Below are 55591 nucleotides of genomic sequence, written 5' to 3'. Positions count from 1 at the left end.
CGCGATCGCCACGAGCGGTCCCGGCGCGACCAACCTCGTGACGGCGATCGCCGATGCGTACATGGACTCCGTGCCGATCGTCTGCATCACGGGTCAGGTGTTCTCCAACCTGATGGGGACCGACGCGTTCCAGGAGGCGGACATCGTCGGCATCACGATGCCGATCACGAAGCACTCCTTCCTCGTGAAGGATGCCGCCGAGATCCCCGGCGCGATCGCCGCTGCCTATGAGATCGCCGGCACGGGTCGTCCCGGACCGGTGCTCGTGGACATCACGAAGGACGCCCAGCAGGCTGAGGCACCCTTCATCTGGCCGCCGAAGATCGATCTGCCCGGCTACCGCCCGGTGACGAAGGCGCACGGAAAGCAGATCCAAGCGGCCGCGCAGCTGCTCTCGGAGGCGAAGAAGCCGGTGCTCTACGTCGGCGGCGGCGTGATCCGTTCGCAGGCGTCGGCCGATCTCCTCGCCCTCGCCGAGGCCACCGGCGCGCCCGTCGTCACCACGCTCATGGCGCGCGGCGCGTTCCCCGACTCGCACGCTCAGCACCTCGGCATGCCGGGTATGCACGGCACGGTCCCGGCGGTCCTCGCGCTCCAGGAGTCCGACCTGCTCGTGTCGCTCGGAGCGCGGTTCGACGATCGCGTCACGGGCAAGGCGGCGCTGTTCGCCCCGCACGCGAAGGTCGTGCACGTCGACATCGACCCCGCCGAGATCTCCAAGATCCGCACGGCCGACGTGCCGATCGTGGGCGATCTGCGCGATGTGCTCATCGACCTCGGCTCGGCCTTCCAGGGGCTCACCGGCGGTGCGGCCCCCGACATCTCCGAGTGGTGGGCCTTCCTCGACGGGCTCCGTGACGAGTTCCCGCTGGGGTACACGCAGCCCTCCGACGGTCTCCTGTCCCCGCAGCACGTCATCTCCCGAATCGGCGAGCTCACCGGACCCGAGGGCGTCTTCGCCGCGGGCGTGGGACAGCACCAGATGTGGGCGGCGCAGTTCATCAAGTACGAGCGTCCGAACGCGTGGCTGAACTCCGGCGGCGCGGGCACGATGGGCTACTCGGTGCCGGCGGCCATGGGCGCGAAGGTCGCCGAGCCCGATCGAGTCGTGTGGGCGATCGACGGCGACGGCTGCTTCCAGATGACGAACCAGGAGCTCGCGACCTGCGCCATCAACAACATCCCCATCAAGGTCGCGATCATCAACAACTCGTCGCTCGGGATGGTGCGGCAGTGGCAGACCCTGTTCTACGACGGGCGCTACTCCAACACCGACCTCAACACGGGCCATGACACGATCCGCATCCCCGACTTCGTGAAGCTCGCGGAAGCCTATGGCTGCCTCGCGCTTCGCGTGGAGAAGGAGGAAGACGTGGATGCCGCGATCCGCACCGCCCTCGAGACGAACGATCGTCCGGTGGTGATCGACTTCGTCGTCAGCGCCGATGCGATGGTGTGGCCGATGGTGCCGCAGGGCGTGAGCAACAGCTACATCCAGTACGCGCGCGACCACGCGCCGAAGTTCGACGAGGAGGCCTGAGAATGAGTCGTCATGTGCTGAGCCTCCTGGTGGAGAACAAGCCGGGTCTGCTGACTCGTGTCGCGGGACTCTTCGCGCGCCGCGGGTTCAATATCGAGTCGCTCGCCGTGGGCGTCACCGAGGTCCCCGGCCTGTCGCGGATCACGGTCGTCGTCGACGTCGACGAGCTGCCCCTGGAGCAGGTGACGAAGCAGCTGAACAAGCTCATCAACGTCATCAAGATCGTGGAGCTCGACGCGTCGTCGTCGGTGCAGCGCGATCACATGCTGATCAAGGTCCGCGCCGACAATCAGACCCGATCGAACGTCATCGAGGTCGTGAACCTCTTCCGGGCGTCGATCGTCGACTACGCGACCGACGCGCTCGTGGTGGAAGTCACCGGCGACCGCGGCAAGATCGAGGCGATCCTGCGCGCCCTGGAGCCCTTCGGCATCAAGGAGCTCGCCCAGTCCGGCCTCCTCGCCATCGGGCGCGGCGGCAAGTCCATCACCGAACGCGTCCTGCGCGGCTGAACCCTTTTCGAACACAAGGAGAAACACACCCATGGCCGAAATCTTCTACGATTCCGACGCAGACCTGTCCCTCATCCAGGGCAAGAAGGTCGCCATCGTCGGCTACGGCTCGCAGGGTCACGCGCACGCGCTGAACCTCCGCGACTCGGGCGTCGAGGTCGTCATCGCGCTCAAGGACGGCTCGAAGTCGGCGCCGAAGGCTCAGGAGGAGGGCTTCGAGGTCAAGTCGGTCGCCGACGCGACCCAGTGGGCCGACCTCATCATGATCCTCGCGCCCGATCAGCACCAGCGCGGCATCTACAACGACCACATCAAGCCGAACCTCAGCGAGGGCAAGACGCTCGCCTTCGCACACGGCTTCAACATCCGCTTCGGCTACATCGATGCCCCCGAGGGCGTCGACGTGATCCTCGTCGCCCCCAAGGCGCCCGGGCACACGGTGCGTCGCGAGTTCGTCGCCGGTCGTGGCATCCCCGACATCATCGCCGTCGAGAAGGACGCCTCCGGCTCGGCGTGGCAGACCGCGCTGGCGTACGCGAAGGCCATCGGCGGCACCCGTGCCGGTGTCATCAAGACGACCTTCACCGAGGAGACCGAGACCGACCTGTTCGGTGAGCAGGCTGTCCTGTGCGGCGGCGTGTCGCAGCTCGTCCAGTACGGCTTCGAGACGCTGACCGAGGCCGGCTACCAGCCGCAGATCGCCTACTTCGAGGTGCTCCACGAGCTCAAGCTCATCGTCGACCTCATGTGGGAGGGCGGCATCGCCAAGCAGCGGTGGTCGGTCTCCGACACGGCCGAGTACGGCGACTACGTCTCGGGCCCGCGTGTCATCGACCCGCGCGTCAAGGAGAACATGCAGGGCGTGCTCGCCGACATCCAGTCGGGCGCCTTCGCGGAGCGTTTCATCGGCGACCAGGATGCCGGTGCGCCCGAGTTCCAGGAGCTTCGCGCCAAGGCTGCCGCCCACCCCATCGAGGCGGTCGGCAAGGAACTGCGTGCCCTGTTCGCCTGGAAGCAGCAGGACGCCGACTACACCGAGGGTTCCGCCGCCCGCTGACCCCGCCTCGCGCCGTTCCGGCGCGTCCAGTCCCTCGGCTCACCCGCCGAGTACGGCTTCTCGCAAGCCAGACGAGCCCGTTTCCTTACAAGGAAGCGGGCTCGTCGTCATCCACGGCACGAGCGCGCCACCCGGGTACGCTGAAGCGGTGAGCCGAGACGACGACGCGCTGTCCTGGGGAGGCGACGACGACCCGACGCTGGACGTCGGCGGTTCGCGCCCCGTCGAGAAACACCCTCCGCGGCTGCCCGAGGGCTTCGTGGCGGTCGGTCGCGGCAGCGAGGACCTGGACTCGTCCGACGGGCGGGCGACCGAGGACGAGGCCGGCGAGGTCGCCGACGAGGTCGGGCCGCAGCTGGGGAACGTCGCGCTCGTGGCCCTCGGGCTGCTCGGCGGCGTGTACCTCCTGTTCACGGTCGGCTGGATCATCGGCGGGCTGCGCCTGCAGGAGATCGCGCCGTTCCTCAATCTGATCCCCGCGGCGTACGTGCCCGCGTTCTGGCTCGCCGTCGCGGCTCCTGCGATCTGGTTCGTCGCCAGCCTCGTGCTCACCCGCGGGCGCGCGACGTGGGTGCGGTTCGTCTGGCTCGTCGCCGGAGCGGTGCTGCTGGTGCCGTGGCCGTTCATCATGATCGGAGCGGTGGGGCAATGAGCGAGCAGCGAGTGAAGACACCTCGAGTGATGCCGACGTGGGTCATCGCGACGATCGGTGGCGCGTTCGGCCTCTTCTACGCCTACGCGGTGTGGAACGCGGTGGGGCTGCTCATCGGTCAGGCCAGCGGTCAGTTCGGGCTCAATGCGCTCGGATGGGGGCTGCTGCTGTTCACTGCGGCGTTCCCGATCCTCGTGTTCGCCGCAGCGTTCGCCCTGGGGTCTCGCCGGCGTGCGGGGGAGTTCGCCCTCCTGATGCTCACCGGGCTCGCGCTGGTGGCAGTGTTCTGGCTGAACGTCGTCGCCTACGCGCTCTCGAGCAGCGGCGGGACGCTCCTGGGCGCATGACGTCATGCGGTCGGTGACGACCTGTCGTGAGCGGTAGGCTGGTCGGGCCCCGCCCCGACGGTGTGCGGCGTGGCATCCCACCCATCGCTCCTCGCTCCCGCGACGCCCCTGAAGGTTGCCCAGCGTGTCCAAGCCCGTCGTGCTCATCGCCGAAGAACTCTCTCCCGCCACGATCGATGCCCTCGGGCCGGATTTCGAGATCCGCCACGTCGACGGCGCCGACCGCGCTGCACTGCTGCCGTCGCTTGCCGATGCGCACGCGGTGCTGATCCGCTCGGCGACGAAGATGGATGCCGAGGCGATCGCCGCGGCCCCCGCGCTCAAGGTCATCGCGCGCGCCGGCGTCGGTCTCGACAACGTCGACATCAAGGCGGCCACGACGGCCGGCGTCATGGTGGTCAACGCCCCGACGTCGAACATCATTTCCGCCGCCGAGCTCACCGTCGCCCACATTCTCGGGCTCGCACGTCGGCTGCCGGCCGCCCACGCGTCGTTGTCGGCCGGTCAGTGGAAGCGCAGCGCCTACACGGGCGTCGAGCTGTTCGAGAAGACCCTCGGCATCATCGGTCTCGGTCGTATCGGAGCGCTGATCGCCGCGCGTCTGCAGGCGTTCGGCATGTCGGTGGTCGCCTACGACCCCTACGTCACGAGTGCGCGCGCGCAGCAGCTGGGCGTGCAGCTGGTCACGCTCGACGAGCTTCTGGAGCAGAGCGACTTCGTCACCATCCACATGCCCAAGACGCCCGAGACGACGGGCATGATCTCGACCGAGCAGTTCTCGCGCATGAAGCCGACGGCCTACGTCGTGAACGTCGCGCGCGGTGGCCTCATCGACGAGGTCGCTTTGCACACGGCGCTGACGACCGGCGAGATCGCCGGGGCTGGCCTCGACGTGTTCACGAGCGAGCCGCCGAAGGAGGACGGCACGGCGTTCCCGCTCCTGGAGCTTCCCAACGTCCTCGTCACCCCGCACCTGGGCGCCTCGACCGACGAGGCGCAGGAGAAGGCGGGCGTGTCGGTCGCGAAGTCGGTGCGTCTCGCGCTCGGCGGCGAACTCGTCCCGGATGCCGTCAACGTCGCCGGGGGCGTCATCGACCCGTACGTGCGCCCCGGCATCCCGCTCGTGGAGAAGCTCGGGCAGATCTTCTCTGCGCTCGCCCACTCGCCGCTGACCAGCCTCGACGTGGAAGTGCACGGAGAGCTCAGCCAGTACGACGTCAAGGTGCTCAAGCTCGCAGCGCTGAAGGGCGTCTTCACGAACGTCGTCAGTGAGACGGTGTCCTACGTGAACGCGCCGTTGCTGGCGGAGCAGAGGGGCATCGAGTCGCGCCTGCTCGTAGACGACCAGTCCGACGAGTACCGCAACGTCATCACGCTCCGCGGGGCGCTCTCGGACGGCTCGCAGCTCTCGGTGTCGGGCACTCTCACGGGCACGAAGCAGACCGAGAAGCTCGTCGGCATCAACGGGCACCCGCTGGAGCTGCCCATCGAGAAGCACCACATCGTCATGATCTACACCGACCGCCCCGGCATCGTCGCGGTGTACGGCCAGAAGTTCGGCGAAGCAGGGATCAACATCGCAGGCATGCAGATCGCGCGCACGCAGGCCGGCGGCCAGGCGTTGTCGGTGCTGACCGTCGACTCGCCGGTGCCCGACGAGCTGCTCGACGAGGTCCGCTCCGCGATCCAGGCGGACCTGTTCCGTCAGATCGAGATCACCGAGTCCTGAGGCGCGCCGTCAGGCGCGCGTGGCGCGCTCGACCAGTGCGATCAGCGCGTCCATGTCGGCGCCCTGTGGCACGGGACCCGGGACGGCACCCTGGTCGAGAGCGTTGTTGAAGTAGAGCCCGTCGCTCACGAGCAGCACGAGGTGGAGGGCGGTCTCGTCGCGGGTGTGGGGACGCAGCGCATCCTCCCACTGCTGCCGCACGCGGCGTAGCGCGAGAGCGGCATCCGCATTGCCTGCCTGGGCCAGTTTCGACACGGCGATGAGAGCGCGGTCGACGGGGGAGTCGTTCATGACCGACGTGCGCACGAAAGCGGCGACGAGACCCGAAGGATCGGCGCGCATCTCCTCGACGTCGTCGTGCACGCGCACTTCCATGCGTGCCAGCAGCGCCGCCTCGAGGGCTTCCTTGGAGGCGAAGTGGTAAAGCAGGCCGCCCTTGGAGACGCCGGCGGCGCGCGCCGTAGCCTCCATCGTGGCCGCGCGTTCGCCCTCGGCGATGAGCAGCGCTTCGAAGGCATCGAGGACGCTCTCTCGGGCGTGCGGAGGTCTGCTCATGGTTCCGATCGTAACGACGGGCGGGCGGCGGAGTCTGTTACTATACCGGCTGGACGGTATAGAAAATGACTTTGACGGAAGAGATCTCCCTGGCCGACGCCGCCGGGCGGCGTGTGGGCTGGCGCGGCTGGGCCGCGTTGGTCGTGCTCATGCTTCCCGTGCTGCTCGTCTCGGTGGACAACACGGTGCTGAGCTTCGCGCTGCCCGACATCGCCCTCGACCTCGCGCCCTCCAGCGCGCAGCAGCTGTGGATCATCGACGCGTACCCGCTCGTCCTCGCCGGCCTGCTCGTGACGATGGGAACGCTGGGCGACCGCTACGGCCGGCGCAAGCTGCTCCTGATCGGAGCCGTCGGATTCGCCGCAGTGTCGGTGCTCGCCGCCTTCGCGACGTCGGCAGGCATGCTCATCGCGGCGCGCGCGGCGATGGGCGTGTTCGGGGCGATGCTCATGCCCTCCACACTGTCGCTGCTGCGCAGCATCTTCACCCACCGCGACCAGCGTCGCCTCGCCATCGCCGTGTGGGCCTCGATGTTCTCGGCGGGTGCCGCGCTCGGACCGATCGTCGGCGGCATCCTGCTGGAGCACTTCTCCTGGGGATCCGTGTTCCTGCTGTCGGTGCCCGTGCTCGTTCCGCTGCTGGTGTTCGCGCCGCTCCTCGTGCCGGAGAGTCGGGATCCGCGCCCCGGGCGCATCGATCCCGTCAGCATCGCGCTGTCGATGCTGACGATGATCCCCGTCGTCTACGCGATCAAGGAGGTCGCGGTGCACGGCATGGGATGGCTGCCTCTCGTGCTCGTGATCACCGGAGTGGGCTTCGGGGTGGTGTTCGTCCGCCGCCAGCTCGCGGCCGAGGTGCCCATGCTCGACATGCGCCTGTTCGGGCGGGGAACCTTCAGCGGCGCGCTCCTGGTCAACCTCCTGAGCGTGATCGCCCTCGTCGGCTTCCTGTACTTCGTCGCGCAGCACCTCCAGCTGATCGTCGGCCTGTCGCCGATGCAGGCCGGTTTCGCGCTCGTGCCGGGGATGCTCGCGATGATCGTCGCGGGTCTCCTCGTGGTGCCCGTGTCGCGTCGGGTCGCCCCGCGTATCGTCGTGCCCGCGGCGCTCCTGTTCTCGGTCGTGGCGTACCTGCTGGTCCCGCTCGCGGTCGGCGACGGCGCGCTGTCGCTGCTCGTCGGTGCCTTCACCCTCCTGGGTGTCGGGATCGGCGCAGCCGAGACGGTCTCCAACGACCTCATCCTCGCGAGCGCGCCGCCCGCGAAGGCGGGTGCGGCCAGCGCGGTGTCTGAGACGGCCTATGAGCTCGGCGCGGTGCTCGGGACGGCGGTGCTCGGTGGCATCCTCACGGCCGCCTACCGCACCGGGATCGTGATCCCCCCGGGTGTGGATAGCGCCGCAGCCGACGCCGCCCGCGAGACGCTCGCCGGCGCCGTCGCGGTGTCCTCCGAGCTGGAGGCCGGCGCGGGGGAGGCGCTTCGCCAGGCGGCGGCGCACGCCTTCGACGCCGGAGTGGGCATCACCGCCGTCATCGGAGCCGTGCTCGTCGGCATCGCCGCGCTCATCGCGGCCGCTACGCTGGGAGGCACCCGCAGCGCGTCGACCGACCACTGAGCGCGCCCCGCGGATCCCCAGCCACGAGGAGAGCAATGTCGCGCGCGATCGCCGAACGCACCGTCCGCCTGGCCGTGATTCCGGGAGACGGAATCGGCCCCGAGGTCATCGCCGAGGCGGAGAAGGTCCTGGATGCCGTGACGGCGGACTCCGCGGTGGAGTTCGCGATCACGCGCTTCTCCCTGGGCGCCGCGCGTTACCTCGAGACGGGCGACACGCTCACCGACGACGACCTGGCCGCGATCGCCGGTCACGACGCGATTCTGCTCGGCGCGGTCGGTGGCCAGCCCGGCGACCCGCGGCTCGCGGGCGCCAACATCGAGCGCGGATTGCTCCTGAAGCTGCGCTTCGCGCTCGACCACTACGTCAACCTGCGCCCGTCCAAGCTCTATCCGGGGGTGCCCGGGCCGCTGGCGGCGCCGGGGGACATCGACTTCGTCGTCGTGCGCGAGGGGACCGAGGGCCCCTACGTCGGCAACGGCGGCTCGATCCGCACCGGCACGCCCCACGAGGTGGCCAACGAGACGAGCGTCAACACCGCCTACGGGATCGAGCGCGTCGTGCGATTCGCGTTCGCGCAGGCCGCGCGGCGACGCGGGAAGCTCACGCTCGTGCACAAGACCAACGTGCTCGTCCACGCCGGCGGCATGTGGAAGCGCATCGTCGACGCGGTGGCGGCAGAGCACCCCGAGGTGACCGTAGACTATTTCCACGTCGACGCGGCGACGATCTTCCTGGTCACAAACCCGGGCCGCTTCGACGTGATCGTCACCGACAACCTCTTCGGCGACATCCTCACCGACTTGGCCGGCGCCGTCACCGGAGGCATCGGCCTCGCCGCATCGGGGAACATCAACCCCGACGGCGCGTTCCCCTCGATGTTCGAGCCCGTGCACGGCTCGGCCCCGGACATCGCGGGACAGCAGAAGGCCGATCCCACGGCCGCGATCCTCTCCACGGCGCTGTTGCTCGATCATCTCGGGCTCGCCGCCGAAGCTCAGCGCGTCACCCGCGCTGTCGAGGAGGACATCGCGACGCGGGGGGCCACCGCACGCACGACCGCGCAGGTCGGCGACGCCATCGTTTCCCGTCTCCAGGCGTAACCTGGTGACGCACCCGGCATCCGTCGCCTCCGCGCAGGAAACAGGACAGATCATGACCCTCACCGACCCCCAGACCGCGACCGCTCCGCTCGCTTTCGCGGTCACCCGGAATCTCGCCGCGAAGTCGGCCGCCGAGCGCGAGGACCTCCTGCGCGATCCCGTCTTCGGCACGACGTTCACCGACCACATGGTCGACATCTGCTGGTCCGCGCGTGGGGGATGGCACCGTCCGCGCGTGCAGCCGTACGGGCCGATCTCGCTCGACCCCGCCGCCGCGGTGCTCCACTACGGCCAGGAGATCTTCGAGGGCATCAAGGCCTACCGCCACGCCGACGGATCGATCCACACCTTCCGTCCCGACCAGAACGGGGCGCGACTGCAGCGCAGCGCACGACGCCTGGCCCTTCCCGAGCTGCCGGTCGAGTACTTCATCCAGTCGTTGCGCGAGCTTATCGCCGTCGACGGGGAGTGGGTGCCCTCCGGTGCCGACCAGAGCCTGTACCTGCGCCCATTCATGTTCGCCAAGGAGGCGTTCCTCGGCGTCCGCCCGGCGGCGAAGGTCGCGTACTACCTGATCGCCAGTCCCGTGGCCGCCTACTTCAAGGGCGGTGCGAAGCCGGTGTCGATCTGGCTGAGCGAGGACTACTCCCGCGCCGGCAAGGGCGGCACGGGCGCGGCGAAGACCGGAGGCAACTACGCCGCCAGCCTGCTCCCGCAGGCGGAGGCGTATGAGCAGGGATGCGATCAGGTGGTCTTCCTCGATCAGGACGGCAACGTCGAGGAGCTCGGGGGCATGAACATCGTCTTCGTCTACAAGGACGGCACGATCGTCACCCCCCAGTCGGACTCGATCCTCGAGGGCATCACCCGCGATTCGCTGCTGCAGCTGGCGCGCGACCGTGGACACGTCGTCGAGCAGCGCCACGTGTCGCTGCAGGAGTGGCGCGACGGCGTCGCATCGGGTGACATCGTCGAGGTGTTCGCGTGCGGAACGGCCGCCGTGGTCGCTCCTATCGGCGTGTTGAAGGCCAAGGGCTTCGAAGACGTCCAGCCGACCGGCTCCCTCGCGCTGGAGCTCCGCCAGCACCTCACCGACATCCAGTACGGTCGCGCGGAGGACACCCACGGCTGGCTGCTGCGGTTGGACGAGCCGACGGATGCCGAGGACGCCCGGTGAAGATCGCGCGCTTCCGCCACGACGATGCGATCCGCTTCGGCATCCTCGACGACGGCGACCTCGTCGTCCTCGCGGGCGATCCGCTGTTCGCGGGCTTCGAGACCACGGGGGAGCGGGTCGCTCTCGCAGACGCCGTCCTCCTGGCGCCGGTGATCCCACGCTCGAAGGTCGTGTGCGTCGGAAAGAACTACCGCGACCACGCGGCCGAGATGGGTGGCGAGGCGCCGGCTGAACCGCTGCTGTTCCTCAAGCCCAACACGTCGGTGATCGGCCCGGGCGACGTGATCGTGCGCCCGCGTCAGTCCGAGCGCACCGACTTCGAGGGCGAGCTCGCCGTCGTGATCGGCCGGGTGGCGAAGGACGTCCCCGCGGCCGACGCGGACTCGTACATCTTCGGTTACACGGTCGCCAACGATGTCACCGCGCGCGACCTCCAGCGCTCCGACGGACAGTGGGCGCGCGCGAAGGGCTTCGACACGTTCTGTCCGCTCGGTCCCGTGATCGAGACGGAGTTTGACCTCGATGGCGGCCATCGGATCGTGTCGCGCGTCAACGGCGAGGTCCGCCAGGACGGCCCGCTGAGCGACATGGTGCATTCGGTCGCGGACATCATCGCGTACGCCTCGGCCGCTTTCACCCTGCTCCCGGGCGACGTCGTCCTGACGGGCACGCCCGCGGGCATCGGACCGTTCGAGGCGGGCGACACCGTGGAGGTGGAAATCTCGGGGATCGGCGTGCTGCGCAACACGGCACGTGATGCCTGAGACCGTCCTCGACACTCCCATGGAGGTCGCCGCCCTTCAGCGGCGCACCGTGCGGGTCCTCGCCGCGGGACAGGTGCTCGGCGGCATCGCGTTCGGGGCGACCGTCTCCCTCGGCGCGCTGCTGGCCGCGGATCTGTCCGGCGATGAGTCGCTGTCCGGTCTCGCCACGGCCTCGGTCACCCTGGGTGCGTCGCTGTGCGCGATTCCGCTGGCCCGTCTCGCCGCCCGCCGGGGGCGCCGGCTCGCGTTGACGCTCGGGAACCTGTTCGCCCTCGTGGGCATCTCGGTCGTGCTGGTGGCCGCGGCATCCCGTGCATTCCCGCTCCTGATCGTCGGCGTCGTGCTGATCGGCGCCGGGAACGCGGGAAACCTCCAATCGCGATTCGCTGCCACCGATCTGGCGACGTCGAGCCGCCGGGGCCGAGACCTCGGAACGGTCGTGTGGGCGACGACGGTCGGCGGGGTGCTCGGTCCGCTGATGCTGACGCCCGGTGAGGCGGTCGGGCAGGCGATCGGGATGCCGCCGCTCACGGGTGCGTACGCGTTCTCCATCGTCGCGCAGGTGTGCGCATTCGTGTTGTACATCATCGCGCTGCGGCCGGACCCGCTCCTGGTGGCGCAGCGGCTGGCCCGCACGGGCGCCGCCCCGGGCGGGGTGGTCGCCACGGAGGACCGCCCGCGGTCGGCGCGGTACGCGATCTTCGCCGTGACCGGATCGCATGTCGTGATGGCATCCGTCATGGCGATGACGCCGGTGCACCTCTCTCACCTGGCCCCAGATCACGTGACGCTCATCGTGGGCACGACCATCGCACTGCACGTCTTCGGCATGTATGGGCTGTCGCCGCTGTTCGGTGTGGCTGCCGACCGCTGGGGCCGTATCCCGGTCATCCTCCTCGGCCAGGGCGTCCTCGCCGCCTCGCTCGTCGTGGCGGCCGTCGCCCCACGGAATCAGTGGGCGGTGCTCGTGGCTCTGCTGCTGCTGGGTCTCGGGTGGAGCGCGGCGACGGTGGCAGGCGCGTCGTTGCTGACCGAGAGCAGTGCGACGGCCCTCCGACCGCGTCGTCAGGGACTCTCCGACACCGTGATGACCCTGAGCGCCGCTGTCGGCGCCGTGCTGGCCGGGGTCGTCCTCAGCTGGATCGGCTACGGCGGGCTCGCTCTCGTAGCGCTCGTCATCGTCATCGCCGTCACGGTCCTGTCGCCTTTCGCTCGACGGTGAGCGGGGTCTTCCGCGGGGAAGCGGCGGAAGACGGGATCAGGCGGTCAGCGCGCGAACGGCGTCGTCCACGTCGTCGTCGTCGTTGAAGACGTGGAACGCGACGCGCGTGCGTCCGCGGCGGCCGGAGGCCGCGATGCCCGCACGGGACAACCGGGTCAGATCGTCGCCGTCGGGATCCGGCCACGACACGATCGCGCCCGTTCCCCGGAGGCCGCGCTCGGCGCGGAAGCGATCGGCCAGCCGCGTGGTCTCCCGCTCGACGGCGGGCATGTCGGCGTCGGCGAAGAGGCGCAGCGCGGGGTCGGCACCCACGAACGCCTGCCACGCGGGAGACACGTCGAACCGTCGCGCATCGGATGCCAATACCGCGTCGCCGCCGTAGCACGACGCCCAGGGGTCATCGCCCGCGTACCAGCCGGCGTGTATCGGCCGCAAGGCCTCGCCGAACTCCGCCGAAACCGCGAGGAACGCGACGCCGCGGGGAGCGCACAGCCACTTGTAGGCGTGGCAGACGACGGCGTCGAAGAGCGAGCCGTCGACCGGCATCCATCCCGCGGCCTGGGTCGCGTCGCAGAGCGTGCGCGCGCCGACGGCGCGTGCGGCGGCGGCGATGGCCACCGGGTCGGCGACCTCGCCGCACGCCGACTGCACGAGGGAGAAGGCGACGAGCGCGGTGGTGGGGCGGACGGCGTCGGCGAGCTCGGCCAGGGGGGCGAAGCGGACGCGGAGATCGCGGCCCGAGTGGACGAAGGGGAGCACGAGCGACGAGAAGTCGCCCTCGGCGCACAGCACCTCGGCGCCGATCGGGAGGGATACGGCGATCATCCCGACGGTGACGGAGGTCTGCGATGCGATCGCGACGCGCCCGGGCTCGGCCCCGAGCAGGCGGGCGGCGGAGGCGCGAGAGGACTCGACGGCGAGCGAGTAGCGCGCGGGGTCCGGGCGCGCGTCCAGGTCGGTACGCACCGCGTCGCGCGTCGCGAGCGGGGGCAGGCCCGCGGTGCAGGCGGCGAGATATCCTCGCGCGCCCGGGAACTCGCGACGCAGCGATGCGACGTCGGTCGTCTGCGGCGCGGGCGGGGCGGCGATGATGGTGGCGGGCATGCGACCAGCCTCGCGACTGCTCGAACATTGGACCAGAGCAGGTATTGCATGAAAAACATGCCATGTGATTATGTAATGCCATGACCGACGCTGACGCACCGATCGATGCGCAGACTCTGCGGCTCGTGAAGGCCATCGCCGACACCGGCTCTCTGACGGCGGCGGCTCAGGCGCTCGGGTACAGCCAGCCTGCGGTGAGTCAGCAGATGCGGCGCGTCGAGGCCCGCCTGGGTCTTCCCCTCGTGGAGCGTGTCGGTCGTGGGGTGCGCCTGACGGAGGCGGGAAGGGTGCTGGCCCGCCATGCGCCCGCTGTCGCCACCGCGCTGGAAGCCGTGGCGGGCGAGCTCGACGAGCTTCGTGGCCTCCGCACGGCCACGGTGCGCATCGTGGGTTTTCCGTCCGCGACGCCGACGATTCTGCCGCGGGTTCTCGCCACTCTCACGGCGAGCCATCCCGGCATCACGATCACCTACGTCGAGGCCGAGCCGCCGGAAGCGGTCACCGCGGTGAGGGAGGATCGCGCCGACATCGCGCTCACCTTCTCGTATCCCGGCGACCGAGACGACCCGCACGGGGCCAGCGCCCGTGGACTGGCCGTGCGTCGGGTGGGCACTGACGAGCTGCTCGTGGTGCTGCCCGACGGGCATCCTGCGGCGGACGACGACGTGGTCCACCCCGCGGTGCTCGCGAGCGAGAACTGGATCGCCGGATGTCCTCGCTGCCGGGGTCACCTTCTGGAGCTGTGCGGTCGAGCGGGCTTCGAGCCGCACATCGGCTTCGAAACCGACAATGTGGTCGCCGTCGAAGGCCTCGTCGCGCAGGGGATCGGTGTGGCGACGCTTCCCGCACTGGGAGTCGCCTCCTTCCCGCCGCTGCCCGGTGTCGTCACCCGGCGACTGCCGCCGGGAGAGGAGCGGACGATTCACGCCGTCACGGCCCACGGCGCGGAGCGGGTACCCGCGGTCGCGGTGGTGCTGTCGGTGCTCGCGCGCGCCGTCGCCGTCGCCACGACGGGGGCCGCGCCGGCGACGGAGCGAACGGCGTTGCAGAACTAGACTGGTGCGGATGTCTGCCGCGATCGATCCTCGTACCACCACCGCCTCCGGAACCGATGTCCGCGTGCGGTTCTGCCCGTCGCCGACGGGGCTGCCGCACGTCGGCATGATCCGCACTGCCCTCTACAACTGGGCCTATGCGCGTCACACCGGGGGCAAGCTCGTGTTCCGCGTCGAAGACACCGACGCCGCCCGCGACAGCGAGGAGAGCTATCGTCAGCTCGTCGACGCGCTGACCTGGTTGAAGATCGACTGGGACGAGGGCGTGGAGAAGGGCGGACCGCACGGCCCCTATCGCCAGTCGCAGCGGTCCGAGATCTATGCGGGCGTGCTCGACACGCTCATCGCGGCCGGAGCGGTCTACGAGTCGTACTCGACGGCGGAGGAGATCGACGCGCGCAACGAGGCGAACGGTCGCGCGAAGCAGTTGGGCTACGACAACCACGACCGGCATCTCACCGACGAGGAGCGCGCGGCCTTCCGGGCGGAGGGCCGTGAGCCGGCATGGCGCCTGCGGGTTCCCGACCGCGACCTCACCTATGTCGATCTGATCCGCGGTGAGGTGACCTTCCCTGCCGGGTCGTTCCCCGACTTCGTCGTCGTGCGGGCCGGAGGGCAGGCGCTGTACACGTTCACCAACCCGGTCGACGACGCCCTCATGGGCATCACCCACGTCATCCGCGGCGAAGACCTCATGCCTTCCACGGCCCGTCAGCTCGCGCTGTATGCGGCGCTGATCGACGCGGGCGTCACGACGTTCGTTCCGCGTTTCGGGCACATGCCCCTCGTGCTGGGAGAGACCGGGAACAAGAAGCTGTCCAAGCGCGACCCGCAGGCCGATCTGTTCCTGCAGCGCGAGAAGGGCTTCATCCACGAAGGGCTCCTCAACTATCTGGCGCTCCTCGGCTGGTCGATCGCGGCCGACCGTGACGTGTTCTCCCTCGACGAGTTCACGGCGGCCTTCGACATCGCCGACGTGAACCCGAACCCCGCCCGCTTCGATCAGAAGAAGGCCGAGTCGATCAACGGCGACCACATCCGCATGCTGGCGCCCGAGGACTTCGCCGCCCGCCTCGTGCCGTACCTCGCCGCGGCGAACCTCGTCGCCGAGCCGCCCACCGCCGAGCAGCAGCGCCTCCTGGATGCCGCGGCCCCGCTCGTCCAGGAGCGCATGCAGTTGCTGGGGGAGGCGCCGGGACTTCTCGGCTTCCTCTTCCGCGACGAGGTCGCCTACGACGACGACGCCCTCGGGGGCCTTCCCGCCAACGCGAACGAGGTGCTGAAGGCATCCGCTGCCGCCCTGGAGCCGCTCAGCGAGTCGGACTTCCAGGCGACGCCCATTCAGCAGGCCCTCTCGGCGGCGCTCATCGACGGCCTCGGCCTCAAGCCCCGCGTCGCGTACGGACCGCTCCGAGTCGCCCTCAGCGGCCGGCGCGTCTCCCCGCCGCTGTTCGAGTCGATGGAGCTCCTCGGGAAGACCGAGACGCTCCGACGGCTGCGGGCGCTCGCCTCGCGCGACGTGTGAGCGCGAAACGCCCGGGGCCGTTCCGGTTTGGAGAGGCTCCCGGCGTCGGGTAGACTCGATCCTCGGTGCGACTCACGTCGCACAGCCCTTGGGGTATGGTGTAATTGGCAACACGGCTGATTCTGGTTCAGTTGTTCTTGGTTCGAGTCCAGGTACCCCAGCAAGGAAAACCCCCGCTCACGCGGGGGTTTTGCGTTTCCCCGGGGAATGCCGCACGGACGTGGTCCGCGCGGCGCTGTCACGGCATCGCATCCCCGATGTAGGAGTACTTCAGGAACACCTCCGACGCCCAGCCGGCCTCGTCGAGCACGCCCTGCACGGCGGTCATCATGTACTTCGAGTCCCACCCCATGTAGAGGTACTGACCGTCGGCGACTTCGTCCCACTGGCCGTTCCACGCCATCGAGGGGTAGAGCGGCCCGCCGCGGCGTGCGCTGAAGTCGATGACGCTCTGACGCGAGTCGGCCCACAACCGCTTGAACACCCGGTTGAAGAGGTAGCGGACGTCCTTGACCTCCCAGTGCTCGCCGCGGAACTCCACGTAGTCGAACTCGCGCTGCCATCCCCGGGGCCACCCGCGGCGCTTCTTGGCGTCCAGGATGGGGGTGAGGTTGTCGTCGTCGATCCCGACGACGGCCGGACGCTCCCACACCTGCACGAAGCGCGCCGTGAGGTTCTCGGTGCGTGCCGCGATCGCTGCCGTGTTCCACGACGGTTCGAGAGCCAGCTCGGAGGTGGGGACGACGGCGCTGCGGGCGTAGACGTCGCGCTTGGCGGGGAAGGGGGCGTCGAACGCGCGATCGAACAGGTCGCCTTCGAGGAGCACCAGGTTGCCGAGGGTCTGCGCGAGCGCCCGATGCGCGTTCTGCTCGTCGTCGGTGTAGTCCGCCCAGCGGCGGACGCCGTCGCCGGTCCAGTCGTCGCTCGGGGCGAGCGGGACCACGTGGTCGACGTCGAGTCCGTCGTGTTCGTCCACGCCCGCAAGGCGTCCCAGCACATACGGTGCGTGGGGGAGGTCGCTGTACTTCAGGCCGACGCGGGCGCGCTCATCGGACGGCGTGATGCGGGCGATGGCGTGGACGAGTGCGTCGCGGCCCTCATCGGCGGCGCGGCAGAGCCGGGCGACCAAGCGGTCGTTGGAGAGGCCGACGACCTTGCGGCGCAGCAGGAGCGACTGGAGGTGCTCGGTCGACGCGATGAGCTCGTCGACGCTCAGCGTGCCCGCGAGGTGGTCACGGTAGAGCCGCATGACGAGGGGGTACATGCCGCGGCCGAAGGTGTTGAGGTAGGCGAGCTGTCGGCCGATCTCCGGGTCGGGGGCAAGTGTGGGATCGAGCAGTGTGCGGTAGATCTCCGACAGTTCGCGCCATCGGCGGGCGTGGACACGCAGCGTGTCGATCCCCAGGCGGGGGAACTCGTGGCGGAAGGCGTCGTAGACGCCGCGCTCGCCCACGACGGCGACCTCACGCCCTGTCAGCATGACGAGGTAGTGGCGCCAGAACGAGCCGATCTGCTCACCGGTGTTCTGCTCGATCGGGAGCCAGTAGTCGTTCTCGATCTCGCTCTGTTCGGCGTGAGACAACCCCATCAGCACGTAGTTGTGGATGAGTTCGTGGTCGCGCAACGGTTCGCCCGTGGAGTTGAGGCTTTCGAAGATCTGCTGCGCGTTGGCGTCGGCACCCAGGGTGATCGACACGTGCTCGAGCTTCTGGAGCCCGCGCCAGATGCGTGCGGCCTCGTCGGGTCGGATCTGACTGCGGAAGAAGGCGTAGTTGTCGTCGAACCGCGACTCGCGCTGTGCGTCGTCGGGGGAGCGGCGGTCGAGGACGACGCTCTCGAACACGTCGGCCCACGCCCGGTGCGGTCGCAGCTTCGTGCGGCTCCGGTCGCCGTCGCGCACGAGCACGCGCGCGAGCTCCGCCGCGAGTGCGGGGTCGTCGTCGACGAGGGTGTGGTGGAGCGCCGCGACGAGCAGCATGAGGGTCGTGATGCGCTGCTGACCGTCGATCAGCACGAGGTGAGCATCGTCGGATGCGGTGGTCGACGCGGTGGACAGGATCGAGCCGATGAAGTGGGTGTGCCCGTCGTCGGTATCGGCGACAGCGCGGATGTCGTGGAGCAACTGCTCGCACCCGCCGATGTCCCAGCGGTACTGACGCTGATAGACGGGGACCACGATCGTGGTCTCGGATGCCGAGAGCCACGCGATCGTGTTGACGGCGGTGGCATCGACATTCGTGGCAGTGCTCATGTTCTCCGTATCGCTCCTCGGAACCCCCGACGAGTCTAATCGGCCCCCGCGGACGGCTCTGTAGGCTTGCCTAAGTCGGGCCTGTAAAAACTTCGCTGGTCCGCGGAAAGGGCATGATTCGTCATGGGTTACATCAAGTCGAAGCATCTCGAGGAGACGGGTTACGTCGTTCTCGATCGCTACAACAAGGAGATCGATCCGAAGGAGTGGCTCGACGTCGAGTACGTCGACTGGAAGTCCTCCGGTGACACGCGCTTCGCGCCGCTCGCGTCCGCCAAGGGTGAGATCGAGTGCAACGGGTTCTGGAACCACAAGCCGCCGCGCACCGACAAGGACGGCGTCTGGATCGACTCGCAGACCGCCATCGCGCCCACGCTCACGGAGCGCGCCCTCGAGCCGGGCTCGAACGTCGGCCGCTGCCGCATCATCGAACTGCAGCCGAACACGTACGCCGACTGCCTCTACAACCTGCACCAGGACGACAACAACCGCCTGAACCCCGACGGTACGGGATGGGTCGTCCGCAGCTTCTTCAACCTCACCGACGACAAGGACAGCTTCTTCGTCCTCCGGGAGAACCGCACCGATCCGAGCGAGGAGACGCGCATCGCGCTCCCCGCCGGCGCGCAGCTGATCATCGACACCCAGCGGCTGTGGCACGCGGCGACGCACCACGGCGACGCGCCCCGCTACTGCCTGATCACCTCGTGGACGAGCGGCCCCGAGCTCGACGCCTACATCGAGAAGTACAACGGCGTGAACCGCGTCGAGAGCTTCCCGGTCGACCAGGAGGAGCTCGACGCCGGTCAGGCGGAGCAGGCTCGCCGCCTCGCCGCGCGCGCTGCCGCCCTCGCGGCCCGCGGACAGAAGGAAGTGACGGTGATGAGCGAGGCCTGAGCCTCGCGATAACGACGAAGGTCCCGGCCGACTGGCCGGGACCTTCGTCGTTGCGGCGGGAGTGTGGGGCGGGCACTGCCGTGCGATGCGGTCGTTGGCATCCGCCTGTTGTGACATGTTGGTATGTGTTGTAATGTGTGGCTTGTTCAAGGAGGACCACATGTACGCAACGGAGCGCCAGCAGCAGATCGAGCAGCTGATCGCCGCCGACGGACGTGTCGCGGTCGTCGATCTGGCGGATCGATTCGGCGTCACCACGGAGACCGTGCGCCGCGACCTCGCCCACCTCGAACGCACGGGTCTCGTGCGGCGCGTGCACGGCGGCGCCGTCAGCCGCACGCGTGCGAGCACCGTCGAGCGCTCTCTCGCCGAGCGCACCGGTGTCCGCAGCGGAGCGAAGCAGGCGATCGCTCGCGCCGCTGTCGATCTCCTCGGCAACGGTCTCGACGGCGCCGTCTACCTCGACGCCGGCACGACGACCGCGGCCATCGCCCAGCTCCTCGCCCGGGAGACCGCCGTCGGCACCGGGCTCGAGGTCGTGACGCACTCGATGACGGTGGCGCACACGCTCGCCGGCTCCCCAGCGGTCGGTCTCACCGCGATCGGCGGACGTGTGCGCGGACTCACCGCCGCGGCCGTGGGCGCCCAGACGGTGGAGGCGGTCTCGCGACTGCGTCCGGACGTCGCTCTCGTCGGCGTCAACGGCATCTCCGCCGCGTTCGGACTGAGCACCCCCGACCCGGACGAGGCAGCCGTCAAGCGCGCCGTTGTCGCCGCGGCGCGACGGGTCGTGGTCGTCGCGGATGCCGAGAAGTTCGATGCCGAACTCCTTGTCTCCTTTGCACCGCTGTCGGCCGTCGACGTTCTCATCACCGACGCCGAGCCCCGCGGTGACCTCGCTCGTGCGCTCGACGACGCCGAAGTCGAGGTGCATGTCGCATGATCGTCACCGTCACCACCAATCCGTCACTGGATCGCACGATCAGCATCGGCGAGCCGCTGCGCGTCGGCGAAGTGCAGGCCGCCGTCGGATCGCGGGAAGACGCGGGCGGCAAGGGCATCAACGTCGCACGGGTGGTCGCAGCCGCCGGACACCCGACCATCGCCGTGCTGCCGCTCGACGAGAGCGACCCCTTCGCGGCCGCACTGCGCGGCGCGCGGCTGCCGGTGCGCACGGTGCGCGTGCACGGACCGGCGCGGGCGAATCTCACCATCGCCGACCCCGAAGGCGTGACCACGAAACTCAATCTTCCCGGCATCTCGCTGACCGAAGAGGATGCCTCCGCACTGGCGGATGCCGTTGTCGAGACGGCCGGGGGAGCCGACTGGCTCGTGCTCGCGGGCTCGCTGGCCCCGGGGCTGCCCGACGACTACTACGTTCACCTCATTCGTGCCGTTCGCGCCCGCTGGGGCGCCCACGCACCGGCGATCGCGGTGGACACGTCGGGCGCCGCGCTGCGCGCCGTGGTCGAGCACGGCCATCCCGACCTCATCAAGCCGAACGAGGACGAGCTCGCCGCACTGGCGGGCATCGCGATCGAGCCCGGGGCGCCGCTCGCCGAGGCCGTCCTACCCGTCGCGCGCAAGCTCGTCCCCGAGAAGGTGGGGGCGGCCTTCGTGACGCTCGGTGGCGACGGCGCCGTCCTCGTCACGGCTGACGGCGCATGGCACGGCACCCCGCCGCCGATCCAGGTGCGGAGCACCGTGGGGGCGGGCGACAGCTCCCTCGCCGGCTACCTCCTCGCCGGGGCCGCGGGAGCACCGCCCGAAGAGCGCGTGCGCGGCGGCATCCGCTACGGCTCCGCCGCGGCATCCCTGCCCGGGACGCAGGCGCCCGCCCCCCACGACCTTCCCCCCGGCGACGTGCCGGTCCGTCCGCTCTCGTAACGCACACAACCCGACCACTGGAGGTCACCGTGACAGAGATCATCACCGCGGAGCTCGTCAGTCTCGACGAACCGCTCGGCAGCGACAAGCGCGCTGTCATCGAGGCCCTCGCGGCGCGCGTCGCCGCTCAGGGCCGAGCCACCGACGCTGCGGCGCTCGCGGCCGACGCGTGGGCCCGTGAGCAGAAGGACGAGACCGGGCTCCCCGGCGGGATCGCCATCCCGCACGCGAAGAGCGCCGCCGTCACGCAGGCGACGCTCGCGTTCGCGCGGCTCACGCCCGGCGTGGACTTCGGGGCACCCGACGGCCCTGCCGACCTCGTCTTCCTCATCGCTGCGCCCGACACGGCAGCCGAGGAACACCTGGCCGTCCTCTCGCAGCTGGCCCGCAGCTTCATGCGCGACGACTTCACGACGGGACTTCGCACCGCAGCTACCCCCGCGGACGTCGTGGCGCTCGTCACCACTGCCGTCTCCGGCGCCCCCGCCGCATCGGCCAGTGCACCGGCCGCCGTCGAGGCCGACGCGGCGCACCAGATCGACGGGCGCCCTGCCCGCATCGTCGCGGTGACCGCCTGCGCCACCGGCATCGCCCACACCTTCATGGCCGCCGACGCGCTGACGGCAGCCGGTGAGAAGGACGGCGTCGATCTCGTCGTCGAGCCGCAGGGCTCGAGCGGCTACAAGGCGATCGACTCCGGAATCATCGAACAGGCGGATGCCGTCATCTTCGCCGTCGACGTGGACGTGCGCGAGCAGCAGCGGTTCGCCGGCAAGCCCGTCGTGCGCGCGGGTGTCAAGCGCGGCATCGAGCAGCCGTCGCAGCTGATCGCCGAAGCGGTGGCTGCGGCCAAGAACCCCGCCGCGCCGCGGGTGGCGGCCGCCGCCGCGACGGGCGCGACCGCGTCGGCTGCGCCGACGTCGCTCGGGGGCACCGTCAAGCGCGCACTCCTCACCGGCGTCAGCTACATGATCCCGTTCGTCGCCGGTGGTGGTCTGCTCATCGCGCTCGGCTTCCTGCTGGGCAACTACAACGTCACGGACAACGCTCAGGACGTCGTGCTCAACAATTCGCTGTGGAACCTGCCGACGGAGAACATCACCTCGATGTTCGGTCCGCTCGGGCAGTACCTCGGATCGGTGGCGTTCGTCATCGGTGCGGCGTCGTTCGGCTTCCTCGTCCCTGCTCTCGCGGGCTACATCGCGTACGGCATGGCCGATCGACCGGGTATCGCCCCCGGTTTCGTGGCCGGTGCGGTCGCCTCCCTCATGGGCGCCGGCTTCCTCGGCGGTATCGTCGGCGGTCTGCTGGCGGGTCTTGCCGCGTGGTGGTTGAACAGCCTTGACGTACCTCGTTGGCTCCGCGGCCTCATGCCGGTCGTGATCATCCCGCTGTTGGGCTCCATCTTCGCGTCCGGTCTCATGCTCATGGTGCTCGGTGGACCCATCGCCTGGCTCACCGCCGCTCTGAACGACTGGCTGAGCAGCCTGACCGGCGCGGGTGTGGTGCTTCTCGGCGTGATCCTCGGCCTCATGATGTGCTTCGACCTCGGTGGTCCCGTCAACAAGGTGGCCTACGGGTTCGCCACGGCGAACCTCGCTGCCGGCATCGCGGGGGATGAGCGCTACCTGCAGATCATGGCGGCCGTCATGGCCGCGGGCATGGTGCCGCCGTTGGCGATGGCGCTGGCCTCGACCATTCTCGACCGGAAGCTCTTCTCGAAGCCCGAACGCGAGAACGGTAAGGCTGCGTGGCTCCTCGGCGCGGCGTTCATCTCCGAGGGCGCCATTCCGTTCGCCGCCGCGGACGTCTTCCGCGTCATCCCGGCCGCGATGGTCGGCGGCGCGATCACGGGTGCACTGTCGATGGCGTTCGCCGTCACGTCGAAGGCTCCGCACGGCGGCGTGTTCGTCTTCTTCGCCATCGACAACTTCTGGCTGTGGCTGCTCTCGATCGCCCTCGGTACGGTCGTCAGTGCGGTGCTCGTGGTCGTGCTGAAGCGGTTCGCTCGCCGGCGTCCGGCCGAGGTTATCGACGGGGCGGCGGACGTGCCGGCAGTAGCCGTCACGGCATAGGCTCGTAGCACCGATCCAAGGAGGAACACCATGGCAGAACGTACCGCCACCGTCGCGAGCAGCTCCGGGCTGCACGCTCGCCCCGCCAAGCTCTTCGTCCAGGCGGTCCAAGCCACCGGTGTGCCCGTCACGATCGCCGTCGACGGCGGTCCCGACCTGAACGCCGGGAGCATCCTGACCCTCATGGGTCTGGGCGCCACGCAGGGCACGGTCGTGACGCTGAAGGCCGAGGGTGACGGCGCCGAGGAGGCGCTGGACTCCCTGGTCGCCTTCCTGGAGACCGACCACGACGCCGAGTAACACTCGAAAAGAAGACGGATGCCGCGGAGCGAGAGCCCCGCGGCATCCGTCTTTCGTCTTCGGTGCGGGTCAGAGGTCGGTGGACTCGCCGGGTTCGAGGGCGAGGAACTCGCCGCCGCCCTGTGCGGTGGCCCAGGTGAGACGCTGTCGATGCATGTCGAGGCCGATGCGGGAGAGGGTCATGTCGTGGGTGCCGAACGCGCGGCGAGGCGCGACGGCGAGCACGAAGTCCATGGCCTCGCCGATCTTGAGCCACGGCGCGCCGATCGGCGCGGCGAGGAGCCCCACGTCGACGCCCTCGGGCACGGTGTAGGAATCGCCCGGGTAGTAGAAGTCGCCGTTGACGAGCACGCCGACGTTGTCGACGACCGGCATCGAGGAATGGATGACGTTGTGGGTGCCGCCGAAGAAGTCGAGGGTGAAGCCGTCGACTGTGACGCTGTCCCCGGCAGCGACCACGGTGACGTCGAAGCCGGCAGCGGCGGACACGACGCCCGCCGGTCCGAACACCTCCGCCTCCGGGAAGGCTTCGGTCAGACGCTCCAGATGCTCGGCCGTCCAGTGGTCGGGGTGCTCGTGAGTGAGGACGATCGCCACGACCTTGCGGAGGTCGTGCAGGGGCAGGGTGAATCCGCCAGGATCGATGATCAGGGTGCGCCCCTCGGACTCGAGTCGGAGGCAGGCGTGTTCGTGCTTCGTGACGCGCATGGTGTAAGTCAACGCGTTCGGAGGGGCTCGAGGCAAGGCGCGGCACCGATTTGGCCGGAGCGTTCGAGGCATGGCATAATCGAACGGTTGCCTGATCGGCCCCATCGTATAGCGGCCTAGTACGCCGCCCTCTCACGGCGGTAACGCGGGTTCGAATCCCGCTGGGGTCACCAACACACGAAACGCCCGTCTTCGGACGGGCGTTTCGTGGTTTTCGCGCCGGTGCGCCCGGCTCAGCCTCTACCTTCTGTCCGCGACGCCAGCCTTCGTGGCAGGAACTACACGGCACCGGCCGTGGTGCGTCGTCTCCGCGATACTCCAAGAACAATGAGCGCTCAGCCAGCGGGCCTCAACGACGGAGCGGCAGACCGACCGGAAGATACGCGTGTTCATTTGAGCCGACCGCCCCGGAATATAGCTGCGCGAGTTGGAGCACGCCGCCCAACGGCACTTGCATGCCATTCGTGTCGCCAACTTCATCTTGCGCCGCAGGAGGGACGCAGCGGCTAGTTCAGAGGTAGGTGGGATGGAGAAGCCAATGATGATGTTGTCGATGAGGTGCAGAGCGCTGCTCGCGGCGACGACTCTTGCGCTTTCATTTGGGTTGACAGGGTGCACGTCGGCCCAACTGGCCCTGGCTGGATGCGTTGGGAAACAGAACGCGGTGCACGCGACAACTTCGCAGGCGAGCGGTGCGCGGGTGGTGCATGGAAAGGTCAGCTTCCGGTGCGACGGCGTGGACCTCACGTACCACGCGATGTCATCGCAGCTGCAGCGACTCGTAGGTGGAGAGTGGGTGACGATCGGATCTCAAAAGAACGATGCGCGCCTCAAGCTCCCGGCCGGGGCCACCGCCGTGTTCTACACGCCGTCAGCAGCCTGTGTTATCGGCAAGTGGCGATACTGGTCAATCTTGAGGGGCACAGGGAATGGCATCTCTCACTCCACCAAGAAGACATGGAGCTCGACCTGGACGGTGTCGAACTGTTAGAGCAAATCAAGCGAGCCAGTCCAGTATTCGCAGTCGCGTCGCTGTTTGCAGCCTCGATCGGCATCCCAGCGCTTGCGCGAACTGACGCCAACTTCCCGTTTGCGTCTTTGGGATTCCTCGCACTCGCGTTCATTGCCAGAGGTTCCGTGTTTGCCTGTGGGGTGCTCTGCTCGGCATCGGCTGGGTACTTGATCCCATACTTTGTGGGTTGGCCGGCGGCACCGCTCGCCGTGATTGCGTGCGCGACGATCTGGCCGCCAGCACGACGATGGGCGTACGCGCTTCCCGAACCTTCCCGCCGCCGCGTTTGGTGGATCGCTGTCATTACCGGGCTGGGCAGCGCGGTCGTTCTGTGGGCGGTTTGGCTTGAGCCCTACCTACAACGGATGTGGTTTCGCCTCATGCTGTTTCCAGACGTGATCACAAACACACCGCTGTTCCTTGCTGTGTCCGCAACAGCGTTCGCAGCGGCGAACTCCGTCTTTGAAGAGGTTCTTTGGCGCGGGGCCGCAATGAGCGCATTGGAGTCGTCAGGCGTGGCTCCGCTGCTTGCCCTGCCTATTGTGTCTATCTCCTTCGGGATAGCCCACCTTCATGGGGTGCCCTCTGGACCCGTTGGAGTCATTCTCACGACAGCCTTCGGCCTTGCTGTGGGTGCACTAAGAGCATGGTCAAACTCGCTGGTGCCCGCGATGGTGGCGCACTTCGTTCCAGACATCGTGCTTGTTGGCGCACTGGCTTAGAAGCTCAGAGCCTGTCCTTCCGCGAGCGGATCTCTACCCTGCAGCACAAGACGTCCGTGCGGGTCCTGAGGGGTCTCGACGGACAAGACGAAGGTGGTCGCGACACGTGCGACGCAGTACTCGAGTGCCTCGCTCACGCTGCCGGCACCGCTCAGGCGGACTGTGTCAGACAACCATTGTCCGGGCGACTCTTCAGTCCAAAAGGTGACCCAGTACACGACTTCTGTGTACTCGATGTGTCCGGTCGCGGGATCGCCTTGCGTGATGATCATGCGGGGGATGTTAGCCGATGACGAGATATGGCTGGCGAGCGAGATTGGCCTCGACGCCCTCGCCGAGTGTCGCAATTGCGCTCAGCGCTCGTCGTCGGCCGCCATGGACGCCGTCTCCACCGCGCGGCCGCGACGACTGCGCAGCATCCGGCGTACGCCCCAAACGATCAGTCCGGCCGCCGCGAGCACGGCGAGCCAGGGGAGCAGGAACCCCACCGCGATGACGAAGCCGTTGAGCGCCGCCACGAGACCGTTCCAGCCCGCCGCGACGCCGTCGCCGAACCCGGCAGGATCGGCGGTGACGACGGGGGCCGGTTCGAACAGCGAAACGGTCAGCGTGGACATCCCGACCTGTTCGTCGAGGTACCTCAGTTGCTGCTGGTAGGACTCCAGCTCGGACTGGCGAGTCGCGAGGGCGTCTTCGGCCGCGATGAGGTCGGCGGTCGATTCGGCCTGCCCGACAAGATCGCGGAGGCGGTCGACCGAGGCGGTCAGCGCGTCGATACGAGCGCGGACGTCGATCGCCTCGGCGGTCACGTCGCGGCGGTCGACCTGCGACGCCGTCACGTCGCCGATGTCCGACAGCGCGTTCGTCGTCTCGGTGAGGCTGTCGGCGGGTACGCGCACGGTGATCCACGCGCTGGATGCCAGCGGGGCGCTGCCGACGGCGACGTCTTCACCCGCATACGGATCGACGGGATACGGCTCGATCGGCGATCCGCTCGTGCCCACGCTCATGGCCTCGACGTAGCCGCCGGAGGCCTCGGCGATCTCGCCGATGCCTGCCGCCGCCGCCTCGGCATCCGTCACACGCACCGTCGCGGACGCCGTGGCGATGATCTCCCGCTCGCCCGCGGAGGGCGACGTCACGGGACCGTCCTCCTCAGATGCGGTCGTGGAGCCGGTCATCTCCCCGCCGATCGAGCCCGGGTCGGTGCCGCCCAGATCGGGATCGGTGGCGGGGGCGACGTCGGGGGCGCCCTCCGCAGTGGAGGCGCTGCCATCTCCGCCGAGCATCGCGGGCATCGACGGGGCGAGCACGGCTGCGACCACGACGACGGCGGCCGCTCCCGCCGCTCCCAGCCAGACCCGGCCGCGTCGTGCGCGCCGGGCGCGCACGACGCCACTGCGTTCACGCCGTTCGTCGTCGATCGCGGCGAAGAGGCTGCGCTCGATCTCGTCGATGCGTGCGTCGGTCAACTCGGGCAGTGTGATGTCCTCGGTGTTCATGTCGTCGTTCACGTCCCCTCCGGTTCCACGACGGTCCGCAACTGCGTGCGGATACGGGAGAGACGATTCCTGACCACGCCATGCGTGACGCCCAGCTCCTCGGCAGCTGCCTGATAGGCGTAGCCTTCCGCGGCGCACAGGCGGAAGATCTGCTGGTCCAACGGACTCAGTGTCGCCACTTCCTTCAGGATGCGCTCGACGAGCTGCGACTGCACGACCTGGTGCTCGACGTCCACCGTCGACGGCAGCGTCTCCTCCGCAGCGGCCGCCGTGTGGGTGCGGTCGCGCTGCTGCCGCCGGATCCGGTTGGCGCACTGGAAGCGGCAGATGGTGACGAGCCAGGGGAGCAGCGACTCACCTGCGAGCTCCATGCCGGGCAGCTTTCGCCACGCGGCGAGGAAGGTCTCCTGCGTCACCTCCTCGGCATCCGCGGGGTTGCCCACGAGCCCGTGGGCGATCCAATACACCGGCCGCACGTAGGCCCGATAGAGCTCGCGGAAGGCGTGCTCGCTGCCGCCCGCCGCCGCAGCGACGAGCTCGGCGTCGGTGCGCTCCGCGGGTTCGGTCATGATGGTCATATCGTCTCTCAGCCTTGGAGTGTCGGCAATGACGCGAACGTCTCATGACGTGGGTGAGAGGGCGGCGCGCGAGGGGTAGTCTGAACGGGCGAGAGGGAGTATCCCGAAATCGCGCGTCCCGTCATCACGGGCTCCGGAGATGGAGCCCCGGGAGCGCGCCGCGCTCTGCGGGGGAGAGACTTTCGACGATTCGTCATCCCTTCCGAAAGGCCCCCATGGACCTCGATCTGCCCATTTGGTTCGAGATCGGCTCGTTGATCGTGCTGACTCTCATCCTGGTTGCCGACCTGCTGATCATCCTCAAGCGGCCGCACATCCCCTCGACGAGGGAGTCGACACTGTGGGTGGTCTTCTACGTGACGCTCGCGCTGATCTTCGCGGGACTCATGTGGATCTTCGCGGGCGGGGAGTTCGCCGGGCAGTTCGTCGCGGGCTGGCTGACGGAATACAGCCTGTCGATCGACAATCTGTTCGTCTTCGTGCTGATCATGAGCCAGTTCGCCGTGCCCCGCCGCTATCAGCAGGAAGTGTTGATGGTGGGCATCATCATCGCGCTCGTCCTGCGCGGGCTCTTCATCCTCGCCGGCGCGGCCATCATCGAGCAGTTCAGCTGGGTGTTCTACCTCTTCGGTGCGTTCCTCGTCTGGACGGCGTGGCGGCAGGCATTCCCTGGCGGCAACCACGACGACGAGGTGCAGCGGGAGAACTTCATCGTCCGGCTGCTGCGCCGGACGATCGACATCTCCGACTCCTACGACGGGGCCAAGATCCGCACGGTCGTCGGTGGGAAGAAGATGTGGACGCCGATGATCATCGTGTTCGCGGCCATCGGTGTGACCGATCTGCTCTTCGCGATCGACTCCATCCCCGCCATCTTCGGCATCACGCAGAGCCCCTTCATCGTCTTCACGGCGAACCTCTTCGCGCTGATGGGCCTCCGCCAGCTCTACTTCCTGCTGGGAGACCTGCTCGATCGGCTGCGCTACCTGCACTACGGCATCGCATTCATCCTCGCCTTCATCGGCGTGAAACTCGTCTTCCATGCGATGCACGTCAACGAGCTGCCGTTCATCAACGGTGGGGAGCACATCGAGTGGGCGCCCGAGATCTCCACCTGGATGTCGCTCGGCGTGATCGTGGTGGCGATGGTCGTCGCCACCCTCGCGAGCCTCGCGGCATCGGCACGAGAGCGCCGCGCGATCGTCGCCGACGGCGCCGCGACGTCCGATGCGACACCGGTGGCCGCCGCGCAGACGGTCGCGGAGGAGAAGGGAACGCCGTCGACCGTGGTCGATCCGTCGACCGACGGCACGGACGACCGCCGATCGTGAAGTGGTAATCTGGCCCGATGCGGTTCGCTCGCCTTCTCCTTAGCGGCCGCGGCGAGACCTCGTTCTGAGCCCTCTCTCGTCGCGGAGTCCGTCGCGGGCACACCCCCTTTCTGGAGAACGAGATACATGAGCACTGCGATTCCGGACCGCCCCCGCACCCTGGCCGAGAAGGTCTGGGACGACCACCTCGTGGTCAAGGGTGAAGACGGCCAACCCGACCTGATCTACATCGATCTGCACCTCGTGCACGAGGTCACGAGCCCGCAGGCCTTCGACGGCCTCCGCGCGGAAGGGCGCCCCGTGCGTCGGCTCGATCTGACGATCGCAACGGAGGATCACAACACCCCGACGCTCGACATCGACAAGCCGATCGCCGACCTCACCAGCCGGACGCAGATCGAGACCCTGCGGCGCAATGCCGCGGAGTTCGGTGTGCGCCTGCACTCCTTGGGCGACAAGGAGCAGGGCATCGTGCACGTCGTAGGCCCCCAGCTGGGGCTCACGATGCCGGGGATCACCGTCGTCTGCGGCGACTCGCACACCAGCACCCACGGCGCCTTCGGTGCGATGGCGTTCGGCATCGGCACGAGCGAAGTCGAACACGTGCTCGCGACGCAGACGCTGCCGCTCAAGCCCTTCAAGACGATGGCGATCACGGTCGAGGGAGAGCTCAAGCCCGGTGTCAGTGCGAAGGACATCGTCCTCGCCGTCATCGCGAAGCTCGGCGCCAACGGCGGGCAGGGCTACGTGCTCGAGTTCCGCGGCAGCGCGATTCGCGCGTTGTCGATGGAAGGCCGCATGACCATCTGCAACATGTCCATCGAGGCGGGCGCCCGGGCGGGGATGGTCGCTCCCGACGAGACGACGTTCGCGTACGTCAAGGGGCGCGATCACGCTCCCACGGGCCAGGACTGGGAGGATGCCGTCGCCTACTGGCGCACGCTGCCTTCCGACGAAGGCGCCGTCTACGACGCCGAAGTGTTCCTCGATGCCAACGAGCTCGAGCCGTTCGTGACGTGGGGCACGAACCCCGGTCAGGGTGTGTCGCTGAGCGACGTCGTCCCCGATCCTGCGTCGTTCGCCGACCCGAACGAGCGGGCGGCAGCCGAGCGAGCACTCGAGTACATGGACCTGACGGCGGGCACACCGCTGAAGGATGTCGTCGTCGACGCCGTGTTCATGGGTTCGTGCACCAACAGCCGCATCGAGGACCTTCGCCAGTTCGCCTCGATCATCCAGGGGCGGACGAAGGCCGAGGGCGTGCGCGTCATGGTGGTGCCGGGCTCCGCGCGCGTCCGTCTCGAGGCGGAGGCCGAAGGTCTCGACCGCATCTTCTTGGACTTCGGCGCGGAGTGGCGTTTCGCCGGGTGCTCGATGTGCCTCGGGATGAACCCCGATCAGCTCGCCCCGGGGGAGCGCTGCGCCTCGACGAGCAACCGGAACTTCGAGGGTCGGCAGGGCAAGGGCGGACGCACGCACCTGGTGTCGCCGCTCGTCGCGGCATCCACTGCTGTCCTCGGGCGCCTTGCGAGCCCGAGCGATCTGCCCGCGATCGAGAAGGTGGAGGCCTGAGCATGGACGCGTTCACGACGCACACCGGAGTCGCCGCGCCGCTGAAGCGCTCGGCGGTCGACACCGACCAGATCATCCCGGCCGTGTACCTCAAGCGGGTCACGAAGACAGGATTCGACGACGCGCTGTTCGCCAACTGGCGTCAGGATCCGACCTTCGTCCTCAATCAGCCGTCGTATGCCCACGCGAGCATCCTCGTGGCGGGACCCGACTTCGGCACCGGATCGAGCCGTGAACACGCCGTCTGGGCGCTGCGCGACTGTGGCTTCAAGGTGGTGCTGAGCCCGAAGTTCGCCGACATCTTCCGCGGCAACTCCGGAAAGCAAGGCCTCGTCACCGGCGTCATCTCCGAGGACGCCGTCGAGCGCATCTGGGCTGAGCTCGACGCGCAGCCCGGCGCGGAGATGACGGTCGATCTCGTCGCCCGCACGGCGCGCGTCGGCGAGTACGAGACCTCCTTCGAGATCGACGATTACACTAGGTGGCGGCTCCTCGAAGGGCTCGACGACATCGGGCTCACGCTGCGCAACGCAGATCAGATCGCGCAGTTCGAGGCGCGCCGTGAGGCGTGGCGGCCGCGGACGCTCCCTGTTCCGTAGCCCGAAGCACGCCCCTCACGACGGGGCACGCAGACGTTTCCTCGAGATACAAGTGAGGTCCACCGGATGAACACACTCCTGAGCGAGTCCACCTCGTCGCCCTCGGGCGGCGGAGACAGCGGGCAGGTGCTGACCATCCGGGGCGGGAGGCCGTTGACCGGTCGCGTCGACGTCAAGGGGGCGAAGAACCTCGCGACGAAGGCGATGGTCGCCGCTCTTCTCGGCGAGTCGGCGAGCGTGCTGCGCGACGTCCCCGAGATCAGCGACGTCCACGTCGTGCGCTCGCTGCTCGAGGTTCACGGCGTGAACGTGGAGGAAGAGGGCGACGGCGTGCTCCGGCTCGACCCGAGCGGTGCGGTCTCGGCCCACATGGAGGAGATCGACGCGCACGCGGGCGCATCACGCATTCCGATCCTCTTCTGCGGTCCGCTCCTGCACTTGCTCGGACAGGCCTTCATCCCCGACCTCGGCGGCTGCCGCATCGGGGACCGGCCGATCGACTTCCACCTCGACGCCCTGCGCGCGTTCGGTGCGATCGTCGACAAGCTCCCCAGCGGCATCCGGCTGTCGGCACCCGACGGACTCCACGGCGCGAACATCGAGCTGCCGTATCCGAGCGTCGGGGCGACGGAGCAGGTGCTGCTGACTGCCGTCCGCGCGAAGGGGACCACCGAGCTCCGCAACGCCGCCATCGAGCCCGAGATCATGGATCTGATCGCGGTGCTGCAGAAGATGGGCGCGATCATCTCCTACGAGCCCAACCGCGTCATCTTCATCGAGGGCGTCGATTCGCTTCGCGGCTACGACCACCGGTGCATCTTCGATCGCAATGAGGCTGCATCCTGGGCGTGCGCGGCTCTGGCGACCGATGGCGACATCTTCGTCGCCGGTGCGAAGCAGCAGGAGATGCTGACCTTCCTCAACGTCTTCCGCAAGGCCGGCGGCGACTTCGACATCGCCGAGGACGGCATCCGCTTCCGCCGCGGCGGCGCGCTCAAGCCGATCGTCGTCGAGACCGATGTGCACCCCGGCTTCATGACCGACTGGCAGCAGCCGCTGATCGTCGCGCTGACGCAGGCGGAGGGCGTGTCGACCGTGCACGAGACCGTGTATGAGAACCGCCTCGGGTTCACGAGGGCCCTCAACCTGATGGGTGCCGACATCGTCGTGCACCCCGAGGGGATCGCCTCGCCGGAGCGCCGGGTGCCACGACGTGCGCTGGAGCAGGCGGCGGTCATCACCGGCCCCACGCCGCTCCACGGCGCCGATGTCGTCGTCCCCGACCTGCGCGGCGGCTACAGCTACGTCATCGCAGCGCTGGCCGCCGAGGGGGAGTCGACCATCCGCAACGTCGACATCATCCGGCGAGGCTACGAGAAGCTGTTCGACAAGCTGGCTGCGCTCGGCGCCGACTTCGTGGTCACGGACTGAGCGCACGTGGGCACCCGTCGGGCCTCGGCCGAGAAGAGCCGACCGAGCGCGTTCTGGCCGGCAGCGGCGATCGTCGTTCCCGCGGTCGGTTGGTTCGCCAAGATCGAGATCGAGGGCGGGGAGCACCTTCCCGAAGAAGGCGCCTACATCCTCGCGCCGAACCACTACAGCGAGTTCGATCCGCTGATCACCGCGGTCGCCACGTGGCGGCTCGGCCGCGCGCCGCGGTTCATGGCGAAGGAGAGCCTGTTCCGGGTGCCGCTCCTCGGCGGGCTCCTGCGGTCGCTCGGGATGATCCCCGTCGCGCGCGCCTCCACCGCCGCGGCCGCCAAGCAGACCATCTCGCAGGCCGAGGACCTCGTGGAGTCGGGGCGAGGCGTCATCGTCTACCCGGAGGGCTCCCTGACGCGCGACCCCGACATGTGGCCCATGCGAGGGAAAACCGGTGCCGTCCGGCTCGCCCTCCTCGGGAATCTGCCGGTCATCCCCGTCGCCACGTGGGGCGTCCAGGAGATCATGCCGCGGTATGGCAAGCTCCGCGTCTTCCCGCCGCGCCGTCGCGTGCGCGTGCTGCTCGGTCCCGCCGTCGACCTGGAGCCCTACCGGGCGGTGCGCACCTCGACCAACCTCGTCAACGCAACGGATGCCGTCATGTCGGAGATCTCGCGCCTCTTAGGTGTCCTTCGAGGGGCGACGCCCCCGGCCGAACGCTGGGATCCCGCGATCCACGGGCAGAGGGAGACGGGGCGCCTTGAGCCGTAGGCAGGAGTTGGTCCGCCCCCGCATCGCCGTCATCGGCGCCGGGAGCTGGGGGACCACATTCGGGAAGGTGCTCGCCGATGGGGGCGCGCACGTCGTCATGTGGGCGCGTCGTTCCGAGCTCGCGCAGGAGATTCAGGAGGGTCACCGCAACAGCGAGTACCTGCCGGGAGTGAACCTGCCTCGCAGCATGTCGGCGACGACGCACCTGTCGGAAGCGCTCGACGGGGCCAGCCAGGTGTACCTGGCGATCTCGAGCCAGGCCCTGCGTCAGAACCTCAAGGCGATTCGTCCGCTCATCGCCGAAACCGATGCGCCGGTCGTCTCGCTCATGAAGGGCGTGGAGAAGCGCTCGGGCCTTCGGATGAGCCAGGTGATCGAGCAGGAGCTCCACTGCGATCCCGCGCGCATCGCGGTCGCCTCGGGTCCGAACCTCGCACTCGAGATCGCGCGGGAGCAGCCGACTGCGGCCGTGATCTCTTCCTCCAGCCGCGAGACGGCCGAGGCCGTCGCGCTCCGCGCCCGCAACTCCTACTTCCGCACGTTCGTCAACACCGACGTCGTGGGCACGGAGTTCGGCGGTGTCCTCAAGAACCTCATCGCGGTGGCGATCGGCATCGTCGACGGTGTCGGGTACGGCGAGAACACGAAGGCATCCATCATCACGCGCGGTCTCGTCGAGATGACGGACTTCGCCGTCGCGCAGGGCGCGGAGCCCGAGACGCTGCAAGGCCTCGCCGGACTCGGCGATCTGATCGCCACGTGTCAGTCTCCGCTCAGCCGCAACAACACGGCCGGACGGCTCCTCGGGCAGGGGTACAGCTTCCAGGACGTCGTCAAGCAGATGAACCAGACCGCGGAGGGACTGGCATCCGTCGCGCCCATCCTGCAGCTCGCCCGGGAGGCAGGCGTGCAGATGCCCATCGTCGAGCAGGTCAAGATGGTCCTCGACGGCGCGATGAACCCGCGGGATATCGCCCCGCATCTGACGACGGACGACGACAAGCCCAAGGGCGAGAGGACGCAGGATGGTCAAGGCGGCAGTGGTGGTGCTCTTCGGAGGACGTTCGAGCGAGCACTCGATCAGCTCCGCCACGGCCGGCGGGGTGCTGCGCGCGATTGATCGGGAGCGGTTCCGGGTGGTGCCCGTCGGCATCACCCGCGACGGCGCTTTCGTGCTCGAAGACGACGACCCGGACAAGTTCGCCCTGACCCACGGTGCGCTGCCGGAGGTCGTCGACAACGGCACCCGCATCCTCTGGCCGGAGTCGACGCTCTCTCGCGAGCTGCAGGTGCGGCGCGGCGACGGCACGGTCGAGTCGCTCGGCGACATCGACGTCGTCTTCCCGATCCTGCACGGCAGGTTCGGGGAGGACGGCACGGTGCAGGGCTTCCTCGAACTGCTCGGCCTGCCGTACGTGGGTGCGGGGCTGCTCATGTCCGCGATCGGCATGGACAAGCACACGACGAAGAGCATCCTGAAGGCCGCCGGCGTCCCGGTCGTTCCGTGGATCGCTTTCACCCGCAGCGATCTCGACCGCGATCGGGAGCTCTGGATGCGTCGAGCGCGGTCGCTCGGTCTCCCCGTCTTCGTCAAGCCCGCTCGGGCCGGCTCGAGCGTGGGGGTCTCGAAGGTCTCCTCGTGGGACGAGTGGGATGCGGCTCTCGAGGTCGCCTTCGCCGAAGACGCGACCGTGCTGGTGGAGCAGGCCGTGGTCGGGCGTGAGGTCGAATGCGGCGTCCTGGAGGGTCGCGACGGTGGAGCGCCCCGCGTGAGCGTCGCCGGCGAGATCGTCATCTCGGGTCGCGACTTCTACGATTTCGAGGCGAAGTACCTCGATGCGCCCGGGATCGACCTCGTGTGCCCGGCGGACATGCACGATGGCGAGCTGGCCGAGATGCAGCGCATCGCGGCACGGGCGTTCGAGGCGGTCGGTGGAGAAGGACTCGCCCGCGTCGATTTCTTCTTCACGGGCACCGACTTCTACGTCAACGAGGTCAACACGATGCCCGGGTTCACACCGATCTCGATGTTCCCGAAGTGCTGGATCGCGTCGGGTCTGCCGTACGACGCCCTGCTGACCGAGCTGATCGACCTCGCGCGCGTGCGGTGAGCGCCGGCCGACCGTTCAGTCCGTCGGGCGGTCGACGCATTCCAGGTCGGTCGACGGAAGCATGCCGACGGCGCCGGACAATGCGCTCAGCACGTCGTTTCCGCTGACGACGTCGTAGTCGAGGTAGACCTCGACGGCGGGGACGCGGCCGAAGGTCGTGAACCGGTAGCGAGGCGCCTCGCTGTCGTCGATGAGCCAATCCACGCCGCCCACCGACTGGCATTGCAGGGTGGACGGCCCCGGCGGCTCCAGTCCGCAGGTGAGGATGACGGAGCTCGGCGCACCCCACGCGCCCGTCGCCTGCGCGTCGGTCCAGACGCGCGGCTGCCCGTCGACGGTGGCCGGGAGCCGCACGGTCACGGCCGCGCAATCGGGAGAGTCTGCAGCGGGGGCGGGTTGCAGAGACACCGTCGTGGCGCACGCGCTGAGGAGGGATGCCAGGAGCATTGCTGCGCCGCATGCCGCCACGCTTCGTCGGACGGCCCGCACGGGGGAGCGGCGCGTCGGAGTCACCCCTTCAGGCTACCGTGGAGGAATGGACCCCCGGCACGCCTCCGACGCCGGTGCGCTCGTGGGTGACATCGCCGAGCGCGACCTCCTGTCCCACATCCTGCAGGTGCTCGCCGGCTCCTCGCGGGCGATCGTGGGCCCCGGTGATGATGCGGCGGTGCTGGCGGCGCCGGGCGGCAGGGTCGTCGTGTCCACCGACACGCTGGTGCACGGACCGGACTTCCGGCTCGCGTGGTCGTCGGGATTCGACCTCGGGTTCAAGGCCGCCGCGGTGAACCTCGCCGACATCGCGGCGATGGGTGCACGCCCGACCGCTCTCGTCGTCGCGCTCGCGGTGCCCGCGCGGACGCCTGTCGCGCTGGTGACGGAGCTCGCGCGAGGGCTGCGCACGGCGTGCGAGCGACTGACGATCGGCTGCGCCGTCGAGGGCGGCGACCTCACGGTCTCCGACACGTTGACGATCGCGGTGACCGCGCTCGGCGTGCTCGACGGTGCACCCGTGCTCCGCAGTGGCGCCCGGATCGGCGACACCGTCGCCGTCGCCGGGGAGCTGGGCGCCGCGGCGCGCGGGCTGGCGGTGCTCTTCGATCGATTCCGCACCGAGGCGGGAGACCCGGTTCCGGTCGACCTGGACGCACTCAACCCTGCCGAGCGCGCGGATCTCGACGCTCAACTGCGACCCGAACCGCCGATTGCGCTCGGCCCCGTGGCAGCGGCCGCCGGCGCCACCGCAATGATGGACGTCTCCGACGGGCTGCTCCTCGATGCGACGCGACTCGCCGACGCGTCACACGTCACGATCGCCCTGCAGGGCGTCGCAGACGGACCCGCGTTGCGCGGGGGCGAGGACCACGCGCTGCTCGCGACGTTCGATCCCGCCACCCCTCTGCCGGACGGCTTCCGTGCCATCGGGCGGGTGGTCTCCCGGGTCGACGCGGCGGTGACCCTCGACGGCATCGCCGTTTCCGGGCCCGGCGGCTGGGACCCGATACGCGACTGGGATGCCGGTCGCGGCTGACGAGTCGTTCCGCCACGGGCGCGTGACGCTGTCACGCAGGGGTCAGCGCGGCGACACCCACCACAGCGTCGTGTCGCCGTAGCGCTTGCTCCGCGAGGAGACGAGGCTGTCGGGAAGGGCGGGCGCGGGAGATCGCGTGGCCCGCTCCACGATGACGACGGCATCCGGCCTGAGGCGCGGCGCGAGCAGTTCGAGGGTGGTGGCCAGTTCCGGCTCGGGGATGTCGTACGGCGGATCGATGAAGACGACGTCGAATGCCGAGGTACCCGCCCGGAGGAACGCGTCGGCGGTCATGCGGTGGACGTTCAACGCGGCAGCGGGGACCGCGCGCTGCACCGTGCGGACGTTGCGCTCCGCGACGGTCGCCGCGCGCGCCGCGCGCTCGACGAGGTCTGCCGAGACCGCGCCGCGGCTGACCGCTTCCAGACCGAGAGCTCCCGACCCTGCATAGAGGTCCGCCACCGCGGCACCTTCCAGCAGATCGGCAGCCTCGAGCGCGCCGAAGAGCGATTCCCTCACGCGATCGCTCGTCGGACGCGTACCCGCGTCAGGCACGAGGAGCGTCAGCGACCCCGCGGCGCCGCCGATGATGCGCGTCATGACGTGCCGGCGTCGTTCGTCTCGGAGCGCAGGCGCGGTTCCGTCCGCAGTTGCGGGCGAAGGCCCGCCTTGTCGGCATAGAAGGCGCGGATCCGGTCCATGTCGGCGCCGACGTCGCCGGTGAGCTCGATCGTGGGGCCGAGGCCGGTGGTCATGGTCGTGCGGTCGACGTAGCCGAGAGTCACCGGCATCCCCGTCTCGCGCGCGATGCGATAGAAGCCGCTCTTCCAGTACGTGTTCGTGCCACGTGTTCCGTCGGGTGTCACGACGAGACCGAAGACCTCGCCGGAGCGAACACGCTCGACCACCTCTCCGACGACCCTGGCCGCGTCGGCGCGGTCCACCGGAATGCCCCCGAGGCGACGCATGAGAGGGCCGCGCCAGCCGCGGAAGAGGGCGTCCTTCCCGAGCCATCGGACCGGGATGCCGAGCTGCCACGCGATCGCCAGCATCAGCACGAAGTCCCAATTGGACGTATGCGGTGCACCGATGAGCACGGTGGGCACGCGCGGAGCCGGTTCCGAGCGGAGTGACCATCGGCTGAACGTCCAGAACACGCGGGCGACGAAGCGTCGGAGCATCCGTCCACTTTACGCGTCGACCCCGTCCTCCACGTCGGGCGTGCTCCCTAGACTCGACTCATGTCTTCCGTGAGCCTGTCGTCCGCGCTGACGGACGTCGTCGGCGCGAAGACGGCGGCCAGCCTGTCCCGCGCGTTCGGGATGTCGACCGTGGGCGATCTGCTCGCGCACTACCCGCGCCGCTATGCACAGCGAGGCGAGCTCACGCCGATCGCGTCGCTGCCGGTAGGGGAGCAGGTGACCATCGTCGCGGAGGTGCGGGCCGTGTCGACGCGGCCCATGCGCGGACGCAACGGGACTCTCCTCGAGGTCGTGATCAGCGACGGCGCCGGCACCGTCAACCTCGCCTTCTTCAATCAGGTGTGGCGGCAGAGTGAACTCCGGGTCGGTCGACAGGGCATCTTCTCCGGGAAAGTCGGGGAGTTCAAGGGACAGCTCCAGTTCGCCCATCCCGACTACCAGCTCTTCGACGACGAGGACGAGGCCCGCCTCAACGCCGAGGCGCGTCAGCACCAGCCGATCCCCATCTACCCGGCCACGAGCACGATCGCGAGCTGGCAGATCGAGAAGGTGATCGCTGCCGTGCTGCCGCGCCTGGAGAAGATTCCCGATCCGCTTCCCGATGACCTGCGTCGAGAGGAAGGTCTCCTCCCCGCGCAGAGTGCGCTTCAGCGCATCCACCAGCCGGACTTCCCCGATGAGATCGAACTGGCGCGGCAGACGCTGCGGATGCACGAGGCCTTCGTTCTGCAGGCCGCCCTCTTGCAGCAGCGCTTCGAAGTTCGGCAACTGGTCGCTACGTCGCGTCCCGCCGGTGACCTTCTCGCGCGGTTCGATGCAGCGCTGCCGTTCGCGCGCACGGCCGATCAGCTCGCTGTCGGTGAGCGCATCGAGGCGGATCTGGTCCAGGGCTGGCCGATGAACAGGCTCATCCAGGGTGAGGTGGGGTCTGGAAAGACGCTCGTGGCGCTGCGGGCGATGCTGCAGGTGGCGCAGTCGGGGGGACAGTCTGCTCTCATCGCCCCGACCGAGGTGCTCGCCGCCCAGCATGTGCGCTCGATCGCCCGCATGCTCGGCCCGCAGCTCGCCCCCGAGCTCATGCCGACGCTGTTGACCGGACAGCTTCCGGCGCCCGAGCGTCGAAAGGCCGCCTTGCGTGCCGCCTCCGGTCAGGCGCGGATCGTGGTGGGGACGCACGCCCTGTTGAGCGCGACGACGACCTTCGCCGACCTCGGTCTGGTCGTCGTCGACGAGCAGCACCGCTTCGGCGTCGAACAGCGGGAGACGTTGCGGGCGAAGGGCATGTCCCCGCACGTGCTGGTGCTCACCGCCACCCCCATCCCGCGGACCGTCGCGATGACCGTGTTCGGCGATCTCGACGTCTCGACCATTCGCGCGCTTCCGGCAGGTCGTGCCGGTATCTCCACTTTTGTGGCGCCGCTCGCCGAGAAGCCGGGCTGGTTCTCACGGGTGTGGGAGCGCATCGTCGAAGAGGTTGCTCAAGGGCGCCAGGCATTCGTCGTCTGCCCCGCCATCGACACTTCGGGCGCGTCGATCGACGTCGACGGGCCGCAGGTGCCCGCGGTCGAGGGGGAGTCCGAGCGCACACGATGGGGAGTCGTCCAGGTCGCCGGCATGCTGGCATCCCATCCGGGCTTCGGCGAGCTGCGTATCGCACTGCTGCACGGCAAGCTTCCCGCAGAGGAGAAGGATGCCGTGATGCAGGCGTTCGCGCGCGGTGACCTCGACGTTCTCGTGGCCACGACGGTCGTGGAGGTCGGCGTCGACGTTCCCAACGCCTCCACCATGGTGATCCTGGAGGCGGATCGGTTCGGGGTGTCCCAGCTGCACCAGCTGCGCGGTCGCGTCGGCCGAGGAAGTGTCCCGGGCCTGTGCATCCTCGTCACCGAGGCGCCGACCGGGACGAAGGCACGCGATCGCGTCGAGGCTGTGGCGGGCACCGGCGACGGCTTCGAGTTGGCGGAAGTCGATCTCGAGCTGCGAGGGGAGGGCGACGTCCTGGGCGACGCGCAGTCGGGTGCTCGCACGTCGCTGCGCCTGCTGCGGGTGGTGGCAGACGCCGACCTCATCGGCCGCGCCAGGAGTGCCGCCGAGGCGGTCATCGACGCCGATCCGACGCTCAAGCACCATCCCGACCTCGCCGCCGCCATCCGCCGGCGCGTGGGCAACGAGGAGCGCGCAGCGCTCGCGAAGAACTAGCCGGATAGGCTGGATGCCATGAACAACCGCATCGCGGTCGTACCCGGTTCCTTCGATCCGCCGACGCTCGGTCACCTCGATGTGATCCGCCGGGCTGCCGCCCTCTACGACCAGTTGCACGTGCTCGTGGTGCACAATCCCGGCAAGGAAGCGATGCTTCCTATCGCTCAGCGGCTGACGCTTCTCGAGCAGTCCGTCGCCGAGGCGGGCATCGAGGGTGACGTCATCGTGGCCTCGTGGAGCATGGGCTTGCTCGTCGACTACGCCGTCGATGTCGACGCCGGGGTTCTCGTCAAGGGCATCCGTTCCCAGGTCGACGTCGCGTACGAGACACCCATGGCGATCGTCAATCGTCACCTCGCCCACGTCGAGACCGTGTTCCTGCTGCCCGACCCGGCGCACGCGCTGGTCTCGAGCTCGCTCGTGCGGCAGGTCGCATCCCTCGGCGGAGACGTATCGCCGTTCGTGCCCGCACCGGTCGCCCGATTCCTGGACACCGGCGCAGGAAAGATCTGAGGAGGAGACATGAGTCGCAAACGTTTGAATGGACCGTTCGTCCTTCCGGCGCACGACATCGTCCACCGTTCCGGCGAGATGCGTGAGCACCGCCTGGAGGTGGCAGCGCCCGCGCAGTGGGGCGAGGGACTGGTGTCGGTGGCAGCCGGGGAACCCATCGCGATCGATGTCCGGCTGGAGTCCGTACACGAGGGAATCCTGGTCACGGCAGAGATCGACACCCAGTACACCGGTGTCTGCGGCCGCTGCCTCATCGACATCGCCGAGCCGCTCGAAGTCGAGTTTCAGGAACTCTTCGGGTATCCTGGTGGAGAAGCGAACGACTTCGAGGTTCAAGACGACCACGTGGATCTTGAAACTCCTGTCAGGGATTCGATCGTCCTGTCGCTTCCTTTCCAGCCGGTATGTCAGCCGGACTGCCCCGGGCTCGACCCGAACACGGGCGAGAGGCTGACATCGGAAGCCGTGCCGGAAGCACCGGTCGATCCGCGCTGGGCCGCGCTGAAGGCCCTCACCCCAGACCACGACGGCGAGGCAGTGCGCCCCGCCGCCGACGACACAGAGAAGAGCTAGCCATGGCAGGTAACCCCCCGAAGCGCAAGGTCTCCCGCTCCAACACGCGTTCGCGTCGTGCACAGTGGAAGGCGGAGGCGCCCGCCCTCGTCAAGACCGTCGAGAACGGCAAGGTCGTCTACAGCCGCCCGCACCAGGCGAAGGTCGTCACCGACTCGCAGGGCACCGAGCTGTTCCTGGAGTACAAGGGCCGCAAGGTCGCCGACGTCTGAACGACGGTCACGTCGTGACGGACGTCTCCTTCGAGCACGAGGTGCTCTCCGACAAGCTCGGGGTCGATATCGACCCCGAGCTTCTGTCGCTCGCCCTGACGCATCGTTCTTTCGCGTATGAGAACGGCGGTATTCCGCACAACGAACGTCTCGAGTTCTTGGGCGATTCGATCCTCGGACAAGCGGTGACGGTGCACCTCTTCACGTTGCATCCCCACCTCGACGAGGGGTCGCTGGCGAAGCGACGCGCGAGCGTCGTGTCGACGGTGGCTCTCGCGGAAGTGGCGCGACGCATCGGCCTCGGGGCTCATCTGCGACTCGGGCGCGGTGAAGACCAGACCGGTGGACGCGATAAGGATTCGATCCTGGCCGACACGATGGAGGCGGTCTTCGGCGCGACGTTCTTGTCAGCCGGCCCCGACGCGGCAACGGAACTGGTCCTCCGTCTTCTCGAACCGCTCCTCACCGATCCAGAACGTTACGGCGCGGCGATGGATCCGAAGACGAGTCTGCAGGAGCTCGCGGCACGTCTCGCCCTTGCGCCGCCCGTCTACACGGTGACGGCCGAAGGCCCTGATCACCATCGCCGGTTCACCGCGACCGTCTCGGTCGGCGAGGTGTCGTGCACGGGCTCGGGCTCGAGCAAGAAGCAGGCCGAAATGGCCGGCGCGCTGGCCGTCTGGCGTGAGCTCTCGGCGCGTGCCTGAGCTCCCTGAAGTCGAGGTCGTCCGCGCGGGGCTGGAGCCCGCCGTCACCGGTGCCCTCGTCCTCGGCGCTGATGTCCACGACACTCGCGCGCTCACCCGGCATCCTGGCGATGCCGTGTCGTTCGAACGAGCGGTCGTCGGTCGTCGATTCGCGGCTGCGGCGCGTCGGGGGAAATTCCTTTGGCTGCCGTTCCAGCGAGAGGGTGCGGAGCGCGACGACGCCTCGATGTTCCCCGGAGACGCCGTCGTCGCCCACCTCGGGATGAGCGGCCAGCTGCTGCTTCGCGCGGTCGACGCACCACCGGAGCGCCACGAGCGCGTTCGCATTCATCTGAGCCACCCGGACCACGGCGAGCTGGCCGTGGTGTTCGCCGATCAGCGCACCTTCGGATCGCTCGCGGTGGACGACCTGATCCCGACGCCCGACGGCGCGCCCGGCGGCTGGGGAGTGAGCGCGGCGCTGGTTCCGACGCAGGTCGCGCACATCGCGCGCGATCCGCTCGACCCGGCGTTCTCGGAGAGCTCCTTCCGTGCGCGGCTGGCTCGCACCGAGTCGGCGATCAAGCGAGTGCTCCTCGACCAGACGGTGGCAAGTGGGATCGGCAACATCTATGCCGACGAGTCGCTGTGGGCGGCCAGAATCCATCCGGAGACTCCGGCATCCTCGCTCTCGACGCGCGCCGTGAATCGTCTGCGCCACGAGGTGAGGGTTGTTTTGGAGCGTGCGCTGGCGGAGGGCGGGACGAGCTTCGACGCGCAGTACGTCAACGTGAACGGGCAGGCCGGCTATTTCGCTCATTCTCTCCGCGCGTACGGGCGAACGGGGGAGCCGTGCCCTCGCTGCGGGCGGCCGATCGTCCGGGTGTCGTTCACCAACCGGTCGAGCCACTACTGCGCTCATTGCCAACGCCGACCGGGGTGACGTAGGCACTCGCCACTCACGCTTCGCTGCAGCGGTATTGATAATTGAACTATCGATAGTCATACTAACGATATGCGGATATCCGAGCTCAGCGAGATCTCCGGCGTTAGCGCCGCGACGATCAAGTACTACACGCGGGAGAGCCTGCTCCCTGCGGGCGAGCGCACCGGCTACAACCAGACCGAGTACGGCGGAGTGCACGTCGACCGGCTGCGGCTGATACGCGCGCTGATCGAAGTGGGAGGGCTGTCGGTCTCCGCGGCGCGCAACGTGCTCCGCGCCATCGACGACGAGGGGATGCCATTGCCGCATGTCTTCGGGATTGCGCAGCACGCTCTTCCGCAGCGGGAGACGCCGGCCCGACCAGAGTCGATCGCCCGGGTGCGTGCCGAAGCTCACGTGCGCGGATGGCACACGGCGCCCGAGAACCCCGGGCTCGAACTGGCCGCGGGCGTGCTCGACGCGTACGAGGTGCTCGGCCGGAGTGATCTCTCGTCGACGCTGGGGGCCTATGCCGCCGCCGCCGAACAGGTCGCCGCAGCAGACCTCGACGCGCTCGACAGCAGCGGCAGCCGAGCCGCGATGGCCGAGACCGTGGTCGTCGGCACCGTGCTCGGTGACACCCTCTTCGCGGGACTGCGGCGACTCGCCCAAGAGGCCGAAACGGCACGCCGGTACTCGATGTCGACCCAGGAGACGACCACATGACGGCCACGGTCTCGCGTGCCGCGCAGCCGCTCGCGACCCTTCCCCGGCCGGACCGCTGGCACCGCCCGCTCCTTGCCCTAGCCGCCGGCATGCTCATGCTGAGCGTCGTCTGCGGCATCCTCGCGATCGTCGATCCGCGGCTGATCCTCGGGCAGAACGCCTGGTTCAAGCCGCTGAAGTTCTCGTTGTCGATCGCGGTGTACGCGGTGACCCTCGCGTGGCTGATCGGGCAGGTGCATCGCTGGCGCCGCGCAGCGAGTATTGCGGGCACCATCGTCGTGATCGCGCTCGTCGCCGAGATGGTGATCATCGTCGGTGCCGCGGCGGCGGGGACCACCAGTCACTTCAACGTCTCGACCCCGCTGAACACCACGCTCTGGTCGGTGATGGCGGCATCCATCGTGATCGTGTGGATCGTCACCCTGCTGGTGGGGATCGCGCTCGTCGTCAGCCCGACGCCCGACGCGGCACGCAATCTCGCGATTCGCGGTGGCGTCGCGCTCGGGCTCGTGGGCATGGCGGTCGCCTTCCTGATGACAGGCCCCACGCCCGGACAGCTCGATGACTTCCAGGGGATCGCGGGGGCTCACGCCGTCGGGGTGGCCGACGGGGGAGCCGGGTTGCCCTTCCTCGGCTGGAGCACCGAGGGCGGTGACCTCCGCGTGCCGCACTTCGTCGGGATGCATGCGCTGCAGATCCTCCCACTGAGCCTCCTCGCGCTCGAACTGCTGAGCCGTCGGATGCCGGCGCTGCGCGATGGCGGCGTGCGGTGGAGGCTCGTCATGCTCCTGACCGTCGCGTATGCAGCGATGATCGGCATCCTCACCTGGCAGGCACTCATCGGGCAGTCCGTCGTCGCCCCCGCCGGACCCGTCCTCGCCGCAGGAATCGGGGTCGCTGTTGCCACCGTCGCTGCGTGCGCGGCTGTCGTGGTCGGAGCACGCCGATGACCCCGCGCTGGACGCCGCTCGCCATCGTCTACCTCGCGCTGTCGATCGCCGGGCTCGGGATCACCTGGACGTTCAACGCCATCGCCATCGTTCAGAACAGCGCGTGGTTCGGCGAGTGGTTCGCCAACGGGGCCGCGACCCAGTCGCTGCAGTGGGACCTCGTGGTCGTGGTGGCCGCGGCGAGCATCTTCATCGTGGTGGAAGGACGCCGGATCGGGATGCGGTGGGCGTGGCTGTTCGTTCCGCTGTCGTTCCTCACTGCTGCAGCGTTCACCGTGCCGCTCTTCCTCGCACTCCGAGAACGACGGCTCTCACGTCTCCGCGACGAGGGGGCGGGGCCGACCGTCTGACGACGACCCCGCTCCACCTCAGTCGAGAATGCGCTGCCAGGCGCCGCCGACGGTGAACGGGACGAACCCGATCGCCTCGTTGACGTCGAGCATCGGACGGTTCTCCTCGGCATTGAAGGTCGAGACGAAGGGAGACGTGGGAACCTCCGCGGCCCAGCGCAGGAGGTTCTCGCACTTCACGAGCGTCCCCAGCCGTCGCCCTCGATGCTCCCTCACCACGAGCGTGCCCCACTGGTCGGTCGGGCGCGAGCGGTCCTGCCCGATTCCCAGCTCGTTGTAAGCGACGATCCTTCCCGACGGCACGTGCTCCACGGCGGCGACACCGATGTGAAGTCCGCCGTCCGCCAGTCGGCGATCGCGATGCTCCACCCGCGCGACGTCCCAGCGCTCTTCGGTGATGTCGAGGCCGCTCAACGGAACGTCGGTCGACATGCGCGACAGCACGTAGGCGAAGGCCTCGCGGAAGCGCTCCGGCGTGCCGCCGCTCCACAACTGCACGCGATAGTCGATGCCGGCTGCGTCACGGGCCGCGTCGCGCATCGCACGGACCGCGTCGAGCGAGCCGCGGAGATCGAAGATGCTGTTGCGCTCGACCTGCTGGAGCGTGAAGTCCTGATCGAGATAGAACTGCGTCCATGCGTCGCGGGGTACGGCGCCGAAGCCCGTCGGTGAAGGGCAGGTCGGCAGTCCCGTGTCGAGGCGGTGCAGGCTGTACGTCTGCAGCACCGTCCGCCCCGCGGCCCGTGCGTCGGCGATCGCGAGCTCCAGCAGCCGTTCCGTCACCCCGTCGTCGCGCACGTCGGGCAGGGTAGCGAGATCGTATTCGAGGTTTCGTGATCCCGCTTCCATCGACATGCTCCACTGGATCGCGCCGACCGCGCGGTCGCCATGGCGCGCGACGTGTCCGCCGCGCTCCACGTACCGCTGCACGTGCCACGCCGGCAGCACTTCCGACGGGGCGATGCGGAGGTGGTCGGTTCCCACGTCGTGCTCGACGCCGCGGTTGAGGACCTCGATCATGTCGAGGAAGTCCCGGGCGTCCGCATCGTCCAGGTCGCGCGGAGCGGCGACGCGGACGATGTCGAGCGTTCGCGTGCTCATGTGAGGACCTTCTTCCACGCGCCGTTGTAGGCAGCCGGACGGAACCCGATGGCCTCGTTGATGTCGAGCATCGGGCGGTTCTCCTCCGCGTTGTAGGTGATCACCTTCGGCGACTCGGGGGCGATGTCACGCCACGTCACGAGCGCGGCGCACTTGACCAGCTGACCGAGCTTGTGACCGCGGTGCTCCTTGAGCACGAGCGTGTCCTCCTGATGCGTCGGTCGCGTGCGATCCTCGCCGATGACGAGCTCGTTGAACGCGACGAGCTCACCGGTGGCGATGTGCTGGGCGGCGGTGACGAGGGCCGTCATCCCGGCGTCGATCCATCGCTGATCGTGACGAGAGACGCGCGCGGCATCCCACGTCTCCTCGTCGAACTCCATGCCGGCCGCGGGGGCGTCCGTCGACATGCGCGACTTCATCCACGCGAAGCCTTCGGCATGTTCGGGGGGCGTCGGCGCTATCCACTGGACGACTCGGTAGCCGGCCGAAGCAGCCTGCGCCTCGGCCAGCAGGCGATCCACCGTCGGGGCGCTCTCGCGCAGGTCGAGATCGCTCTGCCGCTCGATCTGCTCGAGCGTGTAACCGTTGGCGAGGTAGAACCGCGCGGCGCGGTCTCGTGGGATGCTACCGAAACCGGTGGGCGCGTCGAGGCGGTCGCCGACAGTCTCGGGATGCTGTGCCCACGACTGCAGCACGCTGCGTCCGTGAGCGCGAGCGGCATCCTCCACGAGACGGTACGCCGCCGTGCCGATGCCACGCCCGTGGTACTCGCGCAGCAGCTCGACGAGCCAGAACGCGTTCTTCGAGCCCGTTTCGTGCGGAATGTCGACGCCCACCCGGCCGATGATCCGACCGTCGACGACAGCGACCCAGCTGAGCCGTGTCTCGTCGGGATCGGGCTGGTAGTGCGGAAGGAGCTCGGCGGCATCCATGGCGTCGTCGTCGTTGCCGGCGATCTCCGCGTAGACGGCGTTGCGCACGCGCGTCATCTCGATGAAGGCGGCGGCGTCGACCGCGTCGATGCTGGTCGGGATGGTGAGGGTTCGGAACTCGACGCCGAGTTCGGTCTGGGTGTTCATGAGGAATGGGCTCCGTTGGTCAGAAGGGAAGAGATTCGGGGGATGCCGGCGCGTGTGGGCGCCGGCATCCCGCTCACAGGAGGGGGAGTCGGTGGCAGCGGAGCTGCCACGCGTGCTCCCGGGCGATGCGGTCGAGTTCCCGTTGGCGGGAAGCAGGTGTCTGTGCCCGCGCGGGTCGGGTGCTCCACAGCAGCAGTGCGAGTGCCAGCCGGAGGGCCACCCGATCCGGGAGGGACGTCCGCGGAGTCAGGTCGTTCAGAGGATGCTGCAGCGGCACGGCGCCGTCGAAGGGCCGACGTTCCGGGCGCTGCGGCGCGATGAGAGTGTTCACGAGAGTGCTTTCGATGGAAGTGGATGCCGCGATGGCGGCGGGGATCGTGCCGCAGCACGAGGAGGCGGGGCACAGGAAGGCCCGAGAGTCCGATCGGACCCGTTCAGACGACGGAGATCACGCCCAGAGGGCAGACTCGTCCCCTGCGGGGATCAGATGAACGCGTGCGTGCGCGCGTTCTGGAAGGCGCCGAAGGAGACGGTCCCGGTGCACGCGAGACGCGGAGTCATTCCTCCGGTGGTGTTCATGTGCATCATTTCGGGACCTCCTTTCTCAACTTCTGACGCGGAGAGTGACGATAGCGCGTGGCTGGCGCGTGCGTCAAGCCCACTGCCGGTAGCGTGGTCGCGACAGCCGCGCGAGACCCGACGGAGGACGGCCACTTATGCACCTGAAGAGCGTGACGCTCAAAGGCTTCAAGTCGTTCGCGCAGCCCACGACGTTCGCGCTCGAACCGGGCGTGACCTGCATCGTCGGCCCGAACGGATCCGGCAAGTCGAACGTCGTCGACGCTCTCGCCTGGGTCATGGGAGAGCAGGGCGCCAAGACCCTGCGCGGCGGCAAGATGGAGGATGTCATCTTCGCCGGGACGGCCACGCGCGGTCCGCTCGGTCGCGCCGAAGTGCAACTGACGATCGACAACAGCGACGGGGCACTCCCCATCGAGTACAGCGAAGTGACGATCAGTCGCACGCTGTTCCGCAACGGCTCCAGCGAGTACGCGATCAACGGGGAGACCTGCCGCCTCCTGGATGTGCAGGAGCTGCTCAGCGATTCGGGGCTGGGTCGCGAAATGCACGTCATCGTGGGCCAGGGACGCCTCGACACCGTGTTGCAGGCGAGTCCGGAGGATCGACGCGGCTTCATCGAGGAGGCCGCCGGCATCCTCAAGCATCGCCGCCGCAAGGAGAAGACGCTCCGCAAGCTCGAGGCGATGGAGACGAACCTCATGCGGCTCAGCGATCTCGCGGGGGAGTTGCGGCGACAGCTGAAGCCGCTGGGCAAGCAGGCCGAGATCGCGCGGGAGGCCGCGACGATCGCTGCCGTCGTCCGCGACGCGAAGGCGAGGCTGTACGCCGACGAGCTCGTGACGCTGCGCACCCAGCTGGCAGATCACGCACGGAACGAGCAGGACCGTCACGCAGAGCGGGTGCTTCTCCAAGATCAGGTCGAGCAGGTCAAGCAGCGCATCGACGCGCTCGAGTCGCAGCAGCGTTCCGAGGCCGTCGACAGTGCGCGTGCCGCGGCCTTCGGTCTGGAACAGGTGCAGGAGCGGCTCCGCGGACTCTACTCGCTCGCCGGGCAACGACTCTCGCTCCTCGAGGATGACGGTCAGCTCGCGCTCGAGGTCACCACCGTCAGCCAAGCCAGCATCGACGAGGCGCGCGCCGAGGTCGACGACATCGCCTCGGGACTCGGAGCCGCACAGGATGCGGCGGCCGCCGCGGCGCGCGAGGTGATCCGCTCGCGGGCCGAGCTCGACGCACTCGACGCCGATATCGCAGCCCAGAGCGCCCTGGTCTCCGAGCACGACATGCGTCTGACGGCTCTGCGCGGTTCTTCTGAAGCGGCAGCGTCGCGACTGGATGCCGTGCGGGCAGCTGTCGAACGGCAGCAGCGCGCGCTCGACGCGGCGCTCGCACGTCGGACCGAGGCGGAGGAGGTGCTCGCCGGGGTCGATCCCGACCTGGTTCCCGAGAGTTCGTCGGCAGAGTATGCCGCCGCTTACGAACGCGCTCAGCGCGACGCCACGGAGGCGGAGTCGAACGTCTCGGGTCTGCGCGAACGCCTGCACGCAGCGGAGCGGGAAGTGGAGTCGCTGACGGCGCAGACGGCCGCGCTGAGTCGGGCACTGGACGTGCGTAACGCCGCCGCGGCTCTCCTCGAGCGCGGCGGTCCCGGCATCCGCGGACTGGTCGGCGATGCGGTCAAGGTGACGCCGGGATACGAGGCGGCCATTGCGGCGGCGCTCGGATCGTTGGCGGAGGGACTCCTGGTCGACGACTTCGACGCTGCCGTCGGTGCAGCATCGGTTGCCCGCGACGCCGACCTCGGAGCCGTGGACATCATGCTCGCTTCGTCCGTGCGCTCCGCACCCGACGCACGTGTCGCGCCGCGAGGCGCCACTCCCGCGGACGAGGTCGTCTCGGGTCCGGACGGAGTGCGCGGGGTGCTGTCGCTTGTGCTGATCGTGGACGACCTCGAGGCTGCCCGGCAGTGGACCGAGTCGGCGACCGACGCGGACGCGGGCTTCGTGCTCGTGACGCGGGGCGGCGAAGTCGTCACGGCGCATACCGTCCGGGCCGGTTCGGGCTCCGGGCGATCACGACTCGAGCTCGCCGCAGAGCGGGATGCGGCGGCCGATCGTCTCACCGAGATCGCCGTCGTGGCCGATTCACTGCGAGAAGCGCTCGTCGATGCGCAGACCGCATGGGATGATGCGCGGCGCCGCACCAGGGAGTCGCTGCAGACGCTGCGCGAGCACGACGCCGCTCTGGCCGCGCACAGTGAGCAGGTCAATCGCGCGACAGTGCGCCATGAGGCTGCCATCGCCGAATGTGAGCGGCTCGAAGCAGGGCTTCGTCAGGCCCAAGTGGCCGTGGTCGACGCGGAGACCGCCGCGCGGGCCGCTGAAGACGCCCTCCGGCAGGCTCAGGCGGCTCCCCGCCCCATCCTCGACGCCTCGGCGCGTGACGGCCTTCTGTCCGAGCTGGACGCTTCGCGCGACGCCGAGATGCGGTCGCGGCTCGACGTCGAGACCTTGAAGGAGCGGGTTCGCGCGGGGGAGTCGCGGGTCGTCCAGCTCGAACGACAGCGCGAACGCGAGCGCGCTGCCGCTGAGGAGGCCGCTCGCCGGGCTGTCATCCGGCGTGCGCAGCGGGAAGTCGCCGCCGAGGTCGTCGCACAGCTTCCCCCGCTCCTGGACTCCGTCGACCGATCGGTCTCGCAGGCGCGGGTCGAACTGCAGCTCGCGGAGCAGACGCGCACGGCGCTCACGGCGGAACTGGGGGAGCTGCGCGGTCAGGAATCGGGGCTCCGCGAACGCCTGAATGCCCTCACCGAGAGCGTGCACGGGATCGAACTGCAGATGCACGAGAAGCGGCTCCACGTGACGTCGCTGCTCGAGCGCGTGAACAGCGAACTGGGACTGGCCGAGAATATTCTCGTTTCGGAATACGGCCCCGATCAGCCCGTTCTCGGAGAGGAGGGCGACGAGGGGACTCCGTTCGAACGCAGCGCTCAACGGCGTCGACTGCAGGATGCGGAGCGGAAGCTGGCTCAGCTCGGCCGCGTCAACCCGCTCGCTCTCGAGGAGTTCGCCGCCCTGGAGCAGCGTCACGCCTTCTTGACCGAGCAACTTGCCGACCTCACCCAGACCCGCGCCGATCTCCTGACGATCATCGAAGAACTCGACGAGCGGATGCAGACCATCTTCTTGTCCGCCTTCGAGGACACGAAGACCGCGTTCGGCGAGGTCTTCCCGATCCTCTTCCCCGGCGGCTCCGGCAGCATCACCCTCACCGACCCGGACAACCCCCTCACGACGGGGATCGACGTGTCGGTGCGCCCCGTGGGCAAGAAGATCGAGCGGCTCTCCCTCCTCTCGGGCGGGGAGCGGTCGCTGGCGGCGGTCGCGCTCCTCACCGCGATCTTCAAGGCGCGCCCCAGCCCGTTCTACATCCTCGACGAGGTCGAGGCCGCGCTTGACGATGCGAACCTCGGTCGGCTGCTCGGCGTCTTCGAGCAGCTTCGCGCGTCGAGCCAGCTCATCGTGATCACGCATCAGAAGCGCACGATGGAGATCGCGGACGCCCTCTACGGAGTGTCGATGCGGCAGGACGGGGTGTCGGCCGTCGTCGGCCAGCGCGTGCGCGAGCGGGCACCCGCCTGATCCGGATGCCGTTCCAGGCGCGAGCGGTCTCACCCGAGGGTGCGGCGGAGGTCGCGTGAACTCCTAGGCTGGAGACATGGCGGAAAACTCCTGGTCGCTCGGTCGCGCGTTGCGCGGAATGTTCGTCAAGCCCACGATCGATGAGACGACGTGGGACGACCTCGAGACCGCTCTTCTCACCGCGGACTTCGGTCCCGAAGTGAGCGAGCGCATCATCGACGAGCTCCGCGCGAAGGTGGAACGGTATCGGACCACCGATCCCCGTGACCTGCAGCGGATGCTGCGGGAGACGCTGGAGGAGCACTTCGCGAAGTTCGACACGACGCTGCGACTGTCGGAGCGTCCGGCGGTCGTGCTGGTGGTCGGCGTGAACGGCGTCGGCAAGACCACGACGATCGGCAAGTTCGCCGCCTATCTGCGCCGGTTCGACCGGTCTGTCGTCGTCGGCGCTGCCGACACCTTCCGAGCGGCCGCCGTCGAACAGCTCGCCACGTGGGCGGAGCGGGGAGGCGCGGAGATCGTGCGTCCGCAGCAGGAGGGCCAGGATCCCGCGTCGGTCGCGTACCAGACCATCGAGCACGCGATGCGCACCCAGACCGACATCGTCCTGGTCGATACGGCCGGGCGCCTGCACACCAAGGGCGGGCTCATGGACGAACTGAGCAAGATCCGCCGGGTCGTGGAGAAGCTCGCGCCCATCAGCGAAGTGCTGCTCGTCCTCGACGCGACGACCGGTCAGAACGGCGTGTTGCAGGCCGAGGCCTTTCTCGAGCACGCCGGCGTCACCGGACTCGTCCTGACGAAGCTCGACGGATCGGCTCGCGGCGGGTTCGTCCTCGCCGTGCAGGAGCGCACCGGCATCCCCGTCAAACTGCTCGGCCAGGGAGAGGGCATCAATGACCTCACGGGCTTCACACCGCATGTCTTCGCCGCTGCGCTCGTCGACTGAAGGCGGCGCGACATGCGCAGACGCTATCGCGCCGTGAGCGCAGGGATGGTTGCATAGGGCCATGGCGATCGAGCACGACTACTTCGGCCTGCTGGAGTCGGGGCCAGACGGATCGATCTTCTGGAGCGAGTCCATCGACTTCGGCGACCAGAGGGTCACCGTCGATCTCACTGCGCCCGACCAGGACGACGTGTCGCCGGCCGCGCTCGATGTCGCCGCCGCGATGATTTCGTCCCTGGAGCAGATCGACCTGCAGGCGCGCAACGCGATGGTGTCGGAGCTCGACGATCGCACGAGCGAGGTAACGGAGTACATCCTCCAGCAGCAGGAGCAACTGGGCGAAGAGATCGATGACTTCCTCGTCGACATCTCCGGCGACGTCCACATCGACGTCATTCGCGCCCTCCAGCTCGTCAGCATGACGATCCTCGCCGACGAGCACGGCGGCTCGGATCCCTTCGCCGTGCTGGAGTACGCGCTCGACCGCGATGCGACAGACGAGGTGCTGCTGGTCAACCTGACCAGCGACGGGGCGGTGCAGTCGGTCACCAGCGCCGACTGACGATGGCTACCGTCGGCGACGTCCGCCGTATCGCCGCCGCGCTTCCCGGCGCGGTAGAGCGCCAGACCACGGGCGGAGCGGCCTGGTTCGTGCGGGCGAAGCTCTTCGCGTGGGAATGCCATCCCTGGCCGAGCATCCCGGATGCCGTCCGCGCGATCATCGCCGCGGAGCCGGTCGTGGGAGTGAAGGTGGCCGACCCCGACGACGCGCTGGCGCTGCGGGAGATGGCGCCGGACGTCTTCCTCCCGAAGACGACGGGGTGGGGCGAGCCCAAGATCGCGTTCCGCATGGCGGCCATCGACATCGGACACCTCGAAGAACTCGTGACCGAGGCATGGCGCACACAGGCGCCTCGCTATCTGGTGCGCGAGTTCGAGCTCGGTGTCGGCTAGACCGCCTGCGCGAACCCGCCTTCGGTCGCGAGGTGCGCCAAGTGTTCAGGGATCGTCCGACCCTTCGACGCCATCGACTGTGCCCAGAGCCTGCCGGCGCGGTACGACGAGCGGACGAGGGGGCCGGCGAGCACCCCGAGGAAGCCGATGCGCTCTGCTTCCTCCTTGAACTCGACGAACTCCTGAGGCTTGACCCATCGCGCGACAGGAAGATGCCGTGGCGTCGGTCGCAGGTACTGGGTGATCGTGATGATGTCCGTCCCGGCATCGTGGAGATCGACCAGGGCCTGCACGACCTCTTCGGGCTCCTCGCCCATGCCGAGGATCAGATTGGACTTCGTGATGAGACCGGCCGCCCGCGCTTGCGTCAGGACGTCCAACGAGCGCTCGTAGCGGAACGCCGGGCGGATGCGCTTGAAGATTCGCGGGACCGTCTCGACGTTGTGCGCGAAGACCTCCGGGCGCGCGTCGAACACCTCACCGAGAAGGGCGGGTTCGCCGTTGAAGTCGGTCGCGAGCAACTCGACGCCCGTGTGCGGGTTCTGCGCGTGGATCTGGCGGACCGTCTCGGCGTTGAGCCACGCACCGCCATCGGGCAGGTCGTCTCTCGCGACGCACGTGACGGTCGCGTAGCGCAACTGCATGCGGGTGACGCTCTCGGCGACACGACGCGGCTCGTCCACGTCGTAGGCAGCGGGGCGCCCGGTGTCGATCTGGCAGAAGTCGCACCGGCGCGTGCACTGTGAACCGCCGATGAGGAAGGTCGCCTCGCGGTCCTCCCAGCACTCGTAGATGTTGGGGCAGCCTGCCTCCTGGCAGACCGTATGCAGTTGCTCGTCCTTCACGAGCGCGTGGAGGGCCTGGTACTCGGGCCCCATGCGTGCCTTCGTCTTGATCCAATCCGGCTTCCGCTCGATAGGTGTCTGCGCGTTGCGGACTTCGAGACGGAGGAGCTTCCTCCCGTCGGGAGCGGCCTGGGCCGATGCGGCGCCGGGCGCAGATCCGCAGCTCACGCGGCGACCTCCGTCGAGAATGCGCCACTGAAGGCGGATGCCACGGCATCCGCGACATCCGCGGGGGAGATGTCCGCGCCGACCACCTCGCTCAGTGTCGTCACCCCGGCATCCGTGATGCCGCACGGCACGATCTGCGAGAAGGGGAGCAGCGAGTTGTCGCAGTTCAGCGCGAAGCCGTGCATTGTCACGCCGCGCTGCACGCGCACGCCGATCGCCGCGATCTTGTCCTCCGAGAGAGGGCGGCGCACCCACACGCCGCTGCGACCCTCGACGCGATAGCCGGCGACGTCGAACCCCGCGAGCACCTCGATCAGGATGCCTTCGAGGCGTCGGACGTGGGCGACGACGTCCACCGGCTCGCCGAGGCGGACGAGCGGATAGCCGACGAGTTGGCCGGGTCCGTGCCAGGTGATCTTGCCTCCCCGGTCTACATCGACGACGGGGGTGCCGTCGGTGGGCCTCTCGTGGCGCGCGGTGCGTGCGCCCGCGGTGAACACGGGCTCGTGCTCGAGCAGCAGGAGGGTGTCCGCCCGAGTGCCCGCTACGATCTCGCCGTGAATTCGGCGCTGCAACGCCCACGCTTCGGTGTAGGGCACGTACGCAGGGGCAAGGCCGATCGTTCTGATGTCGAGCACGATTCTCCCGGATCTGACGTGATTAGTTGGACGGCGTCCAATAATAGCGTGGATAGGCTGGGCGGATGAGC

At 68.8% G+C, this 55591-nt stretch carries 56 protein-coding genes and 2 tRNA genes (2 of these 58 cut by a window edge); 43 read left to right on the top strand and 15 right to left on the bottom strand.

Annotated elements, in window-relative coordinates; all coding sequences use genetic code 11:
* The 6 genes from P0Y48_05205 to serA all read left to right on the top strand — a co-directional run.
* On the top strand, positions 1-1540 hold the 3' portion of the coding sequence (locus P0Y48_05205; protein WEK14603.1) for an acetolactate synthase large subunit. Its footprint begins 263 nt before the window's first position; the window shows 1540 of its 1803 coding nt (coding positions 264-1803); the start codon falls outside the window, past its left edge; it ends in the stop codon at positions 1538-1540.
* Between the two features lie 2 nt (positions 1541-1542).
* Positions 1543-2052, top strand: coding sequence for an acetolactate synthase small subunit (ilvN, locus tag P0Y48_05200; protein ID WEK14602.1), 510 nt, complete (start codon positions 1543-1545; stop codon positions 2050-2052).
* A 31-nt stretch (positions 2053-2083) separates the two neighbouring features.
* Positions 2084-3109 (top strand): ketol-acid reductoisomerase, encoded by a 1026-nt coding sequence (ilvC, locus tag P0Y48_05195; GenBank protein ID WEK14601.1) that lies wholly within the window; start codon positions 2084-2086, stop codon positions 3107-3109.
* Positions 3110-3257: 148 nt separating this feature from the next.
* A complete protein-coding gene (locus P0Y48_05190) occupies positions 3258-3761 on the top strand; it encodes a DNA polymerase III subunit gamma/tau (GenBank protein WEK14600.1) in 504 nt (167 codons plus the stop codon).
* Complete coding sequence (locus P0Y48_05185; protein WEK14599.1) at positions 3758-4108, top strand: bacitracin resistance protein; 351 nt, start codon at positions 3758-3760, stop codon at positions 4106-4108. The genes P0Y48_05190 and P0Y48_05185 overlap by 4 nt, the downstream gene beginning before the upstream one ends.
* Positions 4109-4232: 124 nt before the next feature.
* Positions 4233-5837 carry a phosphoglycerate dehydrogenase gene (gene serA, locus P0Y48_05180; protein WEK14598.1) on the top strand — a complete coding sequence of 535 codons (1605 nt, stop codon included), beginning with the start codon at positions 4233-4235 and terminating at the stop codon, positions 5835-5837.
* A gap of 9 nt (positions 5838-5846) precedes the next feature.
* On the opposite strand, the gene P0Y48_05175 is transcribed toward serA, so the two are convergent.
* The gene (locus P0Y48_05175) at positions 5847-6392 is read right to left on the bottom strand and encodes a TetR/AcrR family transcriptional regulator (protein ID WEK14597.1); all 546 of its coding nucleotides are present in this window, start codon (positions 6390-6392) and stop codon (positions 5847-5849) included.
* A 65-nt stretch (positions 6393-6457) separates the two neighbouring features.
* On the opposite strand from P0Y48_05175, the gene P0Y48_05170 reads away from it, so the two are divergent.
* The 5 genes from P0Y48_05170 to P0Y48_05150 are packed head-to-tail and all read left to right on the top strand — an operon-like array spanning position 6458 to position 12271.
* Positions 6458-8005: an MFS transporter gene (locus P0Y48_05170; GenBank protein ID WEK14596.1), complete on the top strand. Its 1548-nt coding sequence runs from the start codon at positions 6458-6460 to the stop codon at positions 8003-8005.
* Between the two features lie 35 nt (positions 8006-8040).
* Positions 8041-9108 (top strand): 3-isopropylmalate dehydrogenase, encoded by a 1068-nt coding sequence (locus P0Y48_05165; protein WEK14595.1) that lies wholly within the window; start codon positions 8041-8043, stop codon positions 9106-9108.
* Between the two features lie 52 nt (positions 9109-9160).
* Positions 9161-10285 (top strand): branched-chain amino acid aminotransferase, encoded by a 1125-nt coding sequence (locus tag P0Y48_05160; protein ID WEK14594.1) that lies wholly within the window; start codon positions 9161-9163, stop codon positions 10283-10285.
* Positions 10282-11049, top strand: coding sequence for a fumarylacetoacetate hydrolase family protein (locus P0Y48_05155; protein ID WEK14593.1), 768 nt, complete (start codon positions 10282-10284; stop codon positions 11047-11049). The genes P0Y48_05160 and P0Y48_05155 overlap by 4 nt, the downstream gene beginning before the upstream one ends.
* Positions 11042-12271, top strand: a complete 1230-nt coding sequence (locus tag P0Y48_05150) for an MFS transporter (protein ID WEK14592.1) — start codon at positions 11042-11044, stop codon at positions 12269-12271. The genes P0Y48_05155 and P0Y48_05150 overlap by 8 nt, the downstream gene beginning before the upstream one ends.
* 36 nt (positions 12272-12307) lie before the next feature.
* Here the strand turns inward: P0Y48_05150 and P0Y48_05145 are convergent, their stop codons facing one another.
* Positions 12308-13375 carry an aminotransferase class V-fold PLP-dependent enzyme gene (locus P0Y48_05145; protein WEK14591.1) on the bottom strand — a complete coding sequence of 356 codons (1068 nt, stop codon included), beginning with the start codon at positions 13373-13375 and terminating at the stop codon, positions 12308-12310.
* Between the two features lie 80 nt (positions 13376-13455).
* Between P0Y48_05145 and P0Y48_05140 the strand changes: the two genes are divergently transcribed.
* From P0Y48_05140 to P0Y48_05130, 3 genes are all read left to right on the top strand, one after another.
* Positions 13456-14430: a LysR family transcriptional regulator gene (locus P0Y48_05140; GenBank protein WEK14590.1), complete on the top strand. Its 975-nt coding sequence runs from the start codon at positions 13456-13458 to the stop codon at positions 14428-14430.
* Between the two features lie 10 nt (positions 14431-14440).
* Positions 14441-15955, top strand: a complete 1515-nt coding sequence (gltX, locus tag P0Y48_05135) for a glutamate--tRNA ligase (protein WEK14589.1) — start codon at positions 14441-14443, stop codon at positions 15953-15955.
* Between the two features lie 89 nt (positions 15956-16044).
* Positions 16045-16116, top strand: a tRNA-Gln gene (locus P0Y48_05130).
* A gap of 77 nt (positions 16117-16193) precedes the next feature.
* Here the strand turns inward: P0Y48_05130 and P0Y48_05125 are convergent.
* Positions 16194-18206, bottom strand: a complete 2013-nt coding sequence (locus tag P0Y48_05125; GenBank protein WEK14588.1) for a DUF262 domain-containing protein — start codon at positions 18204-18206, stop codon at positions 16194-16196.
* Between the two features lie 123 nt (positions 18207-18329).
* Here P0Y48_05125 and P0Y48_05120 point away from each other — a divergent pair, with 123 nt between their 5' ends.
* The 5 genes from P0Y48_05120 (at position 18330) to P0Y48_05100 (ending at position 23365) form a co-directional block, all read left to right on the top strand.
* Positions 18330-19103, top strand: coding sequence for a hypothetical protein (locus tag P0Y48_05120; GenBank protein WEK14587.1), 774 nt, complete (start codon positions 18330-18332; stop codon positions 19101-19103).
* 160 nt (positions 19104-19263) lie between these two features.
* Positions 19264-20046 (top strand): DeoR/GlpR family DNA-binding transcription regulator, encoded by a 783-nt coding sequence (locus tag P0Y48_05115; GenBank protein ID WEK14586.1) that lies wholly within the window; start codon positions 19264-19266, stop codon positions 20044-20046.
* Positions 20043-20990, top strand: a complete 948-nt coding sequence (locus tag P0Y48_05110) for a 1-phosphofructokinase family hexose kinase (GenBank protein WEK14585.1) — start codon at positions 20043-20045, stop codon at positions 20988-20990. The genes P0Y48_05115 and P0Y48_05110 overlap by 4 nt, the downstream gene beginning before the upstream one ends.
* A 29-nt stretch (positions 20991-21019) precedes the next feature.
* Positions 21020-23065: a fructose-specific PTS transporter subunit EIIC gene (locus P0Y48_05105; protein WEK14584.1), complete on the top strand. Its 2046-nt coding sequence runs from the start codon at positions 21020-21022 to the stop codon at positions 23063-23065.
* Between the two features lie 30 nt (positions 23066-23095).
* Complete coding sequence (locus P0Y48_05100; protein ID WEK14583.1) at positions 23096-23365, top strand: HPr family phosphocarrier protein; 270 nt, start codon at positions 23096-23098, stop codon at positions 23363-23365.
* 69 nt (positions 23366-23434) lie between these two features.
* Here the strand turns inward: P0Y48_05100 and P0Y48_05095 are convergent, their stop codons facing one another.
* A complete protein-coding gene (locus P0Y48_05095) occupies positions 23435-24073 on the bottom strand; it encodes an MBL fold metallo-hydrolase (protein ID WEK14582.1) in 639 nt (212 codons plus the stop codon).
* Positions 24074-24170: 97 nt separating this feature from the next.
* Here P0Y48_05095 and P0Y48_05090 point away from each other — a divergent pair.
* Positions 24171-24246: transfer RNA gene (locus P0Y48_05090), tRNA-Glu, on the top strand.
* 784 nt (positions 24247-25030) lie between these two features.
* Positions 25031-25807: a CPBP family intramembrane metalloprotease gene (locus P0Y48_05085; GenBank protein WEK14581.1), complete on the top strand. Its 777-nt coding sequence runs from the start codon at positions 25031-25033 to the stop codon at positions 25805-25807.
* On the opposite strand, the gene P0Y48_05080 is transcribed toward P0Y48_05085, so the two are convergent.
* The 3 genes from P0Y48_05080 to P0Y48_05070 all read right to left on the bottom strand — a co-directional run bounded on the left by P0Y48_05080 (position 25804) and on the right by P0Y48_05070 (position 27878).
* Complete coding sequence (locus P0Y48_05080) at positions 25804-26079, bottom strand: hypothetical protein (GenBank protein WEK14580.1); 276 nt, start codon at positions 26077-26079, stop codon at positions 25804-25806. The genes P0Y48_05085 and P0Y48_05080 overlap by 4 nt on opposite strands.
* Positions 26080-26160: 81 nt before the next feature.
* Positions 26161-27321, bottom strand: a complete 1161-nt coding sequence (locus P0Y48_05075; GenBank protein ID WEK14579.1) for a DUF4349 domain-containing protein — start codon at positions 27319-27321, stop codon at positions 26161-26163.
* Positions 27318-27878, bottom strand: coding sequence for an RNA polymerase sigma factor (locus tag P0Y48_05070; protein ID WEK14578.1), 561 nt, complete (start codon positions 27876-27878; stop codon positions 27318-27320). Before P0Y48_05070 ends, P0Y48_05075 begins: the two co-directional genes overlap by 4 nt.
* Positions 27879-28102: 224 nt before the next feature.
* Here P0Y48_05070 and P0Y48_05065 point away from each other — a divergent pair, with 224 nt between their 5' ends.
* From P0Y48_05065 to P0Y48_05035, 7 genes are all read left to right on the top strand, one after another.
* Positions 28103-29218 (top strand): TerC family protein, encoded by a 1116-nt coding sequence (locus tag P0Y48_05065; protein WEK14577.1) that lies wholly within the window; start codon positions 28103-28105, stop codon positions 29216-29218.
* 126 nt (positions 29219-29344) lie between these two features.
* Positions 29345-30790, top strand: coding sequence for a 3-isopropylmalate dehydratase large subunit (gene leuC, locus P0Y48_05060; protein ID WEK14576.1), 1446 nt, complete (start codon positions 29345-29347; stop codon positions 30788-30790).
* Positions 30791-30792: 2 nt separating this feature from the next.
* Positions 30793-31389 carry a 3-isopropylmalate dehydratase small subunit gene (gene leuD / locus P0Y48_05055; protein ID WEK14575.1) on the top strand — a complete coding sequence of 199 codons (597 nt, stop codon included), beginning with the start codon at positions 30793-30795 and terminating at the stop codon, positions 31387-31389.
* 66 nt (positions 31390-31455) lie between these two features.
* Entirely contained in the window at positions 31456-32820 is a 1365-nt protein-coding gene (murA, locus tag P0Y48_05050; protein WEK14574.1) for a UDP-N-acetylglucosamine 1-carboxyvinyltransferase, read from the top strand.
* Between the two features lie 6 nt (positions 32821-32826).
* On the top strand, positions 32827-33582 hold the full coding sequence (locus tag P0Y48_05045; GenBank protein ID WEK14573.1) for a lysophospholipid acyltransferase family protein: 756 nt from the start codon (positions 32827-32829) through the stop codon (positions 33580-33582).
* Entirely contained in the window at positions 33572-34702 is a 1131-nt protein-coding gene (locus P0Y48_05040) for an NAD(P)-dependent glycerol-3-phosphate dehydrogenase (GenBank protein WEK14572.1), read from the top strand. Before P0Y48_05045 ends, P0Y48_05040 begins: the two co-directional genes overlap by 11 nt.
* Positions 34608-35693, top strand: coding sequence for a D-alanine--D-alanine ligase (locus P0Y48_05035; GenBank protein WEK14571.1), 1086 nt, complete (start codon positions 34608-34610; stop codon positions 35691-35693). The genes P0Y48_05040 and P0Y48_05035 overlap by 95 nt, the downstream gene beginning before the upstream one ends.
* Positions 35694-35708: 15 nt before the next feature.
* On the opposite strand, the gene P0Y48_05030 is transcribed toward P0Y48_05035, so the two are convergent.
* A complete protein-coding gene (locus P0Y48_05030) occupies positions 35709-36206 on the bottom strand; it encodes a DUF3515 family protein (protein ID WEK14570.1) in 498 nt (165 codons plus the stop codon).
* 22 nt (positions 36207-36228) lie between these two features.
* Between P0Y48_05030 and thiL the strand changes: the two genes are divergently transcribed.
* On the top strand, positions 36229-37221 hold the full coding sequence (gene thiL, locus P0Y48_05025; GenBank protein WEK14569.1) for a thiamine-phosphate kinase: 993 nt from the start codon (positions 36229-36231) through the stop codon (positions 37219-37221).
* A gap of 42 nt (positions 37222-37263) precedes the next feature.
* On the opposite strand, the gene rsmD is transcribed toward thiL, so the two are convergent.
* Positions 37264-37821, bottom strand: a complete 558-nt coding sequence (gene rsmD / locus P0Y48_05020; protein WEK14568.1) for a 16S rRNA (guanine(966)-N(2))-methyltransferase RsmD — start codon at positions 37819-37821, stop codon at positions 37264-37266.
* Positions 37818-38402 carry a 1-acyl-sn-glycerol-3-phosphate acyltransferase gene (locus P0Y48_05015; protein WEK14567.1) on the bottom strand — a complete coding sequence of 195 codons (585 nt, stop codon included), beginning with the start codon at positions 38400-38402 and terminating at the stop codon, positions 37818-37820. Before P0Y48_05015 ends, rsmD begins: the two co-directional genes overlap by 4 nt.
* Positions 38403-38462: 60 nt before the next feature.
* Here P0Y48_05015 and P0Y48_05010 point away from each other — a divergent pair, with 60 nt between their 5' ends.
* The 9 genes from P0Y48_05010 to P0Y48_04970 all read left to right on the top strand — a co-directional run bounded on the left by P0Y48_05010 (position 38463) and on the right by P0Y48_04970 (position 45560).
* Positions 38463-40622 (top strand): ATP-dependent DNA helicase RecG, encoded by a 2160-nt coding sequence (locus P0Y48_05010; GenBank protein ID WEK14566.1) that lies wholly within the window; start codon positions 38463-38465, stop codon positions 40620-40622.
* A gap of 18 nt (positions 40623-40640) precedes the next feature.
* The gene (gene coaD / locus P0Y48_05005; GenBank protein ID WEK14565.1) at positions 40641-41138 is read left to right on the top strand and encodes a pantetheine-phosphate adenylyltransferase; all 498 of its coding nucleotides are present in this window, start codon (positions 40641-40643) and stop codon (positions 41136-41138) included.
* Between the two features lie 9 nt (positions 41139-41147).
* Positions 41148-41711 carry a DUF177 domain-containing protein gene (locus tag P0Y48_05000; GenBank protein WEK14564.1) on the top strand — a complete coding sequence of 188 codons (564 nt, stop codon included), beginning with the start codon at positions 41148-41150 and terminating at the stop codon, positions 41709-41711.
* A 2-nt stretch (positions 41712-41713) separates the two neighbouring features.
* On the top strand, positions 41714-41923 hold the full coding sequence (rpmF, locus tag P0Y48_04995) for a 50S ribosomal protein L32 (protein WEK14563.1): 210 nt from the start codon (positions 41714-41716) through the stop codon (positions 41921-41923).
* 14 nt (positions 41924-41937) lie between these two features.
* Positions 41938-42630, top strand: coding sequence for a ribonuclease III (gene rnc, locus P0Y48_04990; GenBank protein WEK14562.1), 693 nt, complete (start codon positions 41938-41940; stop codon positions 42628-42630).
* Positions 42623-43552, top strand: coding sequence for a bifunctional DNA-formamidopyrimidine glycosylase/DNA-(apurinic or apyrimidinic site) lyase (gene mutM / locus P0Y48_04985; protein ID WEK14561.1), 930 nt, complete (start codon positions 42623-42625; stop codon positions 43550-43552). Before rnc ends, mutM begins: the two co-directional genes overlap by 8 nt.
* A gap of 72 nt (positions 43553-43624) precedes the next feature.
* Complete coding sequence (locus P0Y48_04980; GenBank protein WEK14560.1) at positions 43625-44260, top strand: MerR family transcriptional regulator; 636 nt, start codon at positions 43625-43627, stop codon at positions 44258-44260.
* Entirely contained in the window at positions 44257-45210 is a 954-nt protein-coding gene (locus P0Y48_04975; GenBank protein ID WEK14559.1) for a hypothetical protein, read from the top strand. The genes P0Y48_04980 and P0Y48_04975 overlap by 4 nt, the downstream gene beginning before the upstream one ends.
* On the top strand, positions 45207-45560 hold the full coding sequence (locus tag P0Y48_04970) for a DUF2834 domain-containing protein (protein WEK14558.1): 354 nt from the start codon (positions 45207-45209) through the stop codon (positions 45558-45560). Before P0Y48_04975 ends, P0Y48_04970 begins: the two co-directional genes overlap by 4 nt.
* An 18-nt stretch (positions 45561-45578) precedes the next feature.
* Here P0Y48_04970 and P0Y48_04965 read toward each other — a convergent pair whose 3' ends face one another.
* The 3 genes from P0Y48_04965 to P0Y48_04955 all read right to left on the bottom strand — a co-directional run bounded on the left by P0Y48_04965 (position 45579) and on the right by P0Y48_04955 (position 48074).
* The gene (locus tag P0Y48_04965; protein ID WEK14557.1) at positions 45579-46661 is read right to left on the bottom strand and encodes a GNAT family N-acetyltransferase; all 1083 of its coding nucleotides are present in this window, start codon (positions 46659-46661) and stop codon (positions 45579-45581) included.
* A complete protein-coding gene (locus tag P0Y48_04960) occupies positions 46658-47743 on the bottom strand; it encodes a GNAT family N-acetyltransferase (GenBank protein ID WEK14556.1) in 1086 nt (361 codons plus the stop codon). The genes P0Y48_04965 and P0Y48_04960 overlap by 4 nt, the downstream gene beginning before the upstream one ends.
* 73 nt (positions 47744-47816) lie before the next feature.
* Complete coding sequence (locus P0Y48_04955) at positions 47817-48074, bottom strand: hypothetical protein (GenBank protein ID WEK14555.1); 258 nt, start codon at positions 48072-48074, stop codon at positions 47817-47819.
* Between the two features lie 385 nt (positions 48075-48459).
* Between P0Y48_04955 and smc the strand changes: the two genes are divergently transcribed.
* From smc to P0Y48_04935, 4 genes are all read left to right on the top strand, one after another.
* Positions 48460-51966: a chromosome segregation protein SMC gene (gene smc / locus P0Y48_04950; protein ID WEK14554.1), complete on the top strand. Its 3507-nt coding sequence runs from the start codon at positions 48460-48462 to the stop codon at positions 51964-51966.
* A gap of 76 nt (positions 51967-52042) precedes the next feature.
* Positions 52043-52915, top strand: coding sequence for a signal recognition particle-docking protein FtsY (ftsY, locus tag P0Y48_04945; protein WEK14553.1), 873 nt, complete (start codon positions 52043-52045; stop codon positions 52913-52915).
* Positions 52916-52976: 61 nt separating this feature from the next.
* Positions 52977-53477, top strand: coding sequence for a DUF2004 domain-containing protein (locus P0Y48_04940; protein ID WEK14552.1), 501 nt, complete (start codon positions 52977-52979; stop codon positions 53475-53477).
* Between the two features lie 2 nt (positions 53478-53479).
* Positions 53480-53869: an MmcQ/YjbR family DNA-binding protein gene (locus tag P0Y48_04935; protein WEK14551.1), complete on the top strand. Its 390-nt coding sequence runs from the start codon at positions 53480-53482 to the stop codon at positions 53867-53869.
* Here the strand turns inward: P0Y48_04935 and lipA are convergent.
* Both lipA and lipB read right to left on the bottom strand, forming a co-directional pair.
* Complete coding sequence (lipA, locus tag P0Y48_04930) at positions 53866-54882, bottom strand: lipoyl synthase (GenBank protein ID WEK14550.1); 1017 nt, start codon at positions 54880-54882, stop codon at positions 53866-53868. The genes P0Y48_04935 and lipA overlap by 4 nt on opposite strands.
* Positions 54879-55520, bottom strand: a complete 642-nt coding sequence (gene lipB / locus P0Y48_04925) for a lipoyl(octanoyl) transferase LipB (protein ID WEK14549.1) — start codon at positions 55518-55520, stop codon at positions 54879-54881. Before lipB ends, lipA begins: the two co-directional genes overlap by 4 nt.
* A gap of 65 nt (positions 55521-55585) precedes the next feature.
* On the opposite strand from lipB, the gene P0Y48_04920 reads away from it, so the two are divergent.
* Positions 55586-55591 carry the start of a TetR family transcriptional regulator gene (locus tag P0Y48_04920; protein WEK14548.1) on the top strand. 948 nt of this gene lie beyond the right edge of the window, so 6 of the gene's 954 nt are visible here — the first part of the coding sequence; its start codon is at positions 55586-55588; the stop codon falls past the right edge of the window.

The organism is Candidatus Microbacterium phytovorans (genome assembly GCA_029202445.1).
GTDB classification, from domain to species: Bacteria; Actinomycetota; Actinomycetes; order Actinomycetales; family Microbacteriaceae; genus Microbacterium; species Microbacterium phytovorans.
This window is presented reverse-complemented; position numbering and strand designations above follow the sequence as displayed.

Bases quoted from the DNA above. Each gene is read 5' to 3' on its own strand.
- ilvN (WEK14602.1), top strand. From the start codon at position 1,543: ATGAGTCGTCATGTGCTGAGCCTCCTGGTGGAGAACAAGCCGGGTCTG.
- ilvC (WEK14601.1), top strand. From the start codon at position 2,084: ATGGCCGAAATCTTCTACGATTCCGACGCAGACCTGTCCCTCATCCAG.
- P0Y48_05185 (WEK14599.1), top strand. From the start codon at position 3,758: ATGAGCGAGCAGCGAGTGAAGACACCTCGAGTGATGCCGACGTGGGTC.
- P0Y48_05175 (WEK14597.1), bottom strand. From the start codon at position 6,392: ATGAGCAGACCTCCGCACGCCCGAGAGAGCGTCCTCGATGCCTTCGAA.
- P0Y48_05170 (WEK14596.1), top strand. From the start codon at position 6,458: ATGACTTTGACGGAAGAGATCTCCCTGGCCGACGCCGCCGGGCGGCGT.
- P0Y48_05165 (WEK14595.1), top strand. From the start codon at position 8,041: ATGTCGCGCGCGATCGCCGAACGCACCGTCCGCCTGGCCGTGATTCCG.
- P0Y48_05160 (WEK14594.1), top strand. From the start codon at position 9,161: ATGACCCTCACCGACCCCCAGACCGCGACCGCTCCGCTCGCTTTCGCG.
- P0Y48_05150 (WEK14592.1), top strand. From the start codon at position 11,042: ATGCCTGAGACCGTCCTCGACACTCCCATGGAGGTCGCCGCCCTTCAG.
- P0Y48_05145 (WEK14591.1), bottom strand. From the start codon at position 13,375: ATGCCCGCCACCATCATCGCCGCCCCGCCCGCGCCGCAGACGACCGAC.
- P0Y48_05140 (WEK14590.1), top strand. From the start codon at position 13,456: ATGACCGACGCTGACGCACCGATCGATGCGCAGACTCTGCGGCTCGTG.
- gltX (WEK14589.1), top strand. From the start codon at position 14,441: ATGTCTGCCGCGATCGATCCTCGTACCACCACCGCCTCCGGAACCGAT.
- P0Y48_05125 (WEK14588.1), bottom strand. From the start codon at position 18,206: ATGAGCACTGCCACGAATGTCGATGCCACCGCCGTCAACACGATCGCG.
- P0Y48_05120 (WEK14587.1), top strand. From the start codon at position 18,330: ATGGGTTACATCAAGTCGAAGCATCTCGAGGAGACGGGTTACGTCGTT.
- P0Y48_05115 (WEK14586.1), top strand. From the start codon at position 19,264: ATGTACGCAACGGAGCGCCAGCAGCAGATCGAGCAGCTGATCGCCGCC.
- P0Y48_05110 (WEK14585.1), top strand. From the start codon at position 20,043: ATGATCGTCACCGTCACCACCAATCCGTCACTGGATCGCACGATCAGC.
- P0Y48_05100 (WEK14583.1), top strand. From the start codon at position 23,096: ATGGCAGAACGTACCGCCACCGTCGCGAGCAGCTCCGGGCTGCACGCT.
- P0Y48_05095 (WEK14582.1), bottom strand. From the start codon at position 24,073: ATGCGCGTCACGAAGCACGAACACGCCTGCCTCCGACTCGAGTCCGAG.
- P0Y48_05085 (WEK14581.1), top strand. From the start codon at position 25,031: ATGGAGCTCGACCTGGACGGTGTCGAACTGTTAGAGCAAATCAAGCGA.
- P0Y48_05080 (WEK14580.1), bottom strand. From the start codon at position 26,079: ATGATCATCACGCAAGGCGATCCCGCGACCGGACACATCGAGTACACA.
- P0Y48_05070 (WEK14578.1), bottom strand. From the start codon at position 27,878: ATGACCGAACCCGCGGAGCGCACCGACGCCGAGCTCGTCGCTGCGGCG.
- P0Y48_05065 (WEK14577.1), top strand. From the start codon at position 28,103: ATGGACCTCGATCTGCCCATTTGGTTCGAGATCGGCTCGTTGATCGTG.
- leuC (WEK14576.1), top strand. From the start codon at position 29,345: ATGAGCACTGCGATTCCGGACCGCCCCCGCACCCTGGCCGAGAAGGTC.
- leuD (WEK14575.1), top strand. From the start codon at position 30,793: ATGGACGCGTTCACGACGCACACCGGAGTCGCCGCGCCGCTGAAGCGC.
- murA (WEK14574.1), top strand. From the start codon at position 31,456: ATGAACACACTCCTGAGCGAGTCCACCTCGTCGCCCTCGGGCGGCGGA.
- P0Y48_05035 (WEK14571.1), top strand. From the start codon at position 34,608: ATGGTCAAGGCGGCAGTGGTGGTGCTCTTCGGAGGACGTTCGAGCGAG.
- thiL (WEK14569.1), top strand. From the start codon at position 36,229: ATGGACCCCCGGCACGCCTCCGACGCCGGTGCGCTCGTGGGTGACATC.
- rsmD (WEK14568.1), bottom strand. From the start codon at position 37,821: ATGACGCGCATCATCGGCGGCGCCGCGGGGTCGCTGACGCTCCTCGTG.
- P0Y48_05015 (WEK14567.1), bottom strand. From the start codon at position 38,402: ATGCTCCGACGCTTCGTCGCCCGCGTGTTCTGGACGTTCAGCCGATGG.
- P0Y48_05010 (WEK14566.1), top strand. From the start codon at position 38,463: ATGTCTTCCGTGAGCCTGTCGTCCGCGCTGACGGACGTCGTCGGCGCG.
- coaD (WEK14565.1), top strand. From the start codon at position 40,641: ATGAACAACCGCATCGCGGTCGTACCCGGTTCCTTCGATCCGCCGACG.
- P0Y48_05000 (WEK14564.1), top strand. From the start codon at position 41,148: ATGAGTCGCAAACGTTTGAATGGACCGTTCGTCCTTCCGGCGCACGAC.
- rpmF (WEK14563.1), top strand. From the start codon at position 41,714: ATGGCAGGTAACCCCCCGAAGCGCAAGGTCTCCCGCTCCAACACGCGT.
- P0Y48_04980 (WEK14560.1), top strand. From the start codon at position 43,625: ATGCGGATATCCGAGCTCAGCGAGATCTCCGGCGTTAGCGCCGCGACG.
- P0Y48_04975 (WEK14559.1), top strand. From the start codon at position 44,257: ATGACGGCCACGGTCTCGCGTGCCGCGCAGCCGCTCGCGACCCTTCCC.
- P0Y48_04970 (WEK14558.1), top strand. From the start codon at position 45,207: ATGACCCCGCGCTGGACGCCGCTCGCCATCGTCTACCTCGCGCTGTCG.
- P0Y48_04965 (WEK14557.1), bottom strand. From the start codon at position 46,661: ATGAGCACGCGAACGCTCGACATCGTCCGCGTCGCCGCTCCGCGCGAC.
- P0Y48_04960 (WEK14556.1), bottom strand. From the start codon at position 47,743: ATGAACACCCAGACCGAACTCGGCGTCGAGTTCCGAACCCTCACCATC.
- smc (WEK14554.1), top strand. From the start codon at position 48,460: ATGCACCTGAAGAGCGTGACGCTCAAAGGCTTCAAGTCGTTCGCGCAG.
- ftsY (WEK14553.1), top strand. From the start codon at position 52,043: ATGGCGGAAAACTCCTGGTCGCTCGGTCGCGCGTTGCGCGGAATGTTC.
- P0Y48_04940 (WEK14552.1), top strand. From the start codon at position 52,977: ATGGCGATCGAGCACGACTACTTCGGCCTGCTGGAGTCGGGGCCAGAC.
- P0Y48_04935 (WEK14551.1), top strand. From the start codon at position 53,480: ATGGCTACCGTCGGCGACGTCCGCCGTATCGCCGCCGCGCTTCCCGGC.